This window comes from Salinispora pacifica CNR114, assembly GCF_000514775.1.
Classification (GTDB): domain Bacteria; phylum Actinomycetota; class Actinomycetes; order Mycobacteriales; family Micromonosporaceae; genus Micromonospora; species Micromonospora pacifica.
The window spans coordinates 1-57671 of sequence record NZ_AZWO01000025.1 but is presented as its reverse complement, the minus strand read 5'-3'; the positions used below and the strand labels follow the sequence as shown (position 1 = coordinate 57671).

Sequence of the window (57671 nt, the reverse complement as noted above, 5' to 3'; positions counted from 1 at the left end):
GCGATCCGCAGCCCGTGCCGGAGCCGGGCCACATCGCGGCGGTCGGTGAGCATGCCGGGGTTGATCAGCGGCGCCGCCGCCGGGTCGGCGCTCGCCAGTTCGACCGAGCCGTGACTGTACGGCGTGATGAGGCCCACCGCGATCGAGAACCCGGCCGGCGGTCCGGTGAGCTCCGGCGGGTGGTAGGGCAGATGAGCCACCATCAGTTGCAGGGCCGGCTCGCCCGGTTGGTCCGGGGACACCGTGGCCGACACCGACGCCACGCCGTAAACCGTCGTGGGCAGTTCCCGGCCGGCCGCGAAGGTGATCGTGCTGTGCACGTGGTCGCGCAGGTTGGCGCCGACGGCGGGCCGGTCGGCGACCACCTCGATCCGGTGCGCGCGCAGCTGATCGGCCGGCCCGATGCCGGAGCGCAGCAGCAGGTGTGGCGAGCCGATGGCCCCGGCGGCCAGCACCACCTCGCGGTTCGCGGCGATCCGGCGGGCGGGCACTTCCACCCCGGTGACGCGCCCTCGATCAACGGTGAGACGCAGCACCGGGGTGTCGGCCCGGATGGTCAGGTTGGACCGGTCGCGCGTCCTGGAGTCGAGGTACGCGTCAGCCGCGCTCTGCCGCTCTCCCCCAGCCATGGCGATCTGGTGGAAGGCGACCTGTTCCAGGCGGGGATCGGCACGCATCGCGGCGACGGCGGCGTGCTCGAAGGACGTGCCCACGGACCTCGGCAGGGCGAACTTCGCCTCGGCCCGCTCGACGTACGGCAGCAGGTCGGCCGCGCCCCACCCCTTGGCCCCGGCGGCTGCCCAGGCGTCGAAGTTGGCCGGGGCGGCCCGCAGGTGGGTGAGGCCGTTGATGGCGCTCGACCCGCCGATCGCCCGGCCGAGCGGGTAGTACAGCACCCGCCCGCCCAGGCCCGGCTGCGGGACGGTGCTGAACCGCCAGTCGACCTCGGTGCCGAGCAGAAACGGCCAGCGACCCGGGACGACCATGTCCTCGGGCCGTTCGTCCGGACCGGCCTCCAGCAGCAGCACGGTGGTTGCCGGGTCGGCGGACAGTCGGTGGGCCAGCACCGACCCCGCGGTCCCGCCACCGACGACGAGGAAGTCGAACCCCATGGTTCAGGCACCGGCCGGGTCGGCGGCGGGCTGCTTGACCACTTCGGGGACGGGCTCGCCGGCCGGGAAACGGTACGGCCCGGCGAACTGCAACGCCACGGCGGCGAGCACCGCGCCCACGGCGGCGACGGTGATGATCGGGTCGTAGCTGCCGAACAGGTCGTAGGTCGCCGAGAAGACGATCGCGCCGAGCAGCCCGCCGATGAAGTAGGCCGAATACAGGACGGCGAACACCCCGGTGAAGTGCCGGGACCCGAAGTAGCGCCGGGCCAGGTAGGGCATCAGGTCACCCTCGCCGCCGATGGACAGGCCGACCAGCACCGCCGAGATGGTCACCGTGGTCAGGCTCACCGGAAGCACGACCAGGATCGCGTACCCCGACGCGCCGAACGCGATGAAGGTCCCGCCGATGACGGCGGCGTGGATCCGGTCCATCACCAGACCGGCGGTGAGCCGGCCGGCGAGCAGGCCGAGCCCGGCCGCGGTGGCCGCGCCGGCCGCCTGCTGCAGGGTGAGCCCGTTGTCCTGGCTGAACGCGGCGGCGTTGACCGAGAAGCCCAGCCCGAGCGCGTAGGCCACGAACAGCACGCCCCACAGCAGCAGGAACTTGCCGCTGCGGATCGCCTCGCGCACGGTCCGCCCGGCGCCGGCCAGCGCCGCCTTCACCTTCGGCTCCGGGCCGCCGGTGCCCTTGGGGAAGCCGATCACCACGCTGAGCAGGCCACCGGTGGCGGTGATGACGGCGAGCACGACGTACGCGTTGCGCCAGCCGCCGCCGGCAATCAGCGCGCCGGTGAGGATCGGGATCAGCGACGCGCCGACACCGACACCGGTCATCGTGATGCCCAGGGCCAGGCCGAGGCGCTGGTCGAAGTAGCGCGGCATCAGCGACAGGTAGGCGACGGCCGACGAGCCGCCGGCCACCGCGCCCATCAGCAGCGCCAGGATCAGGAAGTACTCGGTGCGGGCGGGGGCCGCGGCCATCAGCAGCATGCCGAGCGACACCAGCAGGACCGAGCCCAGCACCGTCCAGCGGGCACCGAGCCGGGCGATCACCCGGCCGACCAGCAGGGTGGCGACGGCCGTGCCGAGCAGGGACAGCGCGCCGGCCGAGGCGAGTTGGGTGCGGTTCCAGCCGAAGTCGTCGGTGATCGGCACCAGGAACAGCGCCAGGGTGCTGAAGTAGACCGGGGTGAATCCGGTGCTCAGCCCGAGCACGGCTCCGAGGACGATACGGATCTGGTGGCTCCGTGGTGCCGCCGTCGTCGACATCGTGGCATTCTCCTCGGCCTTTTGATCAGTGTCAATAACATTGATGTACGTCATTGCAAAATGGTCAGGAATGGCGACCGTGCGTCAGGATTCCTGACGCACGGGCGGATCATTCGTGGCGACCGCGTAGGACGCGCACGTGACGGCGGCCCGGGCGGCGGCCAGGGCCTCCTGCCGGTGGGCCCGGGTGTCACCCGGTTCGGTCACCGCCCGCGCCGCCTCCAGGGCGCACTCGATCAGGCAGAGCAGCGTCTCGCCGGCCGGGTCGGAGCGGTCGCCGCCCTCGCCGAGGCGTCGGGCGGCCGCCTCCAGCAACGCCCGCGCCTCGGTCACCTCGTCCACGGCCCGCCCGTCCGATCGTGCAGATCCGTCGCGTACCGGCGGATGAGGTCGCTGGTCAGGTGCGGTATCTCCCCGGCCACCGCCCGGAAACGCTCCGACGGCAGGGCCGACCCGGGCACCGCCGGCTCCGGTTCGCGGAAGGCGTGCAGCAGCGGCAGGACCGAGTGCTGCCGGTGCGTCTCGGGCAGCGCGCGCAGGGCGGCCTCGACGCGGGCGAGCCAGTCGGCGTGCTCCGGGATCCGCTCGATGCGGCGGCCGTCCTCGATCAGCCACGTCACCACGGTGTCCAGGGAGATGCCGTCGTCGTGCGGGTTCACCACGTGCCGGGTCCGGAATCCGGGTGCGCCGGAACCCAGACCGACGATCGCGGCCGCGGTGAAGTCGACCGGCAGCCCGTCGTAGTGTGCGCGACCGGGCTGATAGAAGGACTCCGGTGCCATCCCGGTGGCGAGGACGCTGAACACCAGGCGGCTGAACAGGTCACCCGCGTTCAGTTGCCCGGCGTACCGACGGTGGGCCAGGAGCATGCTGGCCCGGAAGACCGTGACCGGCAGCGCGAACCGGTCGTGCGCCTCCCGCAGCAGCACCTCGCCGGCCCACTTGCTGGTCGCGTACCCGCTCGCGTAGCCGCCGTCGACCGGCTGCACCGGCAGGGCGACCCGCACGTCGGCGTCCTCGTCGAGCGGCGGCCCGGTCCCGGCCGCGAGCGGAGCGGCGGCGACGGCCACGCTGGAGACGTAGGTGACCGGCTTGATCCGGGTGGTCAGGGCCAGCCGGATCACCTCGGCGGTCCCGGCCACGTTGGCCTCGAACAGGTGTGGGTACGGCAGCACGTGGTTGACCAGCGCGCCGGCGTGCACAATCAGATCCACTTCGGACGCCAGCCGGGCCCAGGTCGTCTCGTCCAGGCCCAGCCGGGGTTCGGCCAGGTCGCCGGCCACCACCTCCAGGTGCTTGGCCGCCTCCGGTTCCGGATCGGCGCCCGCGAAGGCGTCAGCCAGTCGCTGCCCGGCGGCCTCGGCGTCCCGGCCGCGGACCACGGCGATCAGCCGGCCGCCGTCCGGGGCCAGCCGGCGCAGCCACTCCAGGGCGAGGAAACGGCCCAGGTAGCCGGCCGCCCCGGTGAGCAGAACGCAGCGGGGCGCCCCGACCGGGCCGGGGAGTCGGGCGGCGGTCTCGCGGATCCCGGCGTCCAGGAACCAATCGAGGGTCAGATCCCGGGCGTACGCCTGGGCAGCGCCCGCTCCGTGCACCGACCCGAACGTGGGCCGTCCGGTCGTACCGTCGCGTTTGGACTCGATGAACCCGGCCAGCTGCCGTAGATCGTGACCGGGCCGCAGCACGACGTCGACCGGCACCGGCACGGCGAAGATGTCGTACAGCAGGTTGGCCAGGGTCACCGCCGACAGCGAATCGCCGCCCAGGTCCCGGAAGCACGTGTCCGGGCGCATCTCGGCCGCCGTACCGCCGAGCAGCGCCCGCACCGCCCGCTGGACCGTCTCCAGCGCCGGCCGGTCACCGCCGGTCCGGCGCAGGTCTAGCAGCTCCTGCTCCGCGCGGGCGGCGATCCGGTCGTACAGCTGGTCGAGCTCCGCCCGGTAACGCTCGACCAGCCGGGGGCGCAGCAGCTTGCGATTGTCCGAGAGCAGGCCGTTGCGGTGACTGAACGGCTCGGTCTCGATCAGCTGCCCGCGCGGGATCTCGTAGGAGTTCAGGCCGGCGTCCCGGGCCACCCGCCGCAACGACTCGCCCAGCAACTGGTCCAGCCGGGCCGGGTCGTCCCCGTGCGCGGCCAGCGCCTCCGGGGTGGGCACCACGACGGCCAGCAGGTGGGAGCGTTCGCTGTCGCCGTAGACGAAGATCTGCCGCACCAGCGGGCCGGCCCCGAGCACCGATTCCACCCGGGAGGTGGCCACGAACTCGCCCTGGGACAGCTTCAGCACGCTGGTACGGCGGTCCACGAAGGCGATCCGGCGGGGGCCGAGCTCGGCGACGATGTCACCGGTCCGGTAGTAGCCGTCCGCGTCGAACAGTTCCGCGGTCAGCTCGGGATGCCGGTAGTAGCCGGGGACGCCGGTCGCCCGTAGCAGCAGCTCGCCGCGCGGGTGCGGGACGTCGGTGCCGAAGTAGCCGAGTTCCGGCACGTCGACCAGCCGGTAGTCGAGCACCGGCGGGTTCATCAGGATCCCGTTGACGGCGATGCCGGCCACCTCGGTGGAGCCGTACATGTCGTACAGCGGGACGCCGAGCAGCGTTTCCATGAAGTCGGTCAGCGCGGCCGACAGCGGCGCGGAGCCGCACGTGGCGAAGGTGACCCGCCCGCCGAGAGCCTCGGCCCGGGCCCGCTCGTCCGGCTCGCCCCGATAGCGCTGGTGCAGCATCTCGCAGACCCGCGGCACCAGCGACACCTCGGTCGGCCGGACCAGCGCGAGGTCCTCGAACAGGGTGGACAGGTCGGCGGCGGCGGTGAAGCAGCTGAGTCCACCGCGGGCCAGGGTGTTCATCAGCGTGAAGTGGCCGCCGATGTGGCTCAGCGGCATGTAGTGCACAGTGCTCAGACCCCCGTCCGGCGTCCGCCGCGCCCGGTCCTCCCACATCACCCGGGCCAGCCACTCGGGATACATCGCGCCCTTGGGCGTGCCGGAGCTGCCCGAGGTGTATACCAGCATGGCGAGCGGGTCCTCATCGTCACCGGGCACGTACGGCGGCGCCTCGGGGAGAGTCGCGCCCAGGTCGAGGAGATCGGACAGGGCGACCGCCCCGACGTCCCGGGCGGCGGCGAACCGATCCGCCTGGTCGTCGTCGCGCGGGTCGTAGTCGAACACCACCACCCGGCGGATCGAGGACGACCCACGGGCCAGCTCGGCCGCTACGTCCAGACGATCGATGGCGGTGGCGAGCAGGACCGGCTCGGTCTCAGACAGGATGGCGGCCAGGTTCGCCGGCGACGCGCTGGTCTGCAGCGGCACGCTGACCGCGCCGAGATAGCCGCACGTCAGCTTCAGAGTCGCGTAGTCCCGGCTGGTGAAGCCGAGCAACGCCACCCGATCCCCGGCGGCCAGAGGATGCTCCGGGTGGTGGTGCCACTCGGCCGCCACCGCGCCGACCCGGCCCCACAGTTCGCGATAGGTGATCGTCTCGAAGCGGGGCAGCAGCCGGGCCGAGACCCGCCCGGTGCGGTCGTCCCGCACGTACTCCCGGGCGCGCTCACCGACGGCGGGCCGATCGCCGAAGCGGGCGAAGACATCTGCCATTACCTGCGCGAGTCGCAATGTATTCATCTACCGACACACGGTAGCAGGAACCCGTTCCGGCAGTCACGGCCACAAATCGGTGACTAGGGATTTTGATAAACAGAATTGCCGGACCCGGAGGCAGTTGATAACAATTTATTGGTGCCGATCGAACTGGACGAGGCGTTCGTGCAGGACCCCTACGCGGTGTACGAGAAGCTGCGCGCCGAGGGCCCGGCGCACCGGGTCCGGATGCCGCCCGGGGTCCCGCTGATCGGCGGGCTGCCGGTCTGGCTGATCACCGGGTACGACGCCGTGCGGGCCGCGCTGGCCGATTCCCGGCTGAGCACCGACCTGCACCGGATCGACGGGCTGTTCGCGCAGAAGGACCCGGACCGCAGCCACCGCGGTGGCTTCTCGTCGGCCCTGGCCAGCCACATGATGCACACCGATCCGCCGGACCACACCCGGCTGCGCAAGCTGGTCAGCAAGGCCTTCACCCGGCGGGCCATCGAGGCGCTCCGACCGCGGATCCAGCAGACCACCGACGAACTGACCGCGGAACTGGCCGGACACGACACGGTGGACCTGCTGGACGCCTTCGCGTTCCCGCTGCCGATCCGGGTGATCTGCCTGCTGCTCGGCGTGCCGGTCGCGGAGCAGGAGAACTTCCGGTCCTGGTCCCGGGCGCTCGTCTCGGGCCACTCCCCCGAGGCGGCGGCCACCGCCGCGACCGAGGTGGCCGCCTACCTCGGCGACCTGGTCGAACGCAAACGCCACGCCACCACCGACGACGTGCTCACCGCGCTGGTCGCGGCGCACGACGTGGACGACCGGCTGACCCACACCGAACTCGTCTCGACCGCCTACCTGCTGTTCATCGCCGGGTTCGAGACCACCTTGAACGCCCTCGGCAACGGCACCCTGCACCTGATGCTCCACCGGGACCAGTGGACGGCGCTGCGGGCCGACCGGGCGCTGCTCGACAACGCGGTCGAGGAGTTCCTGCGGTTGGAGAGCCCGCTCAAGCACGCCACCTTCCGGTGTGCCACCGAATCGCTGCGGATCGGCGACGCCGAGATCGCGGCCGGCGACTTCGTCCTGCTGGCCATCGCCTCGGCCAACCGGGACCCGCGCCGGTTCCCCGATCCGCACACGCTGGACGTCCGCCGGCCGGCCGCCGGCCATCTCGCCTTCGGCCACGGCATCCACCACTGCCTCGGCGCGCCGCTGGCCCGGGTCGAGGTGCGGATGGCGTTCGACGCGCTGCTCGACGCGTTCCCGGACATGCGGCTCGCCACCGACCCGGCCGGCCTGCGCTGGCGCAACAGCACGATCATCCGCGGGCTCGACTCCCTCCCGGTCCATCTGAACAACTAGAGAGGTGCGGCGCGATGCGCATTTGCGGGATCAAGGCCTCACACGACGGCGGCGTCGCCGTCATCGAGGACGGCCGCCTGCTGTTCAGCTACGAGATCGAGAAGCTGGGCAACGGCGAACGGTACAGCTCGCTCGGTGACCTGGACCGGGTGACCGAGATCCTGGCGATGGAGGGCCTGTCGCCGGCGGGCATCGACCAGTTCGTGGTCGACGGGTGGTACACCACGGACGCCGCCGGCGACCCCGCCGTCGCGGTCGACGCGGGCGGGCGGCCGGTTCAGCTCCGGGTCGCGCCGTACGTGGAGCACCCCGGTCCCCTGCAACGGCATCCGTTCCACACACCCGGGCTCGGCAACTACGTCAGCTATTCGCACGTCGCCAACCACCTCATCGGCACGTACTGCGCGAGCCCGTTCGCCGCCCGGGGCGAGGACGCGTTCGTGCTGGTCTGGGACGGCATCATCCACCCGCGCCTCTATCGGGTGCGGGCCGCGACCCAGGAGGTGAGCCTGGTCGAGGTCCTGCTGCCGGTCTTCGGCGGGAGCTTCGCGGCCTTCTGCGCGCGGTTCGAGCCATACCTGCGGCCGACCGAGGACATGGCCTCCGAGCGGGCCATCCGGCACCACCTGTCGGTGGCCGGCAAGGCAATGGCGTACGCGGCCAAGGGCCGGGTCGAGACGGGCGCGTTCGCGGTCTTCGACGACCTGGTGACCGAATACCGCGACCATTCGGTCGATCGGGTCGGCGTGCTGGGCGACAAGGTGGCCGCCAACCGGGACGAGCTGCTGCCCGGCCTGACCAACGCCGACCTGATCGCCACCTATCAGGCCTACCTCGGCGACCGGCTGCTGGTGCGGCTCGTCTCGGCGATCCGCAGCCGGTTCCCGGACGGACGGCACAACCTGGTGATGGGCGGCGGCTGCGCGCTGAACATCAAGTGGAACACCGCGATCCGGGCCACCGGGATGTTCCGGGAGGTCTTCATCCCGCCCTTCCCGAACGACGCGGGGGCGGCGATCGGGACGGCGGCCTGCGAGATGTTCCGGGGCGGCCGCACCGCCCTGGAGTGGGACGTCTATCGCGGGCCCCGGATCACCACCGGCGAACTGCCCGCCGGGTGGACGGCCCGGCCCTGCGACGAACGGGAGCTGGCCGCGCTGCTGCACGCCGAGGACGAACCGGTGGTGGTGCTATCCGGCCGGGCCGAGCTGGGCCCGCGGGCGCTGGGCAACCGGAGCATCCTCGCGGCGGCCACCAGCACCCGGATGAAGGACCGGCTCAACGACATCAAGAACCGGGCCGGATACCGCCCGGTGGCGCCGATCTGCCTGGCGGACCGGGCGCCCGAGGTGTTCGAGCCGGGCACCCCCGACCCGTACATGCTCTTTGAGCACCGGATGCGGCCGGGCTGGGCCGAGCGGGTGCCGGCCATCGTGCACCTGGACGGCACGGCCCGTCTGCAGACCATCGAATCCACGCAGGACACCACGACGGTGCGTATTCTCCGGGCGTATGCCGAGATCAGTGGCATCCCGGTGCTGTGCAACACCAGCGCCAACCTGGAGGGGCGGGGATTCTTCCCGGACGTCGAGTCGGCCGCCCGGTGGGGTGGCACGCGCTACATCTGGTCGGAGGGGACCCTTTACACGCGCTGAGCCTCGCAACGAGAAGGTGGCGGGGCGCCCAGGGCCTTTGCGTAGTCGATCGAGGTGTGTCTGACCTGGCCTGACGTAGTGGCGCGGCCTGTGTGGAGGGTGGCGGGGAACGGGGGTGGCCCGTCGGTGATCACGGAGTTGCCCGCTGGTCGTAAGGCGTTTGGCCGGTTGACGGCCCTGGCGCGGGTGCCTGACCCGCGTGACCCACGAGGAGTTCGGTACTCCCTGGCGAGCGTGCTCGCGGTCGCGGTGTGTGCGGTGCTGGCCGGGGCGAGCACGTTCGCCGCGAGCGGCGACTGGGTCGATGATCTCGACGTCAGCTTCGGAGCGGCTCGGGTTCACCAGCCGGGCGCCGGTGCTGACCACCCTGTGGCGACTGCTGATCCGCGTCGACGCCGAGACGCTGACCGCGGTATTGGCCGACTGGCTATGCTCCCGACTACCGGTGGCGCCGCCGCCGGTGCGGCGGGTCCTGGCGCAGATCCAGGTCGCGGCGAAGTCGAACGAGATTCCGGCGTTCGCACCGCTGCTGGGGGCAGGTCAAGGCACGGCTGGGCAGCCGGACCGGGGTGGTGATCGTCTACCTGGTGGCCTCGTTGCCCGCCGCCCACGCCCAACCCCGCTGACCTGCAGCAGTGGGCCGGGCTGGAATGGCACATCGAGAACCGGCTGCACTGGGTCCGCGACGTGACCTTCGGCGAGGACGCCCACCGAGCCCGTACCGGCACCGGACCCGCCGTCGCGGCCGTCCTGCGCAACACCGCCATCGGAGTCCACCGCGGCAACGGCGAGACCAACATCGCCAGAGCCACCCGCCGCCCCCACGACCTCATCACCACCGTGAAACAGCGGCTACCCGACTACGCGATGACCCCGGCAGGGCACCCGATCGGCGCCTTGCCCCTTTCGTACGCGATCAGCTGAGCAACCCGGCGACCAGCGCCGCCAGCACGATCCAGCCGAAATAGGTGTTGGCCACAAAGGCGTCCCAGCACGACTTCGGCTTGTCCAGGTCGACCCGGGCGATCAGATAGGCCAGGTATCCGCCGGCCAGCGCGGCGACCGGATAGAAGGCCCAGCCAGTGGCCACCAGGGAACCGGCCCACAGCACGCCGCCGACGCTCAGGACGGCGAAGACCGCGAGCCACACCTTGGTGGCGTCGCCGAACAGCAGGGCGGACGACCGGACCCCGATCCGCCGGTCGAACTCCTTGTCCTGATGGGAATAGATGGCGTCGTGGATCAGGGTCCAAAACGCGCCCCCGGCGTAGAGGGCATAGACCGCGAGCGGATAGTCCGCGCTGCCGGTCACCGCCGTCCAGCCGACGAACACGTAGATGCTCATCACCAGGGCCAGGAACGCCGATGGCCAGACGAAGATGCGCTTCATGTACGGGTACGCGAAGATCAGCGGGTACGAGGTCGCCACCACCACGGCCGTCGCCACGTTGGCCACCGCCAGGACCAGCAGCGCCACCACTCCCTGGGCGACGGCGAACAGCAACGCGTTCCGGACCCCGATCGTGCCCGACGCGACCGGCCGTGACACGGTGCGCGCGACCCGGGAGTCCACCTCACGGTCGACCACGTCGTTGACCGCGCAGGCGGCGCCGCGCACCAGCACCGCGGCCACGGCGAGCACCACCAGGGCCCGGACGTCCGGGCGGTTCCCGGAGGCGAGCACCGCCGCCCACAGCCCAGGCAGCAGGTACAGCACGTACCCGGTCGGCCGGTCCAGGCGCATCAGCAGCAGGTAGTCGCGGATCGAGTCGGGGCTCCGAGTGACCACACCTGCGGAAAGTTTGTGCAGCATCAGGATCCCATCACCGGTGGACGACGCGATTGAAGAGTGCGGCCAGGCCGGCTGATGCCGCCGGGTCCAGTTCGGCCCTTGCGAGGTGGTCCAGGGCCTCGTCGAGGTGCCGTCGGGAGCGTTCCTCGGCGGCACGCCGGCCACCGGACTCCTCGATCAGGGCGGCCATCTCGGCCAGGTACGCCGCCGCGGTCCCGTCGCCCGCCCACAGCCCGCGCAGGCGCTCGCCGGCCGGGTTACCGGCGGTCAGCCCGGCCAGCACCGGGAAGGACGGGTTCCGCCGTTCCAGGTCGCCCCGCACCGGCTTGCCGGTCACCGCCGGGTCGCCCCAGATGTCCTCGACGTCATTGGCGATCTGGAAGGCCAGACCCAGATGGCGGCCGGCCCCGCGTAGGGCGTCCCGGACCGGCTCCGGCCGACCAGCCCGCAACGCCGGGGTCACCAACGCGCACTCCAGCAACGCGGAGGTCTTCTCGGTCACGATTTGGTTGTACTCGGCGACCCCCGTTCCGGCGCCGAGCCGGACGGTGAGCTCGCGGGACTGGCCGGCCAGGACCAGCCGGAGCGCCTCGGCGAACGCGGCGGCGATCTCGGCCCGCCCGGCGCCCGGGTCGTCGACGACCATCTGCAGACTGAGCGCCTGCAACGCGTCCCCGGCCAGGATGGCCGGGCCGGCGCCGAACACCTGCCACGCCGCCGGGCGGCCGCGGCGCAGCTCGTCGGCGTCGATGATGTCGTCGTGGATCAGGGTCGAGTTGTGCAGCAGCTCCAGGGCGACGGCCGGGGACCGGACGTCCTCGGGCCACAGGCCCAGCCCCTCGGCCGCCAGCGTCATGAGGCCGGCGCGGGTCAGCTTGCCACCGGTTTCGTGATCACCGGTGAACCCCAGGTGGTAGGCGCAGATCCCGGCCAGGGTCGGCTCCAGGGCGGACACACGCTGCCGGATGACGGACGACACCGCCCCCGGCGATGTTTCGAGTGTGCTCATCGACGATTCCCTTCCGGGGGTCGCGAAATGGAATTTCCCAGTCCTGAGGCTCACCTGCGTTTCCGGGCTTGTCAAACGATTCCGTCGCACTTTAGGAGAAACCTCAAAGCTTCTCTCCGGATGCACCCATGTGGACTATTCTTCAGCCGAACAGGGAGGTGGCAAAATGTCTATCTCGGCTGATTCCGAGCAGGTGCAGGGCAGACCATTCGACCCGTACGGCGCGCATCGCGACGACCCGTACACCTTCTTGGCCGGCCTCGGCGTCTTCTATGCCCCACTGCTGGATGCCTGGTGCGTCACCCGGCGCGAAGACATGGTGGCGGTGCTGCGCGACGATCGGAGTTTCTCGGCCCGCGACCACAATCCGCGTCCCGCGGTGGCCCTGCCGGACGACGTGAATCAGATGTTCCGCACCTGGCGCGGCGCCGGCGCGGTGGCCGTCGGATCCCTCGACCCGCCCGCCCACGCCAAGATCAGGGACGTCCTCAACATCGGTTTCACGCCGGCCCGGGTCCGCGCCTTCGAACCGACCATGCGGGCGGTCGCCGCCGATCTCGCCGACCGCATCGGCGACGCGCCGGAGTTCGACTTCATCGCCGACTTCGCGGTGCCGTTCGCCCTGGAAGTGATCGGCCGCCGCCTCGGCGTCCCGGACGATTATCTCGACCGGTGCCGCACCTGGTCAGAGCAACGCATCGAATTGATGATGGCGCAGGGCGACGCCGACCACGACCGGCTCCGGGAATTCGCCCGCGGGCTGATGGAATTCGGAGAATTCGCCCGGTCCCTGGTCCGGGACCGGGTGGCCGACCCGCGCGACGACCTGATCAGCGAACTGCTGCACGACGGCAAGGCGGGCCGCACACTCACCGCCGACGAGGTCGCGGTGCAGATACCCACCCTGATCTTCGCCGGCCACATGACCTGCGCCGAGGCACTGGGCACGATCTTCTATCAGCAGCTGCGGTCACCGGGCGGCTGGGCCCGAGTGGTCGACCGGACGATCCCGGTCGGGGACCTGGTCGAGGAGGGGCTGCGGTTCGACAGCCCGCTGGCCGGCATGTACCGGACCGCGACCCGGGACGTGACGGTCGGCGGCATCCGGCTGACCGCCGGGAGCCGACTCCTGCTGCTGTACGGTGCGGCTGGCCGGGACAGTCGCGCCCATGCCTGCCCGGCCGCGTTCCGCCCGGGCGACGGCTCGTCCGGGCATCTGGCGTTCGGCCACGGGATCCACTTCTGCCTGGGCGCCGGTTTCGCCCGCGCCGAACTCCGGGTCGCGGTGGAGGTCCTCGCCGCCCGGATGCCCGACCTGGGGCTGGCCCCGGGCCGGCCACCACGCTTCCGGCCGGTGTTCCCGTTACGGGCCCTGACCGAGTTGCGGGTCACGCGATCCGGCGGAGGCTCCGGACCGTAAGCCGGACTGGCACACCTGGTGGTGCTCGGCGCTGCCCTCAGGGCCGAGTCGGCGCCGCACCGGACGCAGTCTGTAGCGGGCGGGTCCTGGACCGTAACGGTGGCGACCACCGTGCCGTCGGCCTGCCGGACCTCCTTGGTCAGCACCCAGCCGCCGGCCAGATCGCCCTGGCCGTCGTCACCGCTCGCGATCGGCCGCTCGTCGGTGGCCGGCGCCAGGTAGTGCGGCCGGGCCAGCATCGCCACCGCGAACAGCGTGTACCCGACCGGGGCCACGCCCTGCATGTCGAAGAAGACCTCGGTGAACCGGCTCTGCCGGACGTCGATCTGGCCGAGCGGCTGGTACCACCACAACAGGCCAAGACCGTAGCCGACGGCGAACACCGCCACCGCGCCGCCGAGCAGGGCGGACTTGACCAGAGTCCGCTCACCTGGATCCGCCCTTGGAGTGCGCCGTCCGGCCGGGCCGCGCGGATCGTCGTGTCGACCAGGGCGATGACGTCCTCGTCGGTCATCCCGGCCGCGCGGGCCCGCTCCAGCCACCCGACGAACTCGGTGCGCAGCTCGGCCTGGCCGGCGAGGCACCGGCGCGGGTTCCGGTGACCAAGGTGCCGACCCCCGGCCGCCCCTCGACGAGACCTTCGAGCTCCAGCTCGTGGTAGGCCTTCGACACCATGTTCGGGTTGATCGCCAGCGACTGGGCGACGTCACGCACCTTGGGCAACCGGTCGCCCGCAAGGCCGAACTGGCCCGGTCCACGCCAAGGGGCGCGGGCCGGGCTGGCTGGCTGGCTGGCTGGCTGGCTGGGGAGACGATCAGGCGCGGGTGGCGGTCAGGATGAGGTAGCCGCTCTCCGCCGCCGCCGCGGCTCGCCGCATGAAATCGAGCAGCGAGGCGGTCTGCTCCTCGCCGACCAGGGCGACGAGATCGGCGCGCCGGGTCTCGACGGTGTCGGCCATCAGCGCCGTGGTCCGGGCGCAGTTGTCGGTGATGTCGCGAATCTCGACGTCGACGAAGCCGTTGGCGGCCAACGCGTTCCGGTACTCCTCGATGGTGCCCAGCGACTTGACCGCGTAGTTCTCGCAGATGTGGTCCAGGACCTTGCGGCCCTCCTCGCTGACCGGGCCGCGCTCGATCACGTCGGCCACGGCGAGCCGGCCGCCGGGGCGCAGCACGCGGGCGGCCTCGGCGAGCACCCGGCCGCGGTCGGGCATGTGCCACATCGACTCGAACGCCCAGGCCGCGTCGAACGAGCCGGCCGGGAAGGGCATGTTCATCGCGTCGGTGAACTGGAAGGTGGCCTGCCCGGCCAGCCCGGCCGCGTCCGCCCGGGCGTTGGCTTCGGCCACCTGGACGTGGCTGACCGAGATGCCCAGGACGTGCGCGCCGGTCGTCCGGACGAGGCGCAGCGCGGGATGGCCGACGCCGCAGCCGATGTCCAGCACCCGCTGCCCCGGCGTCGCCGCCAGCCCCGCGATCATCATGTCGGTCAGCCGGTCGGTGGCGACCTCGATGGAGCTCTGGTCGGCATCGTCGTCCCAGTAGCCGTAGTGGAAGTTGGGGCCCCAGGTGGACCCGTAGATTCGACCGATCCCGTCGTACACGTCGGCGACGTCGCCGGGGGCGGGAGACTGCTCGAGCGTCATGCGGAACTCCTCATGAGGAACGGGCCGGACGTCACGTCAGTTCGAAACGCAGGAAGGACAGGCGCAGGCCGCCGGCTCTCCACTCGGCGCCCTGGGCCTGATTCGCCATCAGCGAGATCCGCAGGTGCCGGCGGTCCACCGGGGACAGGCTGGTGTCGGTGTCCAGCACCGCCTTGGTCCAGGCGGCGCTCTCGTCCCAGAACGGCGCCGTCTCAGCCGTCGCGTCGACCTCGTCCACCAGCCGGAAACCGGCGGACGCGGCGGCCTCGGCGTAGTCGTGCACCGTGGCCGGTTTGCAGTAGAAGTATTCGGTCCACACGTCGGCGCCGTGCGGGCGGACGGTGAACACGTCTTCGACGCACACGCTCGCGCCCGGGCGCAGCACCCGGGCCAGCCGCTGGAACCACCGCGGCCGGTCGAAATAGCCGCTGCTCTCGATGGCGACCGCCGCGTCGTAGGGTGCCTCCACCGGCAGGTCCATGGCATCGCAGACGAGCGTCCGGACCCGGTCGTCGACGCCGCACTCCCGGGCGAATTCCGTCACGATCGGCGCGTGGTCCGGCGCGTTGGTCACCGCGGTCACCTCGGCACCGTACTCCTGGGCCCAGAACAGCGAGCCGCCGCCGAGACCGCAGCCGACGTCCAGGATCCGCCCGGACAGCCGGCTCTCGGCTCCCCAGGCCTCGGCCGCGAATCGCAGCAGACCCTCCTGGTGCCGCCGGATGCCGGCACGGATGGCGTCCGGCGTCACGTCCTCGAGCACCGGGGCCGACCCGGACGGGTAGTAACCCACGTGGTAGTGGATCTTGGGACCGGGACCGTATTTGCGAACCAGTCTCGTGGTCTTGTCGTCGTAATACTGGCCGACAATTCTGACCTCATCCGGAAAGACCGGCGCTTCTTTCGGGGAAATTGACATAGTCACTTCTCCAAGGGTCGGATGCCGACGACGTAACTTCATCGTGGTGGACCTTCTCCGACCATGTCAACGAACCTGATCGGCTTTAGGAAAAACCCCAGAGAAGCGTCAATCAACGGTTCCGGCGGGCCACTCGCGGTGGCCACGTATCCGTCCGCAGAATCTCGAGGACGAACGCTCTCGACACCAGCGCGACCCGATTCGGCGCCTGCAGCTTGTCGGACATGACGCGGACGTGATAGTCAATGGTCTTGGGACTGAGATACAGCGCCCGGGACAGCCGATCGCTGGAGAAACCGGCTGCCACGCCCTCCAGGATCTGTGCCTGCAGGGAACTCAGCCACCAGCAACAGCCGCGCCGGCGGGCGCAGCCCGGGTGATACTCGCACTCGCGCACGTGGTTCGGCCGGTCCTCGGTCACTACCCTCACCCCACCCGATTCCGCCTGGTCGCCCGGACCTTCTCGGGCTCACAGATCAGCAGCTCGGCCGGGTTACAGTCGAGGACCGCGCAGATCACCTCCAGGTCATCCAGGCGGATCGTCGTCGGGGTGCCGGCCCACAGCCCCGACATCTTCCCGGCGCTGATCTCCAGCCCGGCCTCGGCCAGCAACCGGCGCATGTCGGCCGACTTCCAGATCCCCATCTCGGCCGCACGCAGCCGCAGGTTCCACCGCACCGGTTCAGCCCTCCGTCGATTCGGGACTTCGACCCCCTATCGCGAACCCTGGAGTTTGTTCATGAATCCTGAATTTCCGCGTCCCCATCACTGGCACCGGCACCGAGCCATTCTCCCCACGTCGTTCCGATCCACCCCAACCCGTGAGTAACCCTATCCCCATCCCGCCGGACCCGCGATATGTGATGACGTAAATAAATTGGTCGTTGACACCGTAGCCGGAGATCCCGCAGGATGAAACCGGCATAGGCAAGGGTGCCCTCGAAGACATCCCGAAAGTGCACCTTCTCACCACGTACGGGAGGTCGCCCGTGAACACTGTCGCCCAGTTGCCCTTCACACAGACGCACGTGCTGGACGTCGCGCCGGCGCTGCGCCTGCTCCAGTCGCGCGGGAAAGTGCATCGGGTTCGTACCCCCGAAGGGGTGCCGGCGTGGCTGGTCACCGGTCATGCGGAGGTCCAGCAGCTGCTCGACGACGACCGGCTGAGCCGGTCCGATCCGGGCGGCCGGGACGGCGGCACCGCGTTGCTCAACAAGCTGCTGGGCCCGCTGGCCGACGACCACCCCCGGCTGCGGAGCCTGCTGGAACCGCAGTTCACCCCCGAACGGCTGGAACCGTTGCGGGCGGTCGTCGAGAAGCTCACCGAGCAGCACCTGGACGAGCTGGCCACCCGGACCCCACCGGTCGACCTGCGCCCGGCCCTGGCCATGTCGCTGCCGATCCTGGTGCTGTGCGAGTGGCTCGGCGTGCCGGCCGAGGACAAGGGCCGGTTCAGCGTCTGGACCCAGGACGCGGCCGGCGTCCAGGATCCGGAGCGGTCCCAGCGCGGCCTGGCCGAGTTGTTCGGCTACTGCCGGCAGCTGGTCGCGGCCAAGCGGCAGGACCCCGGCGACGACGTGATCTCCCGGCTGATCGCGACCGCGGGCATCGGCGACACGGAGGTCGTGGCGCTCACCGCGCTGCTGCTGTTCGGGGGGTACGAGACGACGGTGGCCCGGATCGGCACCGGCGTCCTGCTGCTGCTGACCAACCCGGACCAGTGGGCCGCCGTGCGCGCCGACCCGGCCCTCGTCCCAGCCACAGTGGACGAGCTGCTGCGCCGGTCGATGCCGAACCCGCACAACGGCGGGATGCCCCGGTTCGCGGTGACCGGCTTCGAGATCGACGGCGCCGCCATCCGGGCCGGTGATCTGGTGCTGCTGAACATCATCGCGGCCAACCATGACGAGACCGCCTTCCCCGACCCGGACCGGCTCGACATCACCCGCCCGACCGCGGGGAGTCTCGCCTTCGGGTACGGGCGGCACTCCTGTGTCGGCGCCCCGCTGGCCCGGATGGTGCTGCGGGTGGCGCTGTCCCGGCTCATCACCCGCTTCCCGGACCTGCGCCTGGCGGTCGGCGTTGACGAGCTGAAGCTACGCCACGAGACCCTGGTCGGCGGGCTGGTCGAGCTGCCGGTGACCTGGGGACCGCGATGACCGACACCCGCTGGCAGGGCGACGCCGTCGACCTCGATGCCTACCTGGCCCGGATCGGGCACCACGGCGACGTGGCGCCGGACCTCGCCACGTTGCGCCGCCTGCAGGCCGCGCACGTCGACGCGATCGCCTTCGACAACCTGGACGCGCTGCTCGGCCGGACCACCGTGCCGCTCGACCTGGACCGGGTCCAGGACAAGATCGTGCGGCAGGGTCGCGGCGGCTGGTGCCTGGAACAGGTCGTCCTGGCCGCGGCGGTGCTGGACCGCATCGGGTTCCGCGTCTCCGCGTTCGCGGCCCGGTCCCGCGTCCGCACCGGCAACCGGCACGGGCCCGCCGTGCACGTCGCCCTCCGCGTCGACCTGGCCGGCGACGGCTGGCTGTTCGACATCTCCTTCGGGGGGTACGGCCCGCACGAGCCGATCCGCCTGGCCGACGGGGCCCGGCTGGACGGCGACTGGTCGTTCGACCTGACCCGAGAACCGCACGGCGAGTACCGGCTGCGGTTCCTGCACCCGGAGGGGCCGGCCGAGCTGTACGGCTTCACCACCGACCCGCGTTACCCGGCCGACTTCGAGGTGCTCAACCACTGGTGCCTGACGCACCCGAAGTCCCCGTTCAACCGGCAGATCGTGCTGCAGCGCACCCGGCCCAAGGTGCGGCACCTGCTGATCGGCACCGCCCTCACCGAGCTGCGGCCCGGGCAACCGGCCACCGTCCGCGACCTCAGCCGCGACGACGCGCTCGCGGCGATCTGGGACGTCTTCGGAGTGTCCCTCGCGCCGAACGACCTCCGTGCCCTGCACCGCACCATGGCCGGTGCCGCATGACGCGCACCCTGCTGGTCGACAACCACGACTCGTACACCTACAACCTGTTCCAGCTGATCACCGGGATCAGCGGCACGGAACCGACCGTCGTCGTCAACGACGATCCGGCCCTGCCCCGTCTGCGGCCGGCCGACTTCGACAACATCGTCGTCTCGCCCGGACCGGGACGGCCGCAGAACCCTCGCGACGTCGGCTTCGCCAGTGACCTGTTGGGCCGCACCACGTTGCCCGTGCTCGGGGTCTGTCTCGGCCACCAGATGATCGGGTACCTGGCCGGCGCCACGGTCGCTGCCGCCCCCGAGCCCCGGCACGGCCACCTGGCCCGGATCTACCACGACGTGGACCCGCTGTTCGCCGGGGTACCCCGCGAGTTCACCGCGGTCCGGTACCACTCGCTGTGCGTCCGGGAGCCGCTGCCCGATGAGCTGATCGCGACGGCGTGGGCGGACGACGGCGTACTCATGGCATTGCGCCACCGCGACCGGCCGCGGTGGGGGGTGCAGTTCCACCCGGAGTCGGTCGCGTCGCGCTATGGCCGGGAAATCATCCGGAACTTCATCGAGCTGACCCCACGGCGCCGCCGTTTCTCGCGACCGCCCACCCCCGCAGCGCCCATCTCCCCTGGTTCGCCGGCCGAACTCGGGATCGTCAGCACCGTGGTGCCGACCGCGGCCGACGCCGAGGCCGTCTTCCTCGACCTCTTCGGCGACAGCCCATACTCCTTCTGGCTGGACAGCAGCCGCGTGCAGGAGGGCCTGTCCCGGTTCTCGTTCCTCGGCGACACGTCCGGACCGCTCAGCGAGGTGCTGACCTACCGCGTCGGGGGCGGTGGCGTACACGTACGCGATGGCAGCGGCACCCGCACGGAGAGCGGCAGCGTGTTCGACGTCCTGGCCGAACGGCTGCGCCGGCGCCGGCTGCCCGCGGACGATCTGCCGTTCGATCTCACCGGCGGTTACGTCGGCTACTTCGGGTACGAGCTGAAGGCCGAGTGCGGCGCCACCGCCCGCCACACGGCCGAGACACCGGACGCGGTCTGGATGTTCGCCGACCGGGTCGTCGCGGTCGACCATCAGGAGGGGCTGACCTATCTGGTCGCCGTGCACGACGAGAAGGGCCGGCCGGAGGCGCAGGCGTGGCTGGACCGGACGGCGGCGCGGCTTCGCCCTTCGCGCTTCGCTGATACGGATATTTCCGGCTTCTCGGATGAGTTCGAAGATCATCTAACTCGTGACCGGAGTCGATACCTGGCCGACATCGCGGAGTGCCGGCGCCAACTGGCCCTCGGCGAGAGCTACGAGATCTGCCTGACCAACCGACTGCACCTGCCCTTCCACGACGACGACACCGCCTTCTACCGCCGCCTCCGGCGGGCCAACCCGGCCCCGTACGCCGCCCTGCTGCGCCTCGGCGACCTGACCGTGTTCAGCTCCTCGCCGGAACGGTTCCTGCGCATCGAACGGGACCGCACCGTCACCAGCAAGCCGATCAAGGGCACCGCACCCCGCGACGCCGACCCGGTCCGCGACGCCCGCAACGCGGCCGGGCTGGCCGCCGGGGCCAAGACCCAGGCCGAGAACCTGATGATCGTCGACCTGCTGCGCAACGACCTCGGCCAGGTCTGCGAGACGGGCAGCATCCGGGTCGACCCGTACCTGGCGGTGGAGAGCTACCAGACCGTGCACCAGCTGGTCTCCACCGTGCACGGGCGGCTCCGCGACGGGGTGAGCGCGATCGACTGCGTCCGGCAGTGCTTCCCGGGCGGCTCGATGACCGGTGCCCCGAAGCTCCGCACGATGGAGATCATCGACCGGCTGGAGACCGAGGCCAGGGGCGTCTATTCGGGGGCGCTCGGCTACTTCGGGCTGTCCGGCGGCACCGACCTGAACATCGTCATCCGCACCGCGGTCCGGGTCGGCGACCGGCTGTCGATCGGCGCCGGCGGGGCGATCGTGCTGGGCTCCGACCCTGCCGAGGAGTACGACGAGATGCTGCTCAAGGCGGCAGCGTCCCTGCGGGCGTGGCGGGCGCCGGCAGTGTCGGACGTGGGCGGGGCACCGCGATGACCGTCACCGTCGAACCGGGAAGCCGCCGCTGGTGGGACGCCGACGGCGGCTGGACATCGGCGCCTGGGGCGGCGGCCGGGACGGTGCTGGTCGTCGACTCCTGGCTGGTGGAGGACGGACGAGTGCGAGGGCTCGACCGGCACGCCCGGCGATTCGGGGCGTCCTGCGCCCGGTTCGGCGTGCCCGTGGACGCGTTCATCCAGGCGGTGGCCTCGGAGTTGCCGACGACCGGCCGGTGGTTTCCGCGAGTTGAACTCGCCGAGATCGACACGCGGGCCGCCTCCCCCACCCTCGTGGCTGGGCGGCCATCATGGCACCCAGGTACGACAACGTCCGGGACCTATCCACAGACCCGGCTGCGACTGTGGCTGCGACCAGCACCACCCCGCACCGCCACCGTCCGCCTCTGGACCGCCCCGCACCCCGACCGCCGACGCCACCCCGCCGTCAAGGGCCCCGATCTCGACCACCTGGCCGCCCTCCGCGCCGCCGCCATCCAAGCCGGCGCCGACGAGGCCCTCCTCCTGGCCCGCTCCGGCCACGTCCTGGAGGGCTCCACCACAAGCATCGTCTGGTGGCGCGGCGAAACCCTCTGCACTTCTCCGGGCGCGCTGCCCGGAGTCACCCTTTCGCTGCTGACCGACCTGGCCACCGCAGCCGGCCACCCGGTGGTCCTCGAGTCCGCCACGCCGGCCGGCCTAAGCGCCTGTCCGGTTTGGACGCTGAATGCGCTGCACGGCATCCGCCCGGTCACCGAAGGGCTGGGCCGGTTCCAAAGAGCCGATGGATGGCAGTCCCGGCTGGAGGCGCTGGCTCTACCCGTACGACCGGGAGGAGCGCACCCTGATGTCCGAGCCTGACTATGAGCGTGACCTGCTGGTCCAGCTGACCCGCCGGTGGGGCCGCCGGGTGGCCGTCAAGAAGAACGAACTCGACCTGGACGGGCACTTCGACGTGACCCGGCCGGACTTCCCCGAGCATCTGGTCCCGGTGCTGAACCTGCCCGGCGCCGAGCGGCTCGACCGGGACGCCCGGGAGCGGATCCTGTCGGCCGCCTGGATCGCCTACAACGCCAAGACGGCGGCGATCGAGGACGAGATCATCCTGCCCGCCTGCCGGCTGATGCTGCTCGACCGGATCCCGGTGCGCCGGGACGACGTCGCGGTCGAGGCGTTGCACCAGACCATCATCGACGAGCACTACCACATCCTGATGTGCCACAACGCGGTCGGCGTGACCCGGCGGCGGCGGGATCTGGGCGACGTCCGGTTCGCGCCGGACGTCTGGTCGGTGGTGCGGGGGCGGGCGGCGGCCCGATCCGGGCTGTCCGGAATCGATCGGGACATCGTCGACATCGCCTTCTCGCTGGCCGCCGAGACGACGATCAGCGGGTTCTTGTCAGCATTGTCCACCGCGGCCGACATCCAGCCGATGAACCGGATCACCACCGATCTGCACCGGCGGGACGAGAGCGGGCACGCGGTGGTGTTCCGCGAGTTGTGCGGTTCGCTCTACCGGAGCCTGGACGACGGGCAGCAGCGGATGTTCCGGGAGGCGCTGGTCCACGGGCTGGCCGCGTTCCGATCGGCCGACCTGGACCCGTGGGTGACGGTGGCGGCCCAGGGCGGCTTCGCGGTCGGCGTCGACCAGCTGCGCGAGTGGGCGGCGTCCCGGCCGGTCCCGCCGCGGGACACCGGGCCGTTGCAGCTTCTCCTCGACGATCTGGGCATCAGCCGGGATCTGGCCGAGTCGCTCCGGGTGCACCCGGCGGGCTGAGAGGATCCGATGACAGAGCCAGCGGCATCGTGGCGCACCCGCATCGCCCATCAGCGTCCACAGTGGCCGAAGCGGGAGCTCGGGGTGGTCGTCGACCGGCTCGCGACCGCGCCGGCCCTGGTCGCGCCGCGCGAATGCGACGCGCTCACCGAGCGGTTGGCCGGGGTGGCCGAGGGCCGGGCGTTCCTGGTGCAGGGTGGCGACTGCGCCGAGCGCCTCGGCGAGATCCCGGCGGTGCGCGGCAAGCTGCGACTGCTCCGCGAGATGGCCCGGATCATCGCGTACGCCGTGCGGGTCCCGGTCGTCCCGGTGGGCCGGATGGCGGGTCAGTACGCCAAGCCCCGCTCCCGGCCGACCGAGACGGTGGCCGGCCGCACCCTGCCGGCGTACCGGGGCGACGCGGTCAACGGCACCGGTTGCGGCCCGGGCGACCGCCGGCCGGACCCGGCCCGCCTGCACCGGATCTACGAGGCGTCCCGGGCGACCCGCGGTGTCATGCGGACGTACGCCCCGGAGGTCTACGCCAGCCACGAGGGCCTGCTGCTCGACTATGAGGAGGCGCTGACCCGCACCGACGAGCAGGGCCGGCGGTACGCGAGCAGCGGGCACCTGCTGTGGATCGGCGACCGGACCCGGCAGCTCGACGGCGCGCACGTGGCCTGGTTCGCCACCGTGGCCAACCCGATCGCGGTGAAGCTGGGCCCGGCCACGACCCCGGAGCAGGCGCTGGCCCTGATCGACCGGCTGGACCCGGACCGGCGGCCGGGGCGGCTCACCTTCGTCGTCCGGTTGGGGGCGCGCCGCGTCCGCGATCTACTGCCGGAGCTGGTGGCGAAGGTAACCGCTTCGGGCGCCCCGGTGTCGTGGGTTTGCGATCCGATGCACGGCAACACGTTCGCGGCGCCGACCGGGCACAAGACCCGGCGCTTGGCCGACATCATGGCCGAGACGGCCGCCTTCGTCGAGGTGCACCGCGCGCTGGGCACCCAGGTCGGCGGGCTGCACGTGGAGATGACCGGCGAGAACGTGACCGAGTGCGTCGGCGGCGGAGTGGGCTTCGCCGACCTGCCCCGCCGCTACGAGTCGGCCTGCGACCCGCGCCTCAACCGGGGCCAGGCGCTCGAGCTGGCCACCGCCCTGGCCGACCTGCTCAAGCAAGGGGTACGCGATGCGACCGACTGACCTACGCCCCCGACCTGGCCGCGGGGTGTCCGCGGACGCGCCCGGGGTCGGCCACGCGCACGGCAAGGCGATCCTGCTCGGCGAGCACGCCGTGGTGTACGGCGCCCCGGCACTGGTCCTCCCGCTCCCCCGGCTGACCGTCACGGCGACCGCGACCCGGTTCCCCGGCACGAATTCCGGCCCCGACCGGATCACGGTGGCCGTCGGTGAACCCGGCCGGGCGGCGGTGACCCCGGTGGTTGTCGGCGGGCCGAGCCGGGCGGCGGTGACTCCGGTGGCCACGGACGGCCTGCGGCACCTGGTGACCGAGTTCAAGAAGCTGGCCGGGCGGACCGGCGGGCTGTGCGCCGACATCGTCATCGAGTCGGCGGTCCCGCCCTCCCGCGGGCTCGGGTCCAGCGCCGCCTGCGGGCGGGCAGCCGCCCTGGCGCTGGTCGAAGCGTACGGCCATCGGCTCGACCCGGGCCAGGTGTACGACCTGGTGCAGTCGTCGGAGCGGGTGGCGCACGGCCGGGCGAGCGGCATCGACGCCGTCGCCACCGGCGCGGCGTCGCTCCTGGTGTTCCGGTCCGGCACCGCCGGCGAACTCCCCCACGGCCATCCGCGAGCCACCTTCGTGATCGGGGACAGCGGCGCCCCGGGCAACACCAAGGAGGCGGTCGCCCTGGTGGCCCGCCGCCCGAGCAGGTGTGACGCCTTTGTGGACCAAGTGGCCGCGCTGACGACCAGAGCCCTGGGCGACCTCGACCGCGGCGACCTGCCCGGGTTCGGCGGCCGGCTGACCGAGAATCACCGGCTGCTGCATGAACTCGGGGTCAGCACCCCTCGAATCGACAGTTTGGTGCAAGCAGCGCTGAACTCCGGCGCCCTGGGCGCCAAACTCACCGGCGGTGGCCTCGGCGGCTGCATGCTCGCAATGACCGATGAACCAACGGCAGCCGAGCAGGTGGCGGCCGCCCTACGCGCGGCCGGCGCCGAACGCACCTGGATCGTCCGGATGCCGGGGACGGCGAGCCATGACTGAGGCGGCGACCGCGATCGCGCACCCGAACATCGCCCTCATCAAGTACTGGGGCAAGGCCGACGAGCGGCTGATGATCCCGGCGGTGGACAGCCTGTCGATGACCCTGGACGTCTTCCCGACCACGACCACCGTCCGGCTCACCCCGGGCGCGGGCACCGACACGGTGCTGCTCGACGGCCGCCCGGCCGACGGTGAGACGACCAAGCGGGTGGCGACCTTTCTGGACCTGCTACGGGAACGCTCCAACCGGCCGGCCCCGGCGGTGGTCGACACCCGCAACACCGTCCCCACCGGGGCCGGACTGGCCTCCTCGGCGAGCGGGTTCGCCGCGCTGGCCGTCGCCGGGGCGGCCGCCTTCGGCCTCGACCTCGACCGCACCGAGCTGTCCCGGCTGGCCCGGCGCGGTTCGGTGTCGGCCGCCCGGTCGGTCATCGCCGGCTGGGCGATCTGCCATCGAGGCACGGGCGCCTTCGCCGAGCCGCTCCCGGTGAGCGGGATCGACCCGGCGATGGTCATCGTGGTGCTGAACGCCGGGGCCAAGGCCATCTCCAGCCGGGGCGCCATGCGCCGGACCACCGAGACATCACCGCTCTATCAGGCGTGGGCCGAATCCAGCCGGGTCGACCTGGCCGAGATGCGGGCCGCCCTGGACTCCGGCGACCTCGACCGGGTGGGTGAGATCGCCGAACGCAACGCCCTCGGGATGCACGCCACGATGCTGGCCGCCCGGCCGGCCGTGCGCTATCTCGCGCCAGCCACCCTGACCGTGCTCGACCGGGTGCTGCAGCTGCGCGGGGCGGGTGTCCCGGCGTACGCCACGATGGACGCCGGCCCGAACGTGAAAGTCCTCTGCCGCAGCGCGGACGCCCAAACAGTCGCCGAAGCGTTGCGCGCCACGGCTCCCGGGTGCCCGATCGTCACCGCCCGCTGCGGACCGGCAGCACGACTGGCGGCGGAGCGATGATCCGGCGGAGCGCGCCCGGCAAGCTGTTCATCGCCGGCGAGTACGCGGTGATGGAGCCGGGCCACCCGGCCATCCTGATCGCGGTCGACCGGCGGGTCACCGTCACCGTGTCGGAGTCCCGTGGCGAGACTCCCGGCTCACCCCACGTGGAGTCGGCGGTCGCCGTGGCCCGCGAGTTGCTGGCCGCCCGAGGCGCCGAGGTGCCGCCGTTCCAGGTGACCGTGGAGAGCGACCTGCACCACCACGGGACCAAGCTGGGGCTGGGATCCAGCGGAGCGGTGACCGTGGCCACGGTGGCCGCCGCGGCCGCGTACGCCGGGATCGAGCTGACCCGATCGGAATTGTTCCGGCTGGCCCTGCTGGCGACGGCCCGGATCGACGCCCGCGCCTCCGGTGGTGACCTCGCGGCGAGCATCTGGGGTGGCTGGATCGCCTACCGGGCACCGGATCGCACAGCCGTCCTCGCGCTGGCCGAGCATCAGGGCGTCGAGGCGATGCTGCGTGCCCCATGGCCGGACCATGCCGTGCGCCCGCTGCCGCCGCCGCGCGGACTCACCCTGGCCGTCGGCTGGACCAGCGAACCGGCCGGCACCCCGGCGTCGACCGGCAGGCCAAGAGACTTTCTCGCCCGCAGCGACGACTGTGTGCGGGCCGCCATCCGCGCCCTCGATCGGGGGTCGGACGGCGACGTGATGGAGCAGATCCGCGCGGCCCGGCTGGTCCTCGCCGAACTGGACGAACACGCCCGGCTGGGCATCTTCACCGATCGCCTGACCGCGCTGTGCGAGATCGCCGAAACCGTCGGCGCCGCGGCCAAGCCGTCCGGCGCCGGTGGCGGCGACTGCGGGATCGCCCTGCTGGACGCCGCCGCGCCACGGGAGCAGTTGTACGCCGGGTGGACCGCCGCCGGGGTACAGCCCCTGCCGATCCGAGTCGAGCCGACGAACGGGAGCGCGCCATGATCGCCGAACGCAAGGACGACCACGTCCGGTTCGCCCACGAGCAGCAACGCCGGCCCGCCGGCGCCAACGAGTTCGACGACGTGACGTTCATCCATCACGCGCTGGCCGGCATCGACCGGGCCGAGGTGTCGCTGGCCACCCGGTTCGGCGGCATCGAGTGGCCGGTTCCGTTGTACATCAACGCGATGACCGGCGGCAGCGAGATGACCGGCCGGATCAACCGGGACCTGGCGACCGCGGCCCGGGAGACCGGGGTGCCGATCGCCTCCGGGTCGATGAGCGCCTACTTCGCCGATGCGGCCACGGCGGACACCTTCCGGGTGATGCGGCGCCAGAACCCGGACGGCTTCATCATGGCCAACGTCAACGCCAACGCCACTGTGGACAAAGCGCGCCGTGCGATCGACCTGCTACAGGCGAACGCCCTGCAGATCCACGTCAACTGCGTGCAGGAAACCGTGATGCCCGAGGGCGACCGGTCGTTCGGCGCGTGGGCGACCGCGATCGAGAAGATCGCCGCCGGGGTCGACGTCCCGGTGATCGTCAAGGAGGTCGGCTTCGGGCTCAGCCGGGAAACCCTGCTCCGGCTCGGTGATCTGGGCGTACGTGTGGCCGACGTCGCCGGCCGGGGCGGCACCGACTTCGCCCGGATCGAGAACGACCGGCGCGACCGGGCCGACTACTCGTACCTGCTCGGCTGGGGCCAGTCCACCCCGGCCTGCCTACTCGACGCCCGGGACGCCGGCCTGCCCGTGCTGGCCTCGGGTGGCGTCCGCAACCCGCTCGACGTGCTGCGCGCACTGGCCCTGGGCGCCGCCGCGGCTGGTGCGTCCGGGCTGTTCCTGCGGACCGTCCTGGAGCACGGGGTGCCCGGCCTGGTCGCACTGATCGCCACCTGGCTCGACCAGCTGGCCGCCCTGATGACCGTCCTCGGCGCGCGGACACCGGCCGACCTGGCCCGCTGCGACGTGCTGATCGGCGGGAGTCTGGCCACGTTCTGCGCCCGGCGCGACATCTCCCTGACCCGGTTCGGCACCCGGTCCGGGGTCACTGCGGACAGCGAAGGAGACATGTGATGACACTCGTCGCCGGGGTACCGATGAACTGGGTCGGGCCGATGCGGATCACGGGCAACGTGGCCGAGATCGAGACCGAGGTCCCGCTGGCCACCTACGAGACACCGCTCTGGCCCTCGGTCCGGCGCGGCGCCCGCATCTCCATGACGGTTCCGCGCGGCGTCGTCGCCACCTTGGTCGACGAGCGGATGACCCGCTCGGTGCTGGTCCGGGCCGACGACGCGCACACCGCGCACCAGGCCGTGCGGCAGGTCGACGCGCGCCTGGACGAGCTGCGCGAGGTGGTCCGCAAGTGCGGCCGGTTCGTCGAGCTGCTCGGCTTCCACCACGAGATCACCGCCAACCTGCTGTTCCTGCGGTTCGACTTCCGCACCGGCGACGCCTCCGGGCACAACATGGCCACGCTGGCCGCCGACGCGCTGCTCACCCACCTGCTGGCCACCGTCCCGGGCATCGCCTACGGCTCGATCTCGGCCAACTACTGCACCGACAAGAAGGCCACCGCGGTCAACGGCATCCTGGGCCGGGGCAAGAACGTGGTCACCGAGCTCGTCGTCCCCCGGGACACCGTGCGGGCCCGGCTGCACACCACGGCGGCCGCGATCGCCGAGCTGAACGTCCGCAAGAACCTGATCGGCACCCTGCTGGCCGGTGGCATCCGGTCGGCCAACGCCCACTACGCCAACATGCTGCTCGGTTTCTATCTGGCCACCGGGCAGGACGCGGCCAACATCGTCGAGGGATCGCAGGGCGTCACCGTGGCCGAGGACCGCGACGGCGACCTCTACTTCTCCTGCACTGTCCCGAACCTGATCGTCGGCACCGTCGGCAACGGCAAGGACCTCGGCTTCGTCGACGACAACCTGACCCGGCTCGGCTGCCGCGCCGACCGGGCACCCGGCGAGAACGCCCGCCGCCTCGCCGTCATCTGCGCCGCCACGGTGCTCTGCGGCGAGCTGTCGCTGCTGGCCGCGCAGACCAACCCGGGCGAGCTGATGCGGGCCCACGTCCGCCTGGAGCGCCCCGCCACGATCGGAGCTGACGATGTCCGGTGAACTCGCGGTCGGAATCCACGACCTCGCCTTCGCGACGACCGAATACGTCCTGACCCACGCGACCCTCGCCGCCCGCACCGGCGCCGACGTGGCCAAGTACCACCAGGGCATCGGGCAGACCGCGATGAGCGTGCCCGCCGCCGACGAGGACGTGGTCACCATGGCCGCCACCGCCGCCGCCGCGATCGTCGCCCGGCACGGCAGCGACCGGATCCGGACCGTCGTCTTCGCCACCGAGACCGGCATCGACCAGGCCAAGGCGGCCGGCATCTATGTCCATTCGCTGCTCGGCCTGCCCTCGGCGGCCCGGGTCGTCGAGCTCAAACAGGCCTGCTACGCCGGGACCGCGGCCCTGCAGTTCGCCATCGGCCTGGTCCACCGGGACCCGGCCCAGCAGGTCCTGGTGATCGCCGCCGACACCTCCCGGTACGAGCTGGGCAGTCCCGGCGAGTCCACCCAGGGCGCGGCCGCGGTGGCCATGCTGGTCAGCGCCGACCCGGCCCTGGTCCGCATCGAGGACCCGGCCGGTCTGCAGACCGCCGACATCATGGACTTCTGGCGGCCCAACTACCGCAACACGGCCCTGGGTCGACGGGCAGGAGTCCATCGCGGCGTACCTCCAGGCGGTGCAGGGCGCATGGAAGGACTACGCCGAGCAGGGCGGCCGGGCGCTGACCGAGTTCCGGGCGTTCTGCTATCACCAGCCGTTCACCAAGATGGCGTACAAGGCGCACCGGCACCTGCTGCGGCACTGCGGGCTGGACGCCGAGGCGGCCGACGTGGACCGGGCCGTCCAGCCGACCACCGCGTACAACTCGGTGATCGGCAACAGCTACACCGCTTCGATGTATCTGGGCCTGGCCGCCCTGCTGGACAGCGCGGTCGACCTGACCGGCCGGGCGGTCGGCTTCCTCAGCTACGGCTCGGGCAGCGTCGCCGAGTTCTTCGCCGGCGAGGTCGTCCCGGGCTACCGCACCCACCTACGCACCGCCCAGCACCGGGCGGCGATCGACCGGCGCCAGGACATCGACTACGCCCGGTATCGCGAACTCCACCAGCTGACGTTCCCGGCCGACGGCGGCGATCACCTCCGGCCGCGCGAGACCACCGGGCCGTACCGGCTGGCCGGCCTCAGCGGCCACAAGCGCCTCTATGAGTCGTGATCCCGAGACAGGCGGAGCCCTCTGCGGCAACCTTGGGGAAGCAGGTTGACCTGCTGAAACTCTGACCCGTGAGGGCGTTCAAGGGGGTCCACCCCGTGACATCGCACCATCCGGTACCCGTTGTTCTTGTCTGTCATGACGTGGTCCTTCCTGCACAGGATCGACGTCCTGTCCAGGAAGGACCACACCCAGGTCAAGCACGGAAATCTACGCAGTCCCTGCCGTCTCCCCGGCTCGGGTCTGCTCGGGGTCGCGGGTTATGGCGTCGGTGCTGTGTCGGTGGGCAGGCTGGGACAGACGCAGGATGACGGCGGCGAGGACGGCGGCAAGCAGAGATCCGGTGAGAATGGCGATCTTCACATGGTCATGGCGTCCGGTGCCATCGACGAAGGAGAGCTCACCGATGAGCAGGGAGACGGTGAAGCCGATTCCGGCGAGCATGGACAGTCCGGTGATGTGGGTCCAGGTCAGATTGGTGCCGAGACCTGTCCGGGTAAGGCGGGTGACGAGCCAGGTGACCGCGATGACGCCGAGGGGCTTGCCGATGACGAGCCCGGCGATGACGCCGATGGCGACCGGATCGGTGAGGGCGGACACCAGTCCGCCCAGGCCGCCTATGGCAACCCCGGCGGACATCAACGCGAAGACAGGTACGGCCAGGCCAGCGGAGACCGGTTTGACGGTGTGCTCGAAGCGTTCGATCAGGCTGGTGGGCACGGCGGTGTGCTCGTGCTGGGCCTGCGGGCGGGCGGGCACGGTGAGGGCGAGCAAAACTCCGGCGACGGTGGCGTGGACACCGGAGGCATGCACGAGTGCCCAGGCGGTAAGAGCCAGCGGCAGAAGCAGCCAGGCGGAGGTCACCCGGCGTCGTAACAAGATCGCGAAGGCAACCAGCGGTAGGGCGCTGGCCAACAGCGGCGTGATCGACAGGGTGGCGGTGTAGAAGACAGCGATGATCATGATGGCGATCAGGTCGTCCACCACGGCCAGGGTGAGCAGGAAGACCCGGACGGCGGGTGGCAGGTGCCGGCCAATGACGGCGAGTACCGCCAAGGCGAAGGCGATGTCGGTGGCGGCGGGGATGGCCCAGCCGCGTAGGGCGTCGGCTCCGGCGGCGGCGGTGATCAGCACGTACACGGCTGCGGGTGCCAGGACACCGCCGACGGCGGCGGCGATGGGCACCGCGGCGCGGCGTGGCTGCCGGAGTTCACCAGTCACGAACTCGCGTTTGAGTTCCAGCCCGGCAACGAAGAAGAAGATGGCCAGCAGGCCGTCCTTGGCCCATGCCGCCAGCGACAGATCCAGGTGCAGCCAGGTCGGACCGACAGTGAACGAGCGCATGGCGTCGTAGCCGGGGGATCCGGGCGAGTTCGCCCAGATGAGCGCGATGACGGCTCCGGCGAGCAGGAGCGCGCCGCCGGTCGTCTCCGCGCGCAGGACATCGGCGATGCGGCCGACCTGGCGTCGTACGACGGATCCGGGCGGGAGATCTCGTCGGGTGGCGTCCATCGGTCCTCCTGTCTGGTGGGTACGGGGCAGCGCCTCACGAGGGACGTGTCACGGCGAGGCTGAGCAGCTTTGTACGGCTCGGCCTCGCCGCCGGGTCGCTGCCCACCTCACTCGCGAGGGCCGGGCGTGGCGGTTGCTTGTCCGCTCCGGACGGCGAGGGCGACGCCGTGATGGTGGTCGAGGGGACCGAAGGTGGTGGGCGATCCAGCCGCCGCGGATCAGCCCGAGTTCGATGCGCTCGTCGACGGTGGTGCGGACTCCCGGCTGCCGCGGGTAGCGGCTTGGGCGACTGCGCCGGTGTCCACGCCCCGTACCGCGGCGCCAGCGCGTCACCGCGACAACAATCCGCCAGGCGTAGGTCGACACCGACGACGGTGGCGCGCCGGACCGGAAGGCCGTCGGCCGGGCAGGCAGCCCACGGCCTGCTGCGCGGCGGCATGCGTCGAATAGTTCCCGACATCGGTGGTCGCAGTGGGTGGGCAGCTCGGCGGAGAAAAGGCGGGGTAGTCGTCATCACCGTGCCCCTCGTCGCGGTGTCGGCGACTGTTCGAGGTGATCAGTGCGCGAATCCGGGGCGGAGTCGGTCGGCTCGCCGGCATCGATGGCGTCCGTGGTGGTGCCGCGGGTGCTGTGCAGGCTCCATACGATCGACACCGTGAGCGTGGCGACGATGACGCCGAGGGTGACCGGAATCGGGAGTTTGCCGACCGGGGTCTCCGACAGGATCAGCTTGACACCGGCGAAGGTGAGCAGGACCGCGAGTCCGTAGTGCAGGTGCACGAAGCGGCGCAGCAGCCCGGCGAGGCAGAAGTAGAGGCTGCGCAGGCCGAGGATCGCGAACGCGTTGGCAGTCCAGACGATGAAGGTGCTAGTGGTGATGGCCAAGATCGTCGCCACAGAATCCATGGCGAAGATCAGGTCGGTGGCCTCGACCGCGATGAGCACCACGAACAACAGGGTGGCCACCCGCTTGCCGTTGATTCGGGTGAAGAACTTGTCGCCGTGATATGCCGGGTCGGTCGGGATCACCTTGCGTACCAGACGTACGACCGGGTTGCGGTCCGGCGGGGTCTGCCCGCCGTGGCGGAATGCCATCTGGTAGCCGGTATAGATGAGGAACACACCGAACACGTAGGCGGTCCAGAAGAACGAATCCAGCAGTTCCGCGCCGACGATGATGAACACCAGCCGAAACACCAGGGCGCCGATGACTCCCCAGAACAGCACCTTGTGTTGGAAGGCGGCGGGGACGGCGAAGTAGGTGAAGATCAGCGCGAAGATGAACACGTTGTCGATCGACAGCGCCTTCTCGATCAGGTATCCGGCGTAGTAGGTGCCGGCTACCTCGCCACCCTGCCACAGCCACAGGATCACGCCGAACAGCAGACCGGCGACGATCCAGATACCAGACCAGATCGCGGCCTCGCGGAACCCGATGACGTGGTTGTCGCGATGCAGGAACAGGTCGACTGCCAGCATCGCGGCAACCGCGAGCATGAGTACGGCCCAGACCCACCAGGACACGGACATGCTAGGGGAGACCTTTCGTCCTGGCCGGACCCCACACAAGAGGCCGGCCGGTGCTGGACGAAGGTCTCCCCAAGCCACTGAACCAGTGGCTGCACCACCGGAACCCGGGTAGGCCGGACTCGTACTGACGGCGGTGCGCGGAACGTCGGGTACTCCCCTTCGAACTACGACGAATTATTCGCGAAGCATGCTTCGCCTGTCAAGACCAGGGAGAAGATTTGCGATGCTGGTTTCGTGTCTCGAACTACGTAGATCGGAGTAGAGGACCACGTCGAGAACGGAGGCGCTGACGACTGTGGCAGCCCAGCCGAACACTGCATCCGCGGCGAAGGGGTGGACATTCCTCACCAACCACGCGCACGTGCTACTGGCCATCGTTCGCGAGCCGACCGCACGCCTGCGTGACGTCGCCACCTCCGTCGGCATCGCCGAACGCGCCGCACAGACCACGTCGCCGAAGCCGCCGGATACCTGCACCGCGAACGCGTCGGTCGGCGCAACGCGTACACCATCAACGCCACCGGCCGGTTCCGGCACCCCGCCGAAGCCGACCACCACATCGGCGACCTCATCACACTCTTCACCGACCCGCCGCGGCACTGAGGATGCCGAAGCCTTTCGGTCGCAGAAGGCCTCAGATTCCCGCCACCGCGCCGATGATCCGCCGGACCGCGGACCAACCACCTCACCGTCCGCGCCACCTTGCACCTGCGCGATCACATGGCACGTGACCTGGGACCTCTGACCCGGGCCAGCGAGGACGACGTCCGCGATGTGATCCACGCATGCAACGAGCGGGGGTCCGACGCGCTGGACCCAAAACGGAGCAGGGCGCATCGGAATAGATAGATGAGCAGACCATCAACTGGACCGTGTCATCGCCCGGCGCAACCCCCGTCTCCCGGAGGCCGCCGCGCGTCTAACTTGAGCTTTAACCTGTGCGACGTGGCCTCGGGTTATTCGAAGTCTTCGCTTTCTTCGTGCCGCCTTTCGGTTTTGTGCTGGTGGCGGCGGTGACGATGTGGACGTCGTGCCGGGTTGCCGGGTGGCGGTTACGTAGTCCGGGTGGACGGCCGCGTCCTGGTCGGGACGGTTTCGGCGCGCGGGCGGGGTTGCCGGCTTTGCCGCGCAGGTGCCGAAACCCTCTCCGGACGCCGGCGGGCGTGAGTCCCTCGGGCGACGCTGGGCGTTCCCAGGGCCGGCGCAGGTCGCCGACGGCGCCTCGGGCGAGGCGCAGCTGGGTGTAGGCGGCCAACACGAGCCAGGTCCAGCGGTCGGCGGCGTGCGGATCGCGCAGTTTCGGGCTGGTCCAGCCAAGGGCTTGCTTAAGCATGCGGAAGGTGTGTGGTCAGCCGTCGCACCACGTCAATCCGGCAGTACCGGGCAGAGTAGCTACCGAGCCCAAGATCGGAGTTAGGTTGCGCCCTGGCTGTGCCCGATGATCTTCAGCTGGCGTTTTCGCAGCTCAGGATTAGCTTGGAGTGGGCCGCCAGGGACTCGAACCCTGAACCTAAGGATTAAAAGTCCTCAGCTCTACCATTGAGCTAACGGCCCGCTGGGGCACCAGGCTACCCGATCGCCGGCTCCGCTCCGGGGCCGCCTGGGTGGTACGGGTGAACGGCGTGGCTCCGGTTGCTAACGTTCGGTGCTCGACCTCGCGGACCCAAAGGATACCGATGGGCAGGAACAGTCGTGAACGCCACAAGGCCAGGCGGAAAGCCGCCGCGGCGGCTCAACGCCGGCGGGCCGCAGCGACTGGGCAGGACGACCCGCTGGGCAGGTACGGCGGGTCAAGCGTGCCGACGCAGCGGCAACTCGCGGAACAGATCATCAACCAGGCGATGTTCGCCCGGCAGCACGACGATGCCGCCGAGTTCGACGACTGCCTCCGCCTACTGATTACCGGCCCCGGCGGCGCCGCCGGGCTCCAGGTCGTCAACCGGGCGCTACTGACTTACCTGCTCCGCGAGGTCGAGCAGGCATGGCGGCACGGTTGGCAGCCGGCCGAGCTGGTACGGGTGGCCCGCCGTGAACACGCCGCGCGGCACGGGCGGCTCATGATCGATGTTATCGCGGCGCAAATGCGTGGCTACGCCGCGGCGACCGTCGATCCGCGGTGGCAGTCGCAGCTGACGTCCCTCGACGCGACGGTGTGGTGGGAGCACGACGACCACTATCCGGCCGTCTGGGGCGAGCGACAGTGCCTGGACCGCAGCGCGGTCATCGCCATCATGATCGACATCTGCTACCTGCTCGCGACGCTACCACCGATCGAGCAGGTCGGGCCGGTGCCGGGCACCGCTCGGCCCACCAGGGCGACACCGTCGGCCGACCTGGATCAGCGAGTCCTCGACCGGGTCCGGGCCCTGCTGGCCAAGGCAGAGTCCACCGACTTCCCGGAGGAGGCAGAGGCGTTCACCGCCAAGGCCCAGGAACTGATGGCCCGGCACCGCATCGACCACGCCCTGCTCATCGCCGCGACCGGTGAGCGCGAGCAGCCGAACACCCGCCGGGTGGGCATCGACAATCCGTACGAGGCGCCGAAGACCCTGCTGTTGCAGGTCGTCGCCGAGGCCAACAGCTGCCGCGCGGTGTGGAGCAAACGCTTCGGTTTCAGCAGCGTCGTCGGCTTCCCGGCCGACCTGGAGTCCACCGAGCTGCTGTTCACCTCACTGCTGGTGCAGGCGACGCGAGCGATGACACAGGCCAAGCCCAGCACCGACCGGTACGGGCGCAACACGACCCGCTCGTTCCGCCAGTCGTTCCTGACCGCGTACGCGTCGCGGATCGGCGAACGACTCGAGGCCGCGGCCGGCGGAGTGGACCAGGAGTTGGCCGAGTCGGCGCAGGCTGCCCAGTTCCTCCCGGTCCTCGCCGCCCGCGACGACGCCGTACGCGATGTCTTCGACCAGCAGTTCCCCGAGTTGACCCAGCAGACGACGACCATCAACAACCGGGCCGGCTGGGCGTCCGGCCGGGCCGCGGCCGACCAGGCCTCGCTGCACGGGCGAGCGTCCGTCACGCCCCGCTGATCAGCTGGCACGCGACTGGCCATCCTCCGGAGGGCCGGTCGCGGCGGCGGGGGTCGCGGCGGCGGGGAATTCGGCTCAGGTCCGCGCCGGGGTGGCGGCGCCGCCGTCACCTCCCGCTACGAGCAGCCGGAGGCCGAGCTCGGCCGTGTCGAGGGCGACGAGGTCGCGGTTCCGCTCGGCCCACCGGCCGGACGACAGGTCTTCGTGGAGCGACCTGACTGCCCGCTCCTCTGCCTGCGCTCCCACCCTGGTCCAGACCGACACCGCCCGGCGTACGTGTTCGTCCAGGTACGCCTCAGGTCGGCGCCAGTGGGCCTCGAAGAAGCCGTCAGCGCAGTCCCATGGGACGAGCACCGGTTCGGCACGTCCGCCGATCGCACGGGTCAGCTCGGCGAGGGACGGCCAGCCCACGAGCAGATCCGCGAACTCGGGTAGGTAGTCGCGGGTGAGCCAGAACCGCTGCCCCCAGCCGGTGTCCTCAGCGTCGTAGGTGAACACCACCACCCGACGCGCAACCCGCCGCATCTCCCGCAGCCCGGCGACCGGGTCCCGCCAGTGATGCACGGTGCTGACCACCATCGCGGCGTCGAAGGACTGGTCCTCGAACGGCAGACTCTCCGCAGCGGCGGCCGCGCACGGCGCCGCGCCCGCGGGGCGCTGCGCGCGCATGACCGCCGACGGTTCCACCGCCGTGACCTCACGGTCGTGCGGTTCGTAGGAGCCGGTGCCCGCCCCAACGTTGAGCACCGTACGGGCGTCTCCCAGCGCGTCCCAGATTTGGGCGGCGATCCGTGGCTCGGTGCGCCGCGTCGCTGGGTAGGCGGACCCGATCGCGTCGTACAACTGCGCGCCGAACATCTTCAGCTGCTCCGCTGGTGTCGTCCTGATCCCCATTGTCCGTGCCTCCAACTCCCGGTCGATGGCCGTCACCATGGCCGCGGCGCGGTCCCGCTGGTCCAACAGCAACCCGCGCAGCCGACGCAGGTGCGCGACCGCGTCAGTGGTCGGATCGTTGACCAGGTCCGCGATCTCCCGCAGCCCGAAACCAAGCCGCCGGTACGCGAGCACCTCCCGCAGTCGCTCCACGTCGGCCGCCGAGTAGGCCCGGTGTCCCGCCACGGTCCGGGTGGACGGCCGCAGGAGGCCGATCTCGTCGTAGTGATGCAGCGTGCGGACGGTTACGCCGGCCAGCTCGGCCGCTTGCCCCACAGTCAGGTGATCCTCCACGACGTGGACTATGTGACATCCCGCCGCGTGAGGCGCAAGCAGAAAGTGATGAGCACCCGCCGTGGTTGGACTGTCCGGTACCAGCGCTAGCCGCCCACCCCAACCGGTCCTTACCTATCCTTTGGTCGAGGGTTGGTCTCGGAGCCAGAGAGCATTCGCTACGTCGATGCCAACTCGTCCGAAGCCGCGACGGCCTGGGCTGCCACAGCGGGAGAGGTCGATGATGTCGGGTGTTGAGGTCAATATTCTCGGCGGCGTCGAAGTGATCGGGCCGCGCGGCCGGACCGCGTTGGTGGGACGACGGCATCGTGCGTTGGTGGCCGCCCTGGCCCTGCGGCCCGGCGCGGTGCTGCCGCTGTGGCGGCTCGTCGAGGCGCTGTGGGGGGATTGTCCACCACGAACCGCCGTCCGGTCGCTGCACAGTCACGTGGCGCGGCTACGCCTCGCGCTCGACGCGAGCGGGTTGGGCGGAATATTGCAGACCCGGGAGCCGGGCTACCTACTCGCCATCGACGCGACGGCGGTGGACGCGTACCGGTTCGAACAGCAAACCAGGGCGGCCCGGGACGGTTTGGCCGCCGGGGTGGCCAGTTGGGCTGCCGACGTCATGGCACAGGCGTTGGAGCTGTGGCGTGGCGAGGCACTGGCCGACGCGGATCCGATCGGGTGGACGGCAGCCGAGGCAGCGCGCCTGGCGGGCCTGCGGCTCGCCGCGCAGATGGACCGCTGCGAGGTACTGACCTGCCTCGGCAGACCGGATGAGGCGCTCGGCGACATAGAGCGAATGCTGGCCGCGGACCCGACCCGCGAACGGCTGGTGGGCCTGCGCATGCTCGCCCTGGCGGGATCCGGGCGGCCGACTGAGGCGCTGAACGCCTACCAACGGCTACGCGTTCGGCTCGCGGAGGAACTCGGGGTAGATCCGTCGCCCGAACTGGCAGACCTGCACACCGCGCTGCTACGTGGCGCCGCGCCGGGTGAACTGCGGGCGCCGGGTAGCGTTCTTGGCCGCAACCCGGTCGCGGCGACGCCACCCCGGCCGGCGCAGTTGCCGGCACCGGTGGGGTACTTCACCGGCCGCGTCACCGAGCTGGGTGAGCTGAGCAGTGTCATCGAGACAGGTCACGACGGCGTCCGGCCCGTGGTGCTGATCAGCGGCCAAGGCGGGATCGGCAAGACGTCGCTCGCGGTGCAGTGGGCCGTCAGCGCCACTGATCGGTTTCCGGACGGTCAGCTATTCGTCAATCTCCGTGGCCACAACCGGGCCGAGGCGCTTGCCCCGACTGAGGTGGTGGCAGTCCTGCTGAGGTGCCTCGGGATTCCGGATGACCGGCTCCCTACCGGGCTGGCCGAGCGGGTCGCTCTGTACCGCACGATCCTCGCCGACCAGCGCATGCTCGTCGTGCTCGACGACGTCGGCTGCACCGAGCAGGTGTTGCCGGTGATCCCGGGCAGCGCCGCGAGCCTGCTCGTGGTGACGAGCCGTAACAGCCTCGTCGCCCTGGTGACGCACACCCGGGTGCACACCCTCCTTCCTGACCTGTTCAGCCAGGATGAGGCGACCGACCTGATGGAAAAGATGCTCGGCGCCGAGCGGGTGGGCCGAGAGCGCGATGCGGTGGCCGGGCTTGCCGAGTTGTGCGGTCGGCTTCCGCTCGCACTACGGATCGCGGCGGCAAAGCTTGCGATGCGCCCGGCTCAGCCCATCTCGGTACTCGTCGAGGAGTTGTCGGGCGGCGACCGGTTGGCCCACCTGTCCGTCGAGAACGGCAGCCGCGACGTCAGTGTGGTGTTCGCCAGTGCGTACCAGTCGCTGTCGCTACCTGCGATGCGGCTGTTCCGGCTGCTCGGCCTGCACCCCGGGCCGCACCTCGGCGCACCCCTGGCTGCCGCGCTCTGCGGCCTGCCCGCCGACGTGTGGCGGCACGCGTTGGCCGAACTCGTCGCGGCGCATCTGGTTGCCGAGCCACAGCCCGGCCGGTACCAGTTCCACGATCTGGTCCGGCTCTTCGCGTGGCGGTGTGCGCTGGTCGACGAGCCCCCGAGTACGCGTGCCGAGGTGGCCGAGAAGTTGCTCGACTGGTATCTGGTCGGCGCCGAAGCGGCCACCCAGGTGCTCGACAGCCACCTTGACCGGGTGACGGCGGTGCTGCGTCATCCGGCTCCGGAGCTTCCCTTTCCCGCCGTTCGCGAGCACGCGATCGCGTTTCTGGAGTCCGAACGCGAGAATCTACTGCCGATCGTGCGGTACGCGGAGGAGCACGACCAGCCCGCCGCGGCATGCCAGCTGACCTACCTACTGACCAGCTACTTCGACGTGCGGGGCGACTGGTCCGAGCGGGTGGTGATGTGCCAGCACGCGGTCCGGGCCGCCCGCCGGCTCGGCGATCCGGTCCTCGAAGCCGAGATGCATCGGGCGCTCGGCGTGGCCTACCGTACGACGCACCAGCTCAGCCCGGCACTCGACAGCCACAATCAGGCGTTGGCGCTGTTGCGGCCGCTCGGGGACGAAGCTGGCTTGGCGTACGTCTACAACAACATCGGTGGGGCGTTCGTAGAAATGCGTCGGTTCACTGCCGCGATCGAGGCGTACGAGACCGCGCTGCGGCTGCACGATCACTGTGGCAAGCAGGCCGGCGCGGCGACCGCCCAGCGCAACCTCGGGTACGTCCACGTCCGGATGGGCCGTGCCGATCTCAGCTTCGCCCCGCTGAACGCGGCGTTGGCCACCAGCCGATCCATTGGTCTGCACCGGCTCGAGGCGAGCACGTTGAACAGCCTCGGCGAGGCGCACCTGCAGCAGCTGCGGCACGGTCGGGCGCTCGACTGCTTCCACGAAGCCCTCGCCGTGAGCCGCAAAGCCGGCGATCGCCGCTACCAGATGGTCGCGCTGGGCGACCTCGGACGCACCTACCTGGCCCACGATGACCCCGCGTCGGCTGTGGAGCACTTCGAGCGGGCACTGACGATGAGTCGGAGCCTGGGTCATCGACACATCGAGGCACGCACCCTCAACCAGCTCGGCGAAGCGCATCTGCGCCTGGCGAACCTCGACGCGGCCCGCCGGTGCCTGACGGCAAGCGCCAGCCTTCGGCGGGCCGTGCCCGACCTGTACGAGCAGGCACACGTGCTCCGCAACCTCGGCGACCTCGCGGAGTTGACCGGCAGCCGAGGTGCCGCAGAACGCCACTGGTCAACGGCTGTTCGCCTCTACCGCGAGGCGAGCGCGACCGATGAGGCGGAGCAGCTCGCCAGCAAGCTGACCGACGAAGCCGACCTGGGTGCCGTCCCCGTTCCCCCGCGTTCTCGTCAGTCGTCGTCGACGATGCCCATGGCCACCTGATCCTGAGTGATCTTCCCGTTCGAGGGTGCGTAGAGGTGAACGTAGAAGTACTCGTGGCCCTCCACCTCTCGGTCGTCCCGGACCGGGATGCTGAGCTCCGCTGTTGATGCCCGGGCCGGTATGGTGAGTTGCCCGTTGGAGATTCCGGTGTAGTCCGATTCAGCGGTCGCAGTACCATTCCGGGTGGCGAAATGGATGGTCAGGTCGACCGACACCGGCTCCGATATGATCATGTTCAGCCGGCAGCTGCCACCTGACTCCAGGCAATGTGGCTTACCAAGGGGCGTGATTATGACGTCGTCGTTGCGGATCGTGCCCAGACCGACCGGGTCGACAATTCCCAGCCCGACCGGGTCGAACAGCTCTAGCGTGAACACCTCGTCCGGCTCGATTCCGTAGTCGCTCACAATGTCCACGACGATGGTGTGGTTGGTGGTTTCACCCGGCAGCCAGGACAACTCACCGGATACCGGCGTGTAGTCGAGTCCGGGTTCGGCCATCGGCATCCCACCGCCGGGGTCAGCCCCCGTCGCAAACTGGACTGTTCCCCCCGCGCAGCCGGCCGACGTCACCGTGAACGTGATCTCCGCCGGGAAGAACCCGCCCTCGAACTGGGTGGCGTCGCTTACGCCGACGCTGCGCGGCGCACAGATATCGTCCGCCGCAGCCGGACCGACCGAAATGGCGGCCACCGCCAGGACCAGTGTTGCGCCGACCGCAACCAGCCGTGTCATGCCCTTCAAAGGGTCCACCTCCTTGGCGCCCGATCGGCGCCGGTCGAACGGGTCTCCTCCAGGATTAGCCCCTGCCTGTTGTGGCGCGGTTGTGGTGCCGGCTCGCTTCCGCGGCCCGCCACCGCGGGGACAGGGCGAGCCACCCCCACAACAGCGCCACAACCGCCGCGCAACAGCGGTGCCGTTGGTTGGACGCATCGAGAGTCAGGCCCGGCACGACACGGTCCTCCGAACCGTGCCAGGAAAGGAGAACTCATGCTCAGGCGACAGACGAAGGTGCGTGCGATCACCGCGATGCTGGGGCTTTTCGGTGCCACATTCGCGTCACTTGCGGTGGCTCCCAGTGCCGCACAGGCACGGTGCAACGGCGTCGGCAACAGCATTACCAGCACCTTGAACATCGGCTCAGCCGCCGCCGTCGTCGAGACCCCGATCGCCGGCACCTGCAATGACAACAACTACTACCAAGGCGGCTTCAAGAGCAACTATGCCGGCTGGCGGGCATCCGTCTGGTTCGAGCGGAATGGGTGGCAGAGCCGCTTCGGCCCATACGGTACGGCCGATCAGTATTATTCCTACACCGACACCAGCACCCCAATTCCAGGATCCACTGCAATGCACTTCTGCCTGGACAACGGAGTGACCTGGTACTGCGGCTGGGGAAATGACTACACCATCGCCGGCGGTGTCACACACACCTACACCGGAATCAATCACGGCTTCTGATCTCAACCTGACCCCGGGACGCCGCTGACCGGCGTCCCGGGGTTCGGCGCGCGCATCCGGTCACCCCTCACCCCTGGCGGGATCGCCGTCGAAGGCGTTCCGCCGATGACAGCCGTAGCTGTGGGCGACGTGGGGGCTGACTCGCAGTGGCCACTTTGGGTAGGGTCTGCGCGAGTAGCCGTGGTCGGTGAGCTGGGGGCGTGCGTTGGAGTCGGTGGCGTCAGCGTTCGGTCGGGCGGTGGCGGCGCACCGGGATGCCGTCTCTCACATTGAGGCTGCTCGGGCGAGGTTGCGCGACCGCGCTGCGGAAGCTGGCGTCTCGACGCGGGCCCGCGAGGAAGCACAGCGTCTCACCGCCCGGATGCAGCGGCTCGCCGAGGGGCTGACGCCCGGTTGGCTCGGTTGCCGACTGGACGGTTCGGCTGCGGATCTGCCCACCGGCGTGGACGCGGCGCTGGGGCGTCCGATGCCTGTCCGCCTGGGCGACACGACGCCGGTGGCGGGAAGCGGGTTCAGCGTCGTGGCGCCGTTCGTGGGCGCCGGTCACCTGGCGGTCGACAGTGACGCCCGTGATCCGGCGGTCGCGCGCTGGCTGCGCGGCGTACTGCTGCGGGTGTTGGCGGCGTTGCCGGACGGCGTGCTCCAGGTCGCGGCGGTGGATGGGGCGACCCTCGGGACCGTCTTCGGGCCGTTCCGCGAGATGGTGGAGGCGGAGGCGTGGCCGCGTCCGGCGATCGACCTGCCGGGGTTCCAGCAGGTGCTGGCCGAGGCGGAGGAGCGGATCGAGCGCGCCCAGGGTGGCGAGTCGGATCCTTCGGTGCTGCTGGTGTGCGTGGCGGCGATGCCGGAGGGCGCTGGGCGTAGGGAGTGGTCCCGGTTGTCGGCGATCGCGCACGCGGGCCCGGCGGCCGGGGTGTTCCTGCTGCTCACCGGCTACCCGCCGGCGCAGCATCCGGGCGGGCTGAACCCGGCACCGCGCCTGGAGGGCACCACCGCGTTGACAGCGTCCCGCGGCGGGGTGTTCGCGGTCTCCGACCCGCCGGGGCAGCACCGGTTCAGCTCGGACGAATCGGGGTTGGCGGTGCCGGTAAGACTGGACGCCGGCCCGCCGGACACGCTGGTGGAGGCGGTCTGCCGCCGGTTGGCGAAGTCGGCTCGGGTGCAGACGGCGACGGACTTCACGATGCTGATGCCAGAGGAGATCTGGCAGCAGTCGTCGATCGACGGCCTGCGGACGGTGGTGGGCCGGGAGGGGCGTACCGAGTGCGTGCTGGCGTTGGACGACGCGACGCCACACTGGTTGGTGGGGGGTCGCACCGGGTCGGGGAAGACAGTGTTTCTCCTCGACGTGCTCTACGGCCTGACCTCGCGCTACTCGCCGGACGAGTTGTCGCTCTACCTGCTGGACTTCAAGGAGGGCGTGTCGTTCGCGGAGTTCACCCCGACGATGGTGGACCCGTCGTGGATTCCGCACGCCCACACGGTCGGCATCGAGTCCGACCGGGAGTACGGGCTGGCGGTGCTGCGGACGCTGTCCCGGGAGATGACCCGCCGGGCGACCGAGCTGAAGCGGGCCGGCGTGACGAAACTTGCCGATCTGCGAACCGGTCGACCGGATGTGGCGATGCCCCGGCTGCTGGCGGTGATCGACGAGTTCCATGTGCTCTTCGAGGGCAACGACGCGGTGGCCCAGCAGGCGGTGGCGCTCCTTGAGGAGCTGGCGCGCAAGGGCCGCTCGTACGGCGTCCACCTGATCCTGGCGTCGCAGACGATCTCCGGGGTGGAGGCGCTCTTCACCAAGACCGACTCCATTTTTGGCCAGTTTCCGCTGCGGGTTGCCCTCGCCGGTGGCGGCGGAGTCCTCGACCAGCTCAACGATGGTGCGGACAACCTGCCCCTCGGCGGGGCGGTGATCAACTCGGCGGCCGGGATTCCGGGGGCGAACCGGGTCATCCGCTTCCCGAACGCCGACGCCGGGTCGGTGGCCGCCCAGCGGCACCTGCTCTGGAGTGCCCGCCGCCCGGGTGGTGCACCGCCGACGGTCTTCGCCGGCTACGCCGAGCAACATCCCGACCAGGATCCCACCTTCGCCAACCTGACGCCCGACGTACGGCGGCGGCGAGCCCTGGTCGGCCGGACCGTGGCCGTCGGCCTGCCCACCGCGGGTTTCACCCTCGACGCGACCCCGGGCAGCCACCTGGCGGTCCTGGGTACCTCCCCGGTCGGGGCCGACGTGCTCTACGCGGCCACGGCCAGTTTGGCCCGCCAGTACGCGCCGGGCACGGCCCGGTTCCTCATCGCGCCGCTGGTCGCCGCCGCCGACGAGGCCTCCGACGCCACCGTCGAGGCGATCGCCGCCGCCGGGCACCCGTACAAGACGCTCAGCGCGGCCCAGCTTCGGGCGCGGCTGGCGGAGCTCGCCCAGCCGACCGTTTCTGACGCTGGGCCGACCACCCACCTGGTGATCTTCGGTGCGGATATCGCCAGCAGTCTGCTGACCACCAGCGACCCCACCACCTACCGCTCGGGGCACGACGAGCTGCGGGACATGCTGGCCAACGGCCCCACCCACGGTGTCCACCTGCTCGGCTGGTGGCGCTCGGTGAGTCGGTTCAGCAGCGACCTCGGGCCCACCGGCGGCAACGAGGTCGCCTGCCTCGTCGCCCTCAACCTGCCCAGCAACGAGGTCAGCTCCCTGCTCGGCGACTACGCCTCGGAGTGGCAGTCCCGCCCCAACCGGGCGCTGCTGATCGACCGGCACGACAACCGCCGCGCCCTCATCGTCCCCTACGTGCGCCCCGGCACCCTGGACCAGATCGATGAGTACGCATGACTGAGCAACCGGGCACTCCACTGCCCCGCGATGGCGGCTGGGCCGCCTACACGGATCACGCCCGCCGCCTGTCCGCCCTGCTGAAGGAGGAACGCTCCCGCGGCGAGCAGCAGGCCGCCGCCAGTCGTGACGGGCAGGCCGCGGTGGATCAGCTCACCCACCGGGCGGCGACGCAACGGCAGCACCTGCACCACCTCGCAGTCACCCTGCGCCTGCCCGCGCCGCAGTTTGGCCAGATCGCGCCCGGCCCCATCCCGGACCCGGCCGAGGCGCTGCGGCGGGCGACAACCGCCGCCAACGCCGCCGACGCCGCCGCCGAGAACGCCCACCGGCGAGCAGCCCAGCCGCCGTTGCTGCCGGGGCTCACCCCGCTGGCCCGCAATGCCCTCGTCTACTCCATCGCGGCGATGGTCGGCACCTTCGCATCGCTGCTGATGTTTGCCCTCAGCCCCGACAAGGACCTCGGGCGCATTCCATTGCACCTGGTGCCCTGGTCCCTGTGTGGACTGCCCGCGCTCGCCTTCTTCGCCGGCTATCTCACCATCAGCCTCGTCGGTCAGCCCCGCATCGGGGGTGGCGGCACCCGGTCCAGAAAGGTCGGCGGGGTGATCTGTTTCGTCGGCATGCCGATCTTGTGGTTCATCTTCATCGCCGCGACCCGCGGCTGACACCAGGCGCACCTGCGACCGACGGCAGGGCGTTGGACCCCACAACCCAGGGAGGAAAGTCAATGGCCACCATCGGAGACATCAAGGCAGGCCTGGCCCACGGCAAGACTGAAGCGGACAAGGCCCTCGCCCAACTCGCTGGTGTCAACGCCCAGGTCGACAAGGCCATCGCCGTGCTCCAGGCCCTCGCCGCCGGCACCCAACAGCCCGCCGTCATGGGCGCCATCGGCAAGCTCACCGCCGCCAAGCAGAAGTTCGGTGAGGGCGCCGGCCTGATCCAGGCCGCCGTCGCGCAGACCGAGAAGTACAACGCCGTCCTCTGACACCGATCTCCCGGAAGGTCCCCGATGCCCACCGTCATCGTCCCCGTCGGCCTCAACCTCGGCCCCTCCTACCGGTACGTCACCCCACCCGACCCCAACCCGGAGTACTGGGAGGTCCGGCTCGGCAACGACTCCGAGGAACTCACCGATGACGAATTCCAGGTGTGGGGACGGGCCTTCCTCGACCCCGAGCGCCACGCCCGCCTGGAAGTCACCCGCGACACTCTCCAACGCGACCTGCTCGCCGCGGGCGCCGGCCCCGCCAGCCCAGGGCCGGTCATCGAGCAGCTCCTCGACCGGGGCCTACTGATCGAGTTCGACCCGAACGGTGAGCTGGAGAAGCCGTTCCGGCGCATCAAGCTCCACCCACTCGCCGAAGGGATGGGCAACACCCCCGAAGAACCAGACCGCCGCCTCATCGGACACAACGGTCAGGCACACGTCAAAGTCAACTACACCGTCTACAACCTGTGGGCGTTTTCCTCAACTGTCAGCTCGCTTTGGCAAGCGTGTACCCTCGCTACCGCGCTAGCCGATGAACAACGAGCCGCCGGTGAGGACATTGATCCGATGACAGCCGCTGAGCTGGCAATTGATGTCGCGAACGTTACTCCCATGCTGATTGCTTCCGGCTGCGCGTTCCTGGAACCGGTTCGATAGCCGATGCTCGGGCTGGGAAGACAGGGCCGGGGGCGAACGAGAGACGCGCGAGTCTCGGGCGCTCGTGGTAAGGCAGCCGGAGCACTCACCGCAACGGCCGGCGCCCTCCGCGATACGGCTATCGAGTCAGCCCGGGAAGGAATCAAGAACGTCAGTGAGAAGATCGGCAAGGCTACTGGCGGTGGGATGGCGATAGCAGCCACGGCAGCCGTGGACGCCGCTGGTTACCACCCTTCCCCGCTGATTGCGGTTGGCGCAGCCTACGCCGGTATGAAGGCGGGCGGGCTGGTCGGTCGCGCGATGACCGCCGGGCTGGACCGGATCACCGCCGGACGGGGCGGCGGTGGCCCGATCGACTCGGTCATAGCGGACCTGATCACGACGCTTCGGGTGTTGGAGCAGGTGGGCCGCAGCGTCGGCGATGCCATCGATGCCGTGAACAAAGCCCAGGCCCACTTCCAGAAGGTCAGCCGCGGCGGAGAAAACAACCTTCTCAACAGCGCGGTACGGGCCTGCCGGCAGGCACCGGTTCAGCTTGAGGAGGGCGTAGACGACCTCAAGCAGGCCGGAGATCTCGTCGGAAAGCACCTCGTGGGCGTGGCAAAGACTGGCGGCTGACCGTCCCGGTGGACCAGGCCGCAGACAGCGACCACTGCCAGCCACCAGCACCTTCGCGGCCTGTTGACCGGTCAACAGGGTGGTTCGCCGACTGTCCCCTGCTTTCCCAGTAGAGACGACCGCTGGTTGCGTCGACGCTCGGGGGTGTCGCTTCGCTCGTCCGGCGACGCCTCGACCGTCCGCTCCCCCGCAACGGGCTGCCGAAGGCGCACGCCGACTACCTGGGCGTACTCGGTGAGACTGCCGCCGGCTTGGGTGAGGAGCCATGCTCCGGCACGGAGCTTGACTATCCCCCGGGCGTAGTTCCCCAAGGCGCGGTTGACCAGGGGGTTGGCAGCTCCCACCGTAAGGGCGCGGAACTCGGCTCGGACTTTCTCCGCGTCGTGAATGACGGCCTTCGCCATCTCCTGCTGTTGGTAGACAGAGACGTGCAGGTCTCGCAGCGCAGCGGCGACGTCGGGCAGGCTCACGTTGTTACCTCCGGGTGCGTTCGGACCTGGGATCGGGTCCGGCAGCGAGTAGATGGGGCGTTGCTGGACGCTGGACGGGGTAGCGGCGGATAGTCCATGGTGTGAACACCGGCACGGCTCGGGTTCCCAAAACGGAGCTCCATCGGTAACCTCAGATCCAAACCTAGGCTATCAAGATAGCCTAGGATCAACCAAGGCGCTCACTGTAACCAGGAGGAGGTTGCCAACGATGTCCCTCGCCATCCCCGCCCTGGGGGCCGCACTTCTCGGCTGGATCGCCGGGATGTGGACGTTCAAGCGTTCCCAACGATGGTGTCCGTCCTGCGGTGACACGCTGGACTGCCCGGGTTGCCGCGATGTCAGACACCGCACCTCGAAACCCGCCACCGGTCCGAAGGGAGGTGCGCTCGCATGAGCACGCCCAAGGCATTGGTGGGCCAGGTGGCCCGCGCCGCAGAAGCGCACTATCGGTGCGGAATCGTTGAGCCGGCAGTCGCGAAATGACTACCACATACCTTACGCGGGTAGCGATGGAGCAGGTCAACCACGCACAGGTGGAACTGGAGCGACACCTGGTCACCGGCATCGTCGGTCAGTGCGTAGCGTGCCGTCGACCCGCACCATGTTCAGGCCGGGCAACCGCCGAAGCAACCTTCGCCCGCTACGGACGTCTTCCCCGCCGCCGACCCGGCATGACGACCGTCAACTCCACAGCCTCAACCTGGACCTGGTTCACCCGGTCGCCCGATGAAATGCACGTCGAAGGACATCTGCCCCCGGCTGCCGGCCCCTGAGCGTCATCGTTGACCTCGTGGTGAGCGATCGAGGCCACCGTGGCCGATCAAGCAGACGGGGCATCATCGCGATCCGCGACGTACACCCCGACGCCAGGGACCCCATAGATCAATCCCTCGGACTTCAACACGAGTATGGCATTACGCACCACCATCTGAGACACGCCGTAATCACGACGGAACTCCGTCATCGACGGCAGCCTGGCCCCCGGCGCAAGCTCGCCGGATGCAATCTGTTCCCGGATGCGGTCAGCCAACCACACCCACTTGGCGGTAGTGGGCATTACATCTCCCTGGTCTGCAACCGCCATTGCATCACAAGCAAACCTGCGCGAGCAAGGTAGCACCAGAAGCTTGACTAGAGCTACCTTGATAGCCTATGTTGACCATACGCCACCTCCCTGGCCTGCAAACCGGAGATGGCCGAGTGCCAGACCCCAACACCGCACGTCACGTCAACCCGGCCGACCGAGCCCCACTCCAGCCGACCAGGGCCGGTCCCGACGAGACCCCGACCGTGCGACACTTCAGCGACCCCCGGATCACCGGAGAGCCAACTGCAGATATTCTTCGAGCAAGAATTAATGGTAACGGCGAGACAGGACAAGCCCTTCACCCATAACAAGGGACCAGGCTGCCCGGATGATCGTTGATAGTAGCGGGCAATTACGCAACGCAGCCGTCACGTCGGGCAGGCGCCCGGTTACTTCCTCCGAATGCGCTCACTGTACGGAGCCGGAGCCGACAGCGAGTCGTTGGATGCCGCTGGGGTTCGGGGCGAGCGTGCAACCACCAACAGAACCGGGGATGAAGCCACCGCGCCACCTTCCAAGTCAACCTCCCACCACGGACGTTGCCTGCTTGAGTTTCGGACCACGCCCCACCGAGAGCTCCGAAGCCGATTCAACGAGGCCCTTGAAGATACGAAACCATTGCCGATTTCGTGGCCTGCGTCTCCGGCGGCTCGCGGCAGAACTACGCCGACTCCGCACCGAAGCTGACCTCACTCGCGAAGAGGTCGGCGAACAGACCAGCATCAACCCCGCCACCCCTCTACCGCATCGAGACGGCCCGGGTCCGCCCGCAACGGCGCACCTGATGACGATGCTCGACACGTACGGCATCACCGACGAAGACCAGCGCAGCCAACTCATCGCCCTGTCCCAGCAGGTCACCCAGCTGGGGTGGCCCCAGACGTACGAGTCGGAACCACCCGAGCTGTACACCACCTCCATTTCGCTGTTCATCCCGGACTTACTCCAGACCGAGTCCTACGCCCGCGCGGTGATCCGTGGAGTACTACCGTTCGCGAGCGACGCCGAGGTCAAACCCGGTTGGAGGCCCGCCTCCAGCGTCAGGTGTCACTCCATTGATCTGACCCACTGCGGTCTGGGCGATCATCGACGAGGCCGTCCTGCACCACCTGGCGGGCGGGCCCAGGTCATGGCGGATCACTTCAACGCCCTGGTTGAAGGCAGGTAGCCTGCCGAACATCACCCTCCAGGTCATCCCGTTCACGAGTGGAGCCCACGGCGGCATGCCGGCTCATTCGTGGTCATGGACTTCCCCGATCCTGCCGACCCCGCCCTGGTGTACATCGACAGCATGGCCGGCGACCTGTTCCTCGAACGCGAAGCCGATGTACGCCGCTACGCCAGCACGTTCGAGCACCTCCGTGCTACCGCGTTGGGCCCCGCCAGCTCGATCAAGCTGATCAGCGGACAAGCCGCTGCGTTCAGCACTCAAGGAGGTACCGGATGGCCCCCGCCAACCTGGCCCAGGCCCACTGGATGAAGGGCAGCCGATCGAGCGGGAATGGTCAGTGTGTCGAAGTCGCTGCGCTCGATGATGCGGTGGCATGCCGGGACAGTAATGACCCGAACGGTCCGGCCCTCGTCTTCGGTCGCGCCGCCTGGACGGACTTCCTGGCCGAGACGAAAGCTGGGTTCCCGCAGCGGTAAATGGTGCCGCACCGGCCCGCCCTGGTGTGCCATCACCTCCGACTCGCGCGGCCCAGCGGTAACCGGGCCACGTCCTTGCTCTCGCCGAATGCCAGTCCTACGCTCGCCGCACGGCGGCCGGCCGTCGATGCACTCCGTCTGCCTCCCTTCAGGTGGCTACCGGAAGCCGGCTGCGGTGGCGTGCAGTAGGCGAAGGTTTTGGTGAACCTTCGAGGGATTCATATTCCGCGACAGGGAGTGGCCACATGTGGAGCTGGAATCATCTTGCGCCAGGTTGGCTCATTTTCCTCATATTCTTGGCAGTATTTCTCATTGTCGGCGCGCTGGGCATCTGGCTGCTGCGGGGCCGAGCCAAGCGACTGTCCGGTGCTGAGCCGAAGTGGTTGGATCTCATCACCCACACGGTCTCGGTCACCGGCACCCTCTACGCGCTTCTGCTCGTCCTGACCGCCCTGACGGTGTACGGGACGTACTCGCAGGCTGGCGCGGCGGTCGCAACTGAGGCGGCGGACCTGAAGGCACTACACAACGTCGTGTCCGAGTATCCGGAGCCCACCCGCGGCGAGCTGGAGGGCCTGTTGAACGAGTATGTCGACTACATGGTCAACGAAGCGTGGCCGACCTACCAACGCGGCGACGAGGTGGACGGAGACCGCGAACTCGAGGAGCGGATCTGGCGTACCCTTCTGAATTTCACACCGGATTCTGACAAGGAGCAGGAGTTGAGTGGCCTCGCCCAGTCGGAGTTCGAGGATTGGAGCAAGTCCCGCCAGATTCGAAGCACCTTCAGCACCGCCGCTCTCCCCCCGACGCTCTGGTTCACGCTCCTGGTCGGCGGTGTGTTCATCATCTTTCTGTCCTGCCTCATCCCGACCCGGACCCGGCACGCCTCCCTGGTATTGGTCTCCGCGACCGCGGCCATGATTTCCCTGCTGATATTCGTCGTCGAGCGGGTGGACGACCCCTTCCGGGGGTCGATGAGCGTCTCTGCCGATCCTTATGCGAGGGTCGCCAAGACTTTCGACTGATTCTGATGAGGTCGCTGTGGCGCCTTCCGAGCGGCGGCGCCACAACTTTGGACTGTCCCCTCGCGTCGGTCGACCTTCTACGGCGCTTGACCGTCCATAGCGATGGGTGAAACGCTCATCGCCATGGTGGATCTTGACAATCAACTGGGGTACTGGAACTCCACCGGGGCGTCGAAGACCTTCGGGCATCCGGTTGAGCCCTCATGGCTGGAGGGCCTCGATCGCCAGGCGCGCATCCTCGACTACGGGTGCGGCTACGGACGACTCGCGGGACAACTCGCCGAGTGGGGTTTCGACAACGTCGAAGGGGTGGATGTCGCTCCCAATCTCGTCGCCCGCGCACGTGCGCAGCAGCCGGGGGCGCGGTTCACTGTTCTCGACGCTCCTCCCCGGCTGGACCACCCGGACAGCAGTGTTGACCTGATACTGCTGTTCGCGGTGTTGACGTGCCTGCCGAGCGACGCCGGGCAGCGAAAGCTGGTGGCCGAGCTGCGCCGGGTTCTGCGGCCCGGTGGACTCCTCTACCTCAGCGACCTGTGCCTGCAGGCGGATCAACGTAATCGTTCTCGGTATCAGCAGTTCGCCGCGACGTACGGCAGCTATGGGGTGTTCGAAACCGACGACGGGGCGGTGTGCCGGCACCACACGGCGGACTGGTTGGATGACCTGTTCGTCGACTTCGACCGGGTCGCCACCCGCGAGGTCTCCGTGGCCACCATGAACGGCCGCCCGGCCCGGGCTACCCAGCTGCTGCTGTCCACCGGGCTGTCCGACGTCGCCCACCGATAGCTCGTCCTGAACGGCGGATCCGGGCGTTGGCGGGCCCCTGCCATAGTTTCGATATGGCCTCACCGGACGTCCGCGTGCTGACAGATCCCCGACGAGAAGCCTGGGGTACGGGCGGCCCACGGCCGGTCGTGACCTACGTGTGGTCGGCAGCCGCCGCGACGACCGGTGGCACCGTCCTGCTCTCGCACGGTACCGGCGGCTGCGCCCTCGACCTGTCCTGGCTGGCCGAGCCGCTGGCCTCGGCTGGCCTGCGGGTAATCGGCGTCGACCATCACGGCAACAGCCATCGTGGCGGCTACCATGCCGAAGCTTTCGCGCGTTGGTGGGACCGCCCCCAAGACCTTTCGGTGGTGCTGGACCACCTCGCCGACGGCGGTCCCGTTGGCGTCGCCGGCTTCTCGCTCGGCGGATATACCGCCGCCGCGATGCTTGGCGCCCGAATCGACGCCGACGTGTTCGGCGCTATCGCCACCAGACGAGTGACGGTGCCGTCACCTCCGGAGTACCCGACGCTGATCGACGAACTGTCCGACCGGATCGGTGCCGATGACATCGCCGCGTGGATCAGCGAATCCGGCGAGGACTACGCTGACCGCCGCGTGACCGCCGGTCTTCTCATCTGCCCGGCGCAGGGCCAACTACTCACCTCCACCAGCCTGCGGGGCATCACGACGCCGGTGTCGATCTGGTGGACCGGCGAGGACGACCAGACCCCGGCCGAGACCAACGCACTGCACTACGCTTCCTTGATTCCTGGTGCCACCGAGCACTGCGCCGACCCGTCGGCCGGCCACTATGTGTTCGTGCGGGACACGCCGGGCGCGGATCGGGTCCGCAGCCGCCTCGCCAGCGCGGCCGTCGCCTTCTTCCGCGAGCAGTTGACCGCGTAGGCCGAGCCATGCCCCTGCAACGAATCAGCCTGGTCGCAGCTGGCATCCTGGCGGTGGCAACAGGGTGCACCGCGCTGGCGGCCGATGGCTTCGGACAACCGGCAGGACCTACCCCACCAGCTGGCGGTGATCGCGCTGCGAAGCCGGCGGGCCAGCGCGGTGAAGTCGTCTGCCGCGCCGCTCGGTCAGCGGACTGCGGCACTCACGCACGGCGGCGAGAGCAGCCCGGATAGCGAGTCCCCCGCTGGTGGCGTGCGCGGCTGAGAAGACCCCCGAGTCAGCCACCGGCCGCGTCAAGCGGCCAGCCGTAACGAAATTATGTATCATTTCGCAAAGTGCAATGAGGAATCTATCGGTCGAATCCGCCTTACCAGCATGGCAGCGACATAGCGTCCGACCTCTCGTATTGTCGAGTGACACGACGGCGAGCGGATGCGCCAGGACATCAATATGCATTAATTGGGCAATGGTCACTGATGTGACGCTAGCTCCTCGCCGAGGCGCCCGTATCCTCATGTGCGCGGTCCGGCTGGCCCTCCAAACCCTCCCCACCACCGCCCTTCGGCACGAACTCTGTCTTCCTCCCAAGTCCCGGACGGTCCAGCGCCAGCCGGTACCGCCGCTCACGCACCGAGGCGTACAGGAAGGATTTTCATGTTCAGTTGGCTCGCAACCGGAGGCATGATCCTCTCCCTGCTGGCTCCCACGAACCCGGTGGTGGACTTCCCCGAGCCCTCGACCCCACCCCCAGGTCAGATCGTCATCGATCTGGTGACTGTCAATGGCTCTGGCTGCCCGGCCGGCACTGCCGCCACCGCCATGTCGGTCGACAACACCGCATTCACGGTCACCTACAGCGCATTCATGGCCCAGGTCGGGGTCGGGGCGGAGCCGACCGACTGGCGCCGCAATTGCCAGCTCAACCTACGGGTTCACGTCCCGCAGGGCTTCACCTACGCGGTGGCCCAGGCTGACTACCGCGGCTTCGCCGCCCTGGCGGACGGGGCGTCCGGCGTGGAGCGGGCAAACTACTACTTCCAGGGAATGTCACCCACCGCCTACAAGACCCACATCTTCGACGGTCCGATGGTGGACAACTGGCAGGCCACCGACGTCACAGACGTCGCCTCGCTGGTCTGGCACCCGTGCGGCGAGTTCCGCAACTTCAACATCAACACGGAGCTCTGGGCGCTCGCCGGCACCTCGGACACCAGCACCACAACGAGTTTCATGACGATGGACTCGACCGACGGGGCCATCTCCACCACCTACAACCTGGCCTGGAAGACCTGCCCGTAAGACAGGACGAGCCCACCGGCTGAGCGTCAGTAGCGCCCAGCCGGTGGGTTCGCGTCCACGGCCGTCACCGACCGACCGTAGAAACGGCGTGCTGCTCTCGCCCCCCACGCTTGGGGTGACTTCCGACAGCAGCGGGCGTGGCGGCGATCGCGGCGAGGAACTCCACCTGTGCCTGTTGTGTCATCGGATGAGGGTATAAACGGCCATTGACGTTGGCTTGTCAGCGGAGTTTGGTGGGTAGCAACGTTCGTGCCGGGCAGTCGGGTTGGGCTTGCCGAACTATCCCGCCCGCGACCAGGCGCCCCGGCATAGCCCTTCCCTGGAGTTGTTCAATGGCTAGTTTCACCCGGTCGATGCTTGCCGCATGCACCGTGCTCACCGCTACCGCACTCACAGTCTCGGTCGGGGTCTATGCGCACAACGACCCGGCACCCGCCCCAGTCGTGCCGACCGCCTCCACCACGGTCTTACCACCGGTCAATGCGAAATTTGACTATCAAATCGGCGCTGCCTACCCGCCCCCACCCGGGGTGCGGGTCGTAAGCCGCGACCGACAGGATCCGATCGCCGCCAACCTCTACAACATCTGCTACGTCAACGCGTTCCAGGTGCAGCCCAACGAGGTTGACTGGTGGCAGAGTCAGCACGATGACCTCCTGCTCCGCGACTCCGACGGAAACTACGTCGTTGATGGCGACTGGAACGAAATTCTGCTCGATATATCGACCTCGGCCAAACGTGCGGCAATCGCGGGTATCGTCCAGAACTGGTTCGACGGCTGCGCGCGGGCCGGCTACCAGGCGATCGAACCAGATAATATCGACTCGTACGAGCGGTCTGAGGGCCTGCTCGCCATCCATGACGCGATCGCCTACCTGGAGTTGCTGGCGCCACACGCCCACGATGCAGGGCTCGCCATCGGGCAAAAGAACACCACCGACCTCGGTACGCGTGGCAGGAACGCCGGACTCGACTTCGCCATCGCCGAGGAGTGTGGGCGCTACAACGAGTGTGACTACTTCACCGGCGTGTACGGCGACAACGTCATTGTCATCGAGTACACCGACAGTGCGTTCGCGAAGGCGTGCTCAGCGGTCGGTGACGAGGTCTCGGTCGTCCGCCGCGACGTCGGCGTCACCGCGCCCGGCAGCGGCACCTACCGGTACGGCTCCTGCTGAGCCCTCGTCGTCGTCGCACTCGTCCTGATCGACGCACCGCACAGCCTGAACGTGCTCGCACATCCCGCGCGGCCGGGAGCTGCCCTGTTGTAGGCGAAGCACTTGGCCGTCCCGCCGCCGGGAGACCGGCCGTCGATGACCCCGAACTGTCACGCCACCGCAGCCACACCAGACGCCTGGATCGAAGACACGCGAGGCAGAATTAGCGTGTGATCTGGCACAACGCGGCTAAGGATCGTGGCCCGTCAGTTACACGGCCAGACCCGCACCGGTACGCGCGGGAACGCGGCTGTCAGGAACTGCTCGGTGAGGCCGTCGCGCACGGCGGCGTCCGGCCAGGCATCGAGCACCTCAGGCAGGGTGCGGTGACCAACGGCGAGGTGCAGCAGGGCACCTGGTGGAATGGCGGCATGATGGCTCGCGTCGGAGCTCGGACCGATCGTGCTCCGTCTCGCCGTCATCGCCATTAGTTCACCGTCGTCGAACTCGAGGTGAGCGCTCGCGGTGTAGGTGTCAATCACGAGCGTGGACTCGGGCCAACGCAGATCGGCTGACTGCCAACGGCGGCGTAGCAGCGGGGCGAGGTGGGCGAGCAACTCGACCGGGTCGCCGGTTCGGGCATACCAGGCCCTGGGGCGCGTTGGTATCCCGGTGGGCCCGATCCGGGCCAGGAGGTGGTCCGGATCGAGCAACAGACGCACCGCGTGGAACGGGTGCTGGGCCGTCGTGGCGTAGCGCCGACCGACCCGGCCGAGATAGGCGTACGTCGCGGCGGCGGCCTCCGGCCAGCGCCCGGCAGGCTCGCAGGTCGCGGCGAGCACCGTCAGCTCTCCCGCCGCGGAGAGCGCGGTGCTGTGCACCAGATACCCCTGGACCTGCTCGTCGCGCAGCAGTACGGCGACCTCGCGGCGAACGAGAGCCTCCGCCCGGCGGCCCACGATCTCGTACCGCCAGGCGGCGGCGTCGCGTGGGCAGACCAGAGCATCCCCGTCCACCTGCCGTCGGTCGAGGCGGGCGAGGGCGTCCGCGTCGGCCGCGGTGGCGGGACGGACGGTCCAGGGCCCCGGGTAGGCGTCCGGTAGGGCGGTGGCGGGCACCGTGGGTGCACCGCCGTGGGTCAGCGCGTAGTCGTAGCCAAACCGACGGTAGAAGTGGGGAATCCCTTCGACGATCTGGAGTGGCACGCGTTCGGTCGCGCAGCGGTCGTGCAGCGCGGCGAGTAGCCGTTCGGTGAGCTGGTTCCCGCGATGCTCCGGTGCCGTGCCCACCAACTCGACCTGAATCACCGGCAGCCGAATCCCGGCCAGGTTCCACTCCTGACGAAGACCGACCAAACTGGCCGCCAGCCGGCCGGTGGTGGTGTCCTCCACGACCAGGAAGTCGTCAGGTGTGACCGAAGGATGCCCGCTCAGCAGATCGTGAACCCATGCGGTGATCCCCGCGTGTGGTTCTCCGCCGGTTGCCGCCTGCAGTTGAACGGCCGCCTGCAGGCGGGCGAGCTGATCGACGTCCGACTCGCGACCGCGCCGAATCCCGTAATGATCGCCTCGGCTACTCATGCCTTACGTTCTACCGTCAGATGATCGCTCGCGGTCGCTTGCGGGGAAGTGACTCCGCACACGCCGGACGCTCAGCAGACCGTTGTACGAGATCGCTCCGGATCCCGCACGATCATCGGCGGCAGCGAGACGACTGTTGGCCGGCACCCGGTTCGGGTGCCGGCCAACAGTTTCTTTCCCCCTTGTGTGGGTCAGGTCTGCGGGGGTTTGTTTGTGGGTGGTGCGGGTGGGGTCAGCTGGCCCAGTGCTCGGCCACCAGGTCGGCGGCCTGGGTCTCCCACTGGGCGTAGTGGAACGGGTACGCCGACACCTGCACCTTCTGGGCGGCTTCGGTCAGGGGCATGTCCTGCCAGCCCTCGACCTGCTTGAGGCCGTTGAGGAAGGCGGTGGTGGAGTAGGCGGGGTCGGTGATCTGCTCCACCGTGCCCCAACCAGACGACGGACGCTGCTGGAACAGGCCCTGC

Annotated in this window: 50 protein-coding genes, 1 tRNA gene and 7 pseudogenes (1 of these 58 running past the window's edge); 38 read left to right on the top strand and 20 right to left on the bottom strand. The window is 69.8% G+C overall.

Features of this window, described 5'->3' with window-relative positions:
* The 4 genes in view from B118_RS0116760 to car are tightly spaced (at most 30 nt apart) and all read right to left on the bottom strand, a layout consistent with a single transcriptional unit that may run on beyond the window.
* On the bottom strand, positions 1-1112 hold the 5' portion of the coding sequence (locus tag B118_RS0116760; RefSeq protein ID WP_018812019.1) for a GMC family oxidoreductase. 319 nt of this gene lie to the left of the window's left edge; 1112 of the gene's 1431 nt are visible here — the first part of the coding sequence; the start codon lies at positions 1110-1112; its stop codon lies beyond the left edge, outside the window.
* A 3-nt stretch (positions 1113-1115) separates the two neighbouring features.
* Positions 1116-2438, bottom strand: a complete 1323-nt coding sequence (locus B118_RS0116755) for an MFS transporter (RefSeq protein WP_238323955.1) — start codon at positions 2436-2438, stop codon at positions 1116-1118.
* 30 nt (positions 2439-2468) lie between these two features.
* A complete protein-coding gene (locus tag B118_RS0116750) occupies positions 2469-2726 on the bottom strand; it encodes a hypothetical protein (protein WP_018220964.1) in 258 nt (85 codons plus the stop codon).
* Positions 2714-6007, bottom strand: a complete 3294-nt coding sequence (car, locus tag B118_RS0116745) for a carboxylic acid reductase (protein ID WP_238323953.1) — start codon at positions 6005-6007, stop codon at positions 2714-2716. Before car ends, B118_RS0116750 begins: the two co-directional genes overlap by 13 nt.
* A gap of 114 nt (positions 6008-6121) precedes the next feature.
* Here car and B118_RS0116740 point away from each other — a divergent pair, with 114 nt between their 5' ends.
* The 5 genes and pseudogenes from B118_RS0116740 to B118_RS32950 all read left to right on the top strand — a co-directional run bounded on the left by B118_RS0116740 (position 6122) and on the right by B118_RS32950 (position 9918).
* Positions 6122-7339: a cytochrome P450 family protein gene (locus B118_RS0116740; RefSeq protein ID WP_018826500.1), complete on the top strand. Its 1218-nt coding sequence runs from the start codon at positions 6122-6124 to the stop codon at positions 7337-7339.
* A 14-nt stretch (positions 7340-7353) separates the two neighbouring features.
* Complete coding sequence (locus B118_RS0116735) at positions 7354-8994, top strand: carbamoyltransferase N-terminal domain-containing protein (protein WP_028193061.1); 1641 nt, start codon at positions 7354-7356, stop codon at positions 8992-8994.
* Positions 8995-9048: 54 nt separating this feature from the next.
* A pseudogene (locus B118_RS33690) lies at positions 9049-9246 on the top strand (hypothetical protein); the annotation flags it as partial.
* 52 nt (positions 9247-9298) lie between these two features.
* Entirely contained in the window at positions 9299-9685 is a 387-nt protein-coding gene (locus B118_RS32955; protein WP_238323961.1) for a hypothetical protein, read from the top strand.
* Positions 9682-9918 (top strand): hypothetical protein, encoded by a 237-nt coding sequence (locus B118_RS32950; protein WP_018220969.1) that lies wholly within the window; start codon positions 9682-9684, stop codon positions 9916-9918. The genes B118_RS32955 and B118_RS32950 overlap by 4 nt, the downstream gene beginning before the upstream one ends.
* Here the strand turns inward: B118_RS32950 and B118_RS0116720 are convergent.
* Entirely contained in the window at positions 9911-10807 is an 897-nt protein-coding gene (locus B118_RS0116720) for a UbiA family prenyltransferase (RefSeq protein ID WP_018812025.1), read from the bottom strand. The genes B118_RS32950 and B118_RS0116720 overlap by 8 nt on opposite strands.
* A gap of 10 nt (positions 10808-10817) precedes the next feature.
* Positions 10818-11795, bottom strand: a complete 978-nt coding sequence (locus B118_RS0116715) for a polyprenyl synthetase family protein (protein ID WP_018220971.1) — start codon at positions 11793-11795, stop codon at positions 10818-10820.
* 166 nt (positions 11796-11961) lie between these two features.
* Here B118_RS0116715 and B118_RS0116710 point away from each other — a divergent pair, with 166 nt between their 5' ends.
* Both B118_RS0116710 and B118_RS32945 read left to right on the top strand, forming a co-directional pair.
* Positions 11962-13215 (top strand): cytochrome P450, encoded by a 1254-nt coding sequence (locus tag B118_RS0116710; RefSeq protein ID WP_018220972.1) that lies wholly within the window; start codon positions 11962-11964, stop codon positions 13213-13215.
* 221 nt (positions 13216-13436) lie between these two features.
* A complete protein-coding gene (locus B118_RS32945) occupies positions 13437-13817 on the top strand; it encodes a hypothetical protein (protein WP_027645787.1) in 381 nt (126 codons plus the stop codon).
* Positions 13818-14029: 212 nt separating this feature from the next.
* Here B118_RS32945 and B118_RS0116700 read toward each other — a convergent pair whose 3' ends face one another.
* The 4 genes and pseudogenes from B118_RS0116700 to B118_RS0116685 form a co-directional block, all read right to left on the bottom strand.
* Positions 14030-14860, bottom strand: a complete 831-nt coding sequence (locus tag B118_RS0116700; protein ID WP_028193060.1) for a methyltransferase domain-containing protein — start codon at positions 14858-14860, stop codon at positions 14030-14032.
* A gap of 31 nt (positions 14861-14891) precedes the next feature.
* The gene (locus B118_RS0116695; RefSeq protein ID WP_018812028.1) at positions 14892-15779 is read right to left on the bottom strand and encodes an SAM-dependent methyltransferase; all 888 of its coding nucleotides are present in this window, start codon (positions 15777-15779) and stop codon (positions 14892-14894) included.
* 112 nt (positions 15780-15891) lie between these two features.
* A complete protein-coding gene (locus B118_RS0116690; protein WP_018220976.1) occupies positions 15892-16200 on the bottom strand; it encodes a LuxR C-terminal-related transcriptional regulator in 309 nt (102 codons plus the stop codon).
* Positions 16201-16223: 23 nt separating this feature from the next.
* Positions 16224-16457 (bottom strand): annotated as a pseudogene (locus B118_RS0116685) (helix-turn-helix domain-containing protein); the annotation flags it as partial.
* 311 nt (positions 16458-16768) lie between these two features.
* Between B118_RS0116685 and B118_RS0116680 the strand changes: the two are divergent.
* The 13 genes and pseudogenes from B118_RS0116680 (at position 16769) to B118_RS32930 (ending at position 30036) form a co-directional block, all read left to right on the top strand.
* On the top strand, positions 16769-17938 hold the full coding sequence (locus tag B118_RS0116680; RefSeq protein WP_018812029.1) for a cytochrome P450: 1170 nt from the start codon (positions 16769-16771) through the stop codon (positions 17936-17938).
* Complete coding sequence (locus B118_RS0116675) at positions 17935-18768, top strand: arylamine N-acetyltransferase family protein (protein WP_018826509.1); 834 nt, start codon at positions 17935-17937, stop codon at positions 18766-18768. The genes B118_RS0116680 and B118_RS0116675 overlap by 4 nt, the downstream gene beginning before the upstream one ends.
* The gene (pabB, locus tag B118_RS0116670) at positions 18765-20834 is read left to right on the top strand and encodes an aminodeoxychorismate synthase component I (protein ID WP_028193059.1); all 2070 of its coding nucleotides are present in this window, start codon (positions 18765-18767) and stop codon (positions 20832-20834) included. The genes B118_RS0116675 and pabB overlap by 4 nt, the downstream gene beginning before the upstream one ends.
* Entirely contained in the window at positions 20831-21694 is an 864-nt protein-coding gene (locus B118_RS0116665; RefSeq protein WP_232430487.1) for an aminotransferase class IV, read from the top strand. The genes pabB and B118_RS0116665 overlap by 4 nt, the downstream gene beginning before the upstream one ends.
* Positions 21681-22610: a diiron oxygenase gene (locus tag B118_RS0116660; RefSeq protein ID WP_028193058.1), complete on the top strand. Its 930-nt coding sequence runs from the start codon at positions 21681-21683 to the stop codon at positions 22608-22610. The genes B118_RS0116665 and B118_RS0116660 overlap by 14 nt, the downstream gene beginning before the upstream one ends.
* 9 nt (positions 22611-22619) lie before the next feature.
* Positions 22620-23792, top strand: a complete 1173-nt coding sequence (locus tag B118_RS0116655; RefSeq protein ID WP_080645045.1) for a 3-deoxy-7-phosphoheptulonate synthase — start codon at positions 22620-22622, stop codon at positions 23790-23792.
* Positions 23779-24816 (top strand): mevalonate kinase, encoded by a 1038-nt coding sequence (gene mvk, locus B118_RS0116650; RefSeq protein WP_050592815.1) that lies wholly within the window; start codon positions 23779-23781, stop codon positions 24814-24816. The genes B118_RS0116655 and mvk overlap by 14 nt, the downstream gene beginning before the upstream one ends.
* Positions 24809-25780, top strand: a complete 972-nt coding sequence (gene mvaD / locus B118_RS0116645; protein ID WP_027645792.1) for a diphosphomevalonate decarboxylase — start codon at positions 24809-24811, stop codon at positions 25778-25780. The genes mvk and mvaD overlap by 8 nt, the downstream gene beginning before the upstream one ends.
* Positions 25777-26742, top strand: a complete 966-nt coding sequence (locus B118_RS0116640) for a phosphomevalonate kinase (RefSeq protein WP_027645793.1) — start codon at positions 25777-25779, stop codon at positions 26740-26742. The genes mvaD and B118_RS0116640 overlap by 4 nt, the downstream gene beginning before the upstream one ends.
* Complete coding sequence (gene fni / locus B118_RS0116635) at positions 26739-27818, top strand: type 2 isopentenyl-diphosphate Delta-isomerase (protein WP_018220987.1); 1080 nt, start codon at positions 26739-26741, stop codon at positions 27816-27818. The genes B118_RS0116640 and fni overlap by 4 nt, the downstream gene beginning before the upstream one ends.
* Positions 27818-28873: a hydroxymethylglutaryl-CoA reductase gene (locus B118_RS0116630; RefSeq protein WP_018220988.1), complete on the top strand. Its 1056-nt coding sequence runs from the start codon at positions 27818-27820 to the stop codon at positions 28871-28873. The genes fni and B118_RS0116630 overlap by 1 nt, the downstream gene beginning before the upstream one ends.
* Positions 28863-29309, top strand: a pseudogene (locus B118_RS32935) (hydroxymethylglutaryl-CoA synthase); the annotation flags it as partial. The gene B118_RS0116630 and the pseudogene B118_RS32935, both read left to right, overlap by 11 nt.
* Positions 29310-29499: 190 nt before the next feature.
* A complete protein-coding gene (locus tag B118_RS32930) occupies positions 29500-30036 on the top strand; it encodes a hydroxymethylglutaryl-CoA synthase (protein WP_238323952.1) in 537 nt (178 codons plus the stop codon).
* Between the two features lie 207 nt (positions 30037-30243).
* Here the strand turns inward: B118_RS32930 and nhaA are convergent, their stop codons facing one another.
* Entirely contained in the window at positions 30244-31545 is a 1302-nt protein-coding gene (nhaA, locus tag B118_RS0116620) for a Na+/H+ antiporter NhaA (RefSeq protein WP_028193056.1), read from the bottom strand.
* 513 nt (positions 31546-32058) lie between these two features.
* Positions 32059-33075, bottom strand: coding sequence for a TerC family protein (locus B118_RS0116615; RefSeq protein ID WP_028193055.1), 1017 nt, complete (start codon positions 33073-33075; stop codon positions 32059-32061).
* A 286-nt stretch (positions 33076-33361) separates the two neighbouring features.
* Between B118_RS0116615 and B118_RS30560 the strand changes: the two are divergent.
* Positions 33362-33678 (top strand): annotated as a pseudogene (locus tag B118_RS30560) (MarR family transcriptional regulator).
* A 328-nt stretch (positions 33679-34006) separates the two neighbouring features.
* Here B118_RS30560 and B118_RS33685 read toward each other — a convergent pair.
* Together B118_RS33685 and B118_RS0116605 are read right to left on the bottom strand one after the other, a co-directional pair.
* Positions 34007-34420 (bottom strand): annotated as a pseudogene (locus tag B118_RS33685) (NF041680 family putative transposase); the annotation flags it as partial.
* A gap of 137 nt (positions 34421-34557) precedes the next feature.
* Positions 34558-34629: transfer RNA gene (locus tag B118_RS0116605), tRNA-Lys, on the bottom strand.
* 242 nt (positions 34630-34871) lie between these two features.
* On the opposite strand from B118_RS0116605, the gene B118_RS0116600 reads away from it, so the two are divergent.
* Positions 34872-36107 (top strand): DUF2786 domain-containing protein, encoded by a 1236-nt coding sequence (locus B118_RS0116600; protein WP_043541458.1) that lies wholly within the window; start codon positions 34872-34874, stop codon positions 36105-36107.
* Positions 36108-36182: 75 nt separating this feature from the next.
* On the opposite strand, the gene B118_RS0116595 is transcribed toward B118_RS0116600, so the two are convergent.
* On the bottom strand, positions 36183-37334 hold the full coding sequence (locus tag B118_RS0116595; RefSeq protein ID WP_028193053.1) for a MerR family transcriptional regulator: 1152 nt from the start codon (positions 37332-37334) through the stop codon (positions 36183-36185).
* A 223-nt stretch (positions 37335-37557) separates the two neighbouring features.
* Between B118_RS0116595 and B118_RS0116590 the strand changes: the two genes are divergently transcribed.
* Positions 37558-40677, top strand: coding sequence for an AfsR/SARP family transcriptional regulator (locus B118_RS0116590; RefSeq protein ID WP_028193052.1), 3120 nt, complete (start codon positions 37558-37560; stop codon positions 40675-40677).
* Here B118_RS0116590 and B118_RS0116585 read toward each other — a convergent pair.
* Positions 40644-41411 (bottom strand): Calx-beta domain-containing protein, encoded by a 768-nt coding sequence (locus tag B118_RS0116585; protein WP_028193051.1) that lies wholly within the window; start codon positions 41409-41411, stop codon positions 40644-40646. The genes B118_RS0116590 and B118_RS0116585 overlap by 34 nt on opposite strands.
* Positions 41412-41666: 255 nt before the next feature.
* Between B118_RS0116585 and B118_RS0116580 the strand changes: the two genes are divergently transcribed.
* From B118_RS0116580 to B118_RS0116555, 6 genes are all read left to right on the top strand, one after another.
* Positions 41667-42137 (top strand): hypothetical protein, encoded by a 471-nt coding sequence (locus tag B118_RS0116580; RefSeq protein ID WP_018220997.1) that lies wholly within the window; start codon positions 41667-41669, stop codon positions 42135-42137.
* 361 nt (positions 42138-42498) lie between these two features.
* Positions 42499-44970: an FtsK/SpoIIIE domain-containing protein gene (locus B118_RS0116575; RefSeq protein ID WP_028193050.1), complete on the top strand. Its 2472-nt coding sequence runs from the start codon at positions 42499-42501 to the stop codon at positions 44968-44970.
* On the top strand, positions 44967-45638 hold the full coding sequence (locus B118_RS0116570; protein ID WP_018220999.1) for a hypothetical protein: 672 nt from the start codon (positions 44967-44969) through the stop codon (positions 45636-45638). The genes B118_RS0116575 and B118_RS0116570 overlap by 4 nt, the downstream gene beginning before the upstream one ends.
* A 62-nt stretch (positions 45639-45700) precedes the next feature.
* Positions 45701-45961, top strand: coding sequence for a hypothetical protein (locus B118_RS0116565; RefSeq protein ID WP_018218703.1), 261 nt, complete (start codon positions 45701-45703; stop codon positions 45959-45961).
* Between the two features lie 24 nt (positions 45962-45985).
* The gene (locus B118_RS0116560) at positions 45986-46621 is read left to right on the top strand and encodes a hypothetical protein (RefSeq protein WP_028193049.1); all 636 of its coding nucleotides are present in this window, start codon (positions 45986-45988) and stop codon (positions 46619-46621) included.
* A 186-nt stretch (positions 46622-46807) separates the two neighbouring features.
* On the top strand, positions 46808-47239 hold the full coding sequence (locus B118_RS0116555) for a hypothetical protein (RefSeq protein ID WP_028189215.1): 432 nt from the start codon (positions 46808-46810) through the stop codon (positions 47237-47239).
* Positions 47240-47310: 71 nt separating this feature from the next.
* Here the strand turns inward: B118_RS0116555 and B118_RS0116550 are convergent, their stop codons facing one another.
* Positions 47311-47709, bottom strand: a complete 399-nt coding sequence (locus tag B118_RS0116550; RefSeq protein WP_027648242.1) for a hypothetical protein — start codon at positions 47707-47709, stop codon at positions 47311-47313.
* An 841-nt stretch (positions 47710-48550) separates the two neighbouring features.
* Positions 48551-48787, bottom strand: coding sequence for a winged helix-turn-helix domain-containing protein (locus B118_RS0116545; protein ID WP_028189240.1), 237 nt, complete (start codon positions 48785-48787; stop codon positions 48551-48553).
* Between the two features lie 814 nt (positions 48788-49601).
* Here B118_RS0116545 and B118_RS33895 point away from each other — a divergent pair.
* The 9 genes and pseudogenes from B118_RS33895 to B118_RS0116510 all read left to right on the top strand — a co-directional run bounded on the left by B118_RS33895 (position 49602) and on the right by B118_RS0116510 (position 55648).
* Positions 49602-49985 carry a Scr1 family TA system antitoxin-like transcriptional regulator gene (locus B118_RS33895; protein WP_420329457.1) on the top strand — a complete coding sequence of 128 codons (384 nt, stop codon included), beginning with the start codon at positions 49602-49604 and terminating at the stop codon, positions 49983-49985.
* Positions 49900-50297, top strand: a pseudogene (locus B118_RS33890) (Scr1 family TA system antitoxin-like transcriptional regulator). Before B118_RS33895 ends, B118_RS33890 begins: the two are co-directional and overlap by 86 nt.
* The gene (locus B118_RS0116535) at positions 50261-50464 is read left to right on the top strand and encodes a DUF397 domain-containing protein (RefSeq protein ID WP_028189241.1); all 204 of its coding nucleotides are present in this window, start codon (positions 50261-50263) and stop codon (positions 50462-50464) included. Before B118_RS33890 ends, B118_RS0116535 begins: the two are co-directional and overlap by 37 nt.
* Positions 50465-50709: 245 nt before the next feature.
* Entirely contained in the window at positions 50710-51492 is a 783-nt protein-coding gene (locus tag B118_RS0116530) for a bestrophin-like domain (RefSeq protein WP_026270815.1), read from the top strand.
* A 123-nt stretch (positions 51493-51615) separates the two neighbouring features.
* The gene (locus B118_RS0116525; protein WP_028189242.1) at positions 51616-52281 is read left to right on the top strand and encodes a methyltransferase domain-containing protein; all 666 of its coding nucleotides are present in this window, start codon (positions 51616-51618) and stop codon (positions 52279-52281) included.
* Between the two features lie 128 nt (positions 52282-52409).
* The gene (locus B118_RS0116520; protein ID WP_027648238.1) at positions 52410-53171 is read left to right on the top strand and encodes an alpha/beta hydrolase family protein; all 762 of its coding nucleotides are present in this window, start codon (positions 52410-52412) and stop codon (positions 53169-53171) included.
* Positions 53172-53255: 84 nt separating this feature from the next.
* Positions 53256-53435, top strand: a complete 180-nt coding sequence (locus tag B118_RS31795; protein WP_238323947.1) for a hypothetical protein — start codon at positions 53256-53258, stop codon at positions 53433-53435.
* A 390-nt stretch (positions 53436-53825) separates the two neighbouring features.
* Positions 53826-54470, top strand: coding sequence for a DUF4360 domain-containing protein (locus tag B118_RS0116515; protein WP_026270816.1), 645 nt, complete (start codon positions 53826-53828; stop codon positions 54468-54470).
* Positions 54471-54802: 332 nt separating this feature from the next.
* Positions 54803-55648 (top strand): endo alpha-1,4 polygalactosaminidase, encoded by an 846-nt coding sequence (locus tag B118_RS0116510; protein ID WP_018221008.1) that lies wholly within the window; start codon positions 54803-54805, stop codon positions 55646-55648.
* 245 nt (positions 55649-55893) lie between these two features.
* On the opposite strand, the gene B118_RS0116505 is transcribed toward B118_RS0116510, so the two are convergent.
* Together B118_RS0116505 and B118_RS32155 are read right to left on the bottom strand one after the other, a co-directional pair.
* Positions 55894-57207, bottom strand: coding sequence for a GNAT family N-acetyltransferase (locus B118_RS0116505; protein ID WP_028193048.1), 1314 nt, complete (start codon positions 57205-57207; stop codon positions 55894-55896).
* A 232-nt stretch (positions 57208-57439) separates the two neighbouring features.
* Positions 57440-57671, bottom strand: a pseudogene (locus B118_RS32155) (hypothetical protein); the annotation flags it as partial.

Coding starts and splice junctions, on each gene's coding strand:
- B118_RS0116755 (WP_238323955.1), bottom strand. CDS start 2,438: ATGACGTACATCAATGTTATTGACACTGATCAAAAGGCCGAGGAGAAT.
- car (WP_238323953.1), bottom strand. CDS start 6,007: ATGAATACATTGCGACTCGCGCAGGTAATGGCAGATGTCTTCGCCCGC.
- B118_RS0116735 (WP_028193061.1), top strand. CDS start 7,354: ATGCGCATTTGCGGGATCAAGGCCTCACACGACGGCGGCGTCGCCGTC.
- B118_RS32955 (WP_238323961.1), top strand. CDS start 9,299: ATGATCTCGACGTCAGCTTCGGAGCGGCTCGGGTTCACCAGCCGGGCG.
- B118_RS0116720 (WP_018812025.1), bottom strand. CDS start 10,807: ATGCTGCACAAACTTTCCGCAGGTGTGGTCACTCGGAGCCCCGACTCG.
- B118_RS0116715 (WP_018220971.1), bottom strand. CDS start 11,795: ATGAGCACACTCGAAACATCGCCGGGGGCGGTGTCGTCCGTCATCCGG.
- B118_RS0116710 (WP_018220972.1), top strand. CDS start 11,962: ATGTCTATCTCGGCTGATTCCGAGCAGGTGCAGGGCAGACCATTCGAC.
- B118_RS0116700 (WP_028193060.1), bottom strand. CDS start 14,860: ATGACGCTCGAGCAGTCTCCCGCCCCCGGCGACGTCGCCGACGTGTAC.
- B118_RS0116695 (WP_018812028.1), bottom strand. CDS start 15,779: ATGTCAATTTCCCCGAAAGAAGCGCCGGTCTTTCCGGATGAGGTCAGA.
- B118_RS0116675 (WP_018826509.1), top strand. CDS start 17,935: ATGACCGACACCCGCTGGCAGGGCGACGCCGTCGACCTCGATGCCTAC.
- pabB (WP_028193059.1), top strand. CDS start 18,765: ATGACGCGCACCCTGCTGGTCGACAACCACGACTCGTACACCTACAAC.
- B118_RS0116665 (WP_232430487.1), top strand. CDS start 20,831: ATGACCGTCACCGTCGAACCGGGAAGCCGCCGCTGGTGGGACGCCGAC.
- B118_RS0116660 (WP_028193058.1), top strand. CDS start 21,681: ATGTCCGAGCCTGACTATGAGCGTGACCTGCTGGTCCAGCTGACCCGC.
- B118_RS0116655 (WP_080645045.1), top strand. CDS start 22,620: ATGACAGAGCCAGCGGCATCGTGGCGCACCCGCATCGCCCATCAGCGT.
- mvk (WP_050592815.1), top strand. CDS start 23,779: ATGCGACCGACTGACCTACGCCCCCGACCTGGCCGCGGGGTGTCCGCG.
- mvaD (WP_027645792.1), top strand. CDS start 24,809: ATGACTGAGGCGGCGACCGCGATCGCGCACCCGAACATCGCCCTCATC.
- B118_RS0116640 (WP_027645793.1), top strand. CDS start 25,777: ATGATCCGGCGGAGCGCGCCCGGCAAGCTGTTCATCGCCGGCGAGTAC.
- fni (WP_018220987.1), top strand. CDS start 26,739: ATGATCGCCGAACGCAAGGACGACCACGTCCGGTTCGCCCACGAGCAG.
- B118_RS0116630 (WP_018220988.1), top strand. CDS start 27,818: ATGACACTCGTCGCCGGGGTACCGATGAACTGGGTCGGGCCGATGCGG.
- nhaA (WP_028193056.1), bottom strand. CDS start 31,545: ATGGACGCCACCCGACGAGATCTCCCGCCCGGATCCGTCGTACGACGC.
- B118_RS0116615 (WP_028193055.1), bottom strand. CDS start 33,075: ATGTCCGTGTCCTGGTGGGTCTGGGCCGTACTCATGCTCGCGGTTGCC.
- B118_RS0116590 (WP_028193052.1), top strand. CDS start 37,558: ATGTCGGGTGTTGAGGTCAATATTCTCGGCGGCGTCGAAGTGATCGGG.
- B118_RS0116585 (WP_028193051.1), bottom strand. CDS start 41,411: ATGACACGGCTGGTTGCGGTCGGCGCAACACTGGTCCTGGCGGTGGCC.
- B118_RS0116580 (WP_018220997.1), top strand. CDS start 41,667: ATGCTCAGGCGACAGACGAAGGTGCGTGCGATCACCGCGATGCTGGGG.
- B118_RS0116575 (WP_028193050.1), top strand. CDS start 42,499: ATGCAGCGGCTCGCCGAGGGGCTGACGCCCGGTTGGCTCGGTTGCCGA.
- B118_RS0116570 (WP_018220999.1), top strand. CDS start 44,967: ATGACTGAGCAACCGGGCACTCCACTGCCCCGCGATGGCGGCTGGGCC.
- B118_RS0116565 (WP_018218703.1), top strand. CDS start 45,701: ATGGCCACCATCGGAGACATCAAGGCAGGCCTGGCCCACGGCAAGACT.
- B118_RS0116560 (WP_028193049.1), top strand. CDS start 45,986: ATGCCCACCGTCATCGTCCCCGTCGGCCTCAACCTCGGCCCCTCCTAC.
- B118_RS0116555 (WP_028189215.1), top strand. CDS start 46,808: ATGGCGATAGCAGCCACGGCAGCCGTGGACGCCGCTGGTTACCACCCT.
- B118_RS0116545 (WP_028189240.1), bottom strand. CDS start 48,787: ATGCCCACTACCGCCAAGTGGGTGTGGTTGGCTGACCGCATCCGGGAA.
- B118_RS33895 (WP_420329457.1), top strand. CDS start 49,602: ATGACGATGCTCGACACGTACGGCATCACCGACGAAGACCAGCGCAGC.
- B118_RS0116535 (WP_028189241.1), top strand. CDS start 50,261: ATGGCCCCCGCCAACCTGGCCCAGGCCCACTGGATGAAGGGCAGCCGA.
- B118_RS0116530 (WP_026270815.1), top strand. CDS start 50,710: ATGTGGAGCTGGAATCATCTTGCGCCAGGTTGGCTCATTTTCCTCATA.
- B118_RS0116525 (WP_028189242.1), top strand. CDS start 51,616: ATGGTGGATCTTGACAATCAACTGGGGTACTGGAACTCCACCGGGGCG.
- B118_RS31795 (WP_238323947.1), top strand. CDS start 53,256: ATGGCTTCGGACAACCGGCAGGACCTACCCCACCAGCTGGCGGTGATC.
- B118_RS0116515 (WP_026270816.1), top strand. CDS start 53,826: ATGTTCAGTTGGCTCGCAACCGGAGGCATGATCCTCTCCCTGCTGGCT.
- B118_RS0116510 (WP_018221008.1), top strand. CDS start 54,803: ATGGCTAGTTTCACCCGGTCGATGCTTGCCGCATGCACCGTGCTCACC.
- B118_RS0116505 (WP_028193048.1), bottom strand. CDS start 57,207: ATGAGTAGCCGAGGCGATCATTACGGGATTCGGCGCGGTCGCGAGTCG.